Annotated in this window: 40 protein-coding genes, 1 tRNA gene and 1 pseudogene (1 of these 42 running past the window's edge); 20 read left to right on the top strand and 22 right to left on the bottom strand. The window is 42.0% G+C overall.

The window, feature by feature from the left end:
- Together Q0541_RS03095 and Q0541_RS03090 are read right to left on the bottom strand one after the other, a co-directional pair.
- On the bottom strand, nucleotides 1–471 hold the start of the coding sequence (locus Q0541_RS03095) for an alpha/beta hydrolase (RefSeq protein WP_298905328.1). 1,173 nt of this gene lie to the left of the window's left edge; only the first 471 of its 1,644 coding nucleotides appear in the window; the start codon lies at nucleotides 469–471; its stop codon lies off the left edge, out of view.
- A 496-nt stretch (nucleotides 472–967) separates the two neighbouring features.
- Nucleotides 968–1,891, bottom strand: coding sequence for a DMT family transporter (locus tag Q0541_RS03090; protein ID WP_298905327.1), 924 nt, complete (start codon nucleotides 1,889–1,891; stop codon nucleotides 968–970).
- A 379-nt stretch (nucleotides 1,892–2,270) separates the two neighbouring features.
- On the opposite strand from Q0541_RS03090, the gene Q0541_RS03085 reads away from it, so the two are divergent.
- Nucleotides 2,271–4,460, top strand: coding sequence for a cytochrome c peroxidase (locus Q0541_RS03085; RefSeq protein ID WP_298905326.1), 2,190 nt, complete (start codon nucleotides 2,271–2,273; stop codon nucleotides 4,458–4,460).
- 237 nt (nucleotides 4,461–4,697) lie between these two features.
- Here the strand turns inward: Q0541_RS03085 and Q0541_RS03080 are convergent, their stop codons facing one another.
- Entirely contained in the window at nucleotides 4,698–5,876 is a 1,179-nt protein-coding gene (locus tag Q0541_RS03080; protein ID WP_298905325.1) for a GNAT family N-acetyltransferase, read from the bottom strand.
- Between the two features lie 396 nt (nucleotides 5,877–6,272).
- Between Q0541_RS03080 and Q0541_RS03075 the strand changes: the two genes are divergently transcribed.
- The 3 genes from Q0541_RS03075 (at nucleotide 6,273) to ptsP (ending at nucleotide 9,851) form a co-directional block, all read left to right on the top strand.
- Nucleotides 6,273–6,884 (top strand): hypothetical protein, encoded by a 612-nt coding sequence (locus tag Q0541_RS03075; protein ID WP_298905323.1) that lies wholly within the window; start codon nucleotides 6,273–6,275, stop codon nucleotides 6,882–6,884.
- A 71-nt stretch (nucleotides 6,885–6,955) separates the two neighbouring features.
- Complete coding sequence (locus Q0541_RS03070; RefSeq protein WP_298905321.1) at nucleotides 6,956–7,240, top strand: hypothetical protein; 285 nt, start codon at nucleotides 6,956–6,958, stop codon at nucleotides 7,238–7,240.
- Nucleotides 7,241–7,334: 94 nt separating this feature from the next.
- The gene (ptsP, locus tag Q0541_RS03065; protein ID WP_298905335.1) at nucleotides 7,335–9,851 is read left to right on the top strand and encodes a phosphoenolpyruvate--protein phosphotransferase; all 2,517 of its coding nucleotides are present in this window, start codon (nucleotides 7,335–7,337) and stop codon (nucleotides 9,849–9,851) included.
- A 20-nt stretch (nucleotides 9,852–9,871) separates the two neighbouring features.
- On the opposite strand, the gene Q0541_RS03060 is transcribed toward ptsP, so the two are convergent.
- From Q0541_RS03060 to Q0541_RS03025, 8 genes are all read right to left on the bottom strand, one after another.
- Nucleotides 9,872–10,261: a hypothetical protein gene (locus Q0541_RS03060; protein ID WP_298905319.1), complete on the bottom strand. Its 390-nt coding sequence runs from the start codon at nucleotides 10,259–10,261 to the stop codon at nucleotides 9,872–9,874.
- Between the two features lie 296 nt (nucleotides 10,262–10,557).
- Nucleotides 10,558–10,854: a hypothetical protein gene (locus tag Q0541_RS03055; RefSeq protein ID WP_298905317.1), complete on the bottom strand. Its 297-nt coding sequence runs from the start codon at nucleotides 10,852–10,854 to the stop codon at nucleotides 10,558–10,560.
- A gap of 278 nt (nucleotides 10,855–11,132) precedes the next feature.
- Nucleotides 11,133–13,229, bottom strand: coding sequence for a TonB-dependent receptor (locus Q0541_RS03050; protein WP_298905315.1), 2,097 nt, complete (start codon nucleotides 13,227–13,229; stop codon nucleotides 11,133–11,135).
- A gap of 542 nt (nucleotides 13,230–13,771) precedes the next feature.
- Nucleotides 13,772–14,128 carry a hypothetical protein gene (locus Q0541_RS03045; protein WP_298905313.1) on the bottom strand — a complete coding sequence of 119 codons (357 nt, stop codon included), beginning with the start codon at nucleotides 14,126–14,128 and terminating at the stop codon, nucleotides 13,772–13,774.
- 12 nt (nucleotides 14,129–14,140) lie between these two features.
- Nucleotides 14,141–15,019, bottom strand: coding sequence for a hypothetical protein (locus Q0541_RS03040; protein ID WP_298905311.1), 879 nt, complete (start codon nucleotides 15,017–15,019; stop codon nucleotides 14,141–14,143).
- A 689-nt stretch (nucleotides 15,020–15,708) separates the two neighbouring features.
- Nucleotides 15,709–16,044 (bottom strand): cytochrome c6 PetJ, encoded by a 336-nt coding sequence (gene petJ / locus Q0541_RS03035; protein ID WP_298905309.1) that lies wholly within the window; start codon nucleotides 16,042–16,044, stop codon nucleotides 15,709–15,711.
- A gap of 755 nt (nucleotides 16,045–16,799) precedes the next feature.
- The gene (locus Q0541_RS03030; RefSeq protein ID WP_298905307.1) at nucleotides 16,800–17,291 is read right to left on the bottom strand and encodes a GNAT family N-acetyltransferase; all 492 of its coding nucleotides are present in this window, start codon (nucleotides 17,289–17,291) and stop codon (nucleotides 16,800–16,802) included.
- Nucleotides 17,292–17,705: 414 nt separating this feature from the next.
- Nucleotides 17,706–18,878 (bottom strand): RpoD/SigA family RNA polymerase sigma factor, encoded by a 1,173-nt coding sequence (locus Q0541_RS03025; protein ID WP_298905305.1) that lies wholly within the window; start codon nucleotides 18,876–18,878, stop codon nucleotides 17,706–17,708.
- Nucleotides 18,879–19,680: 802 nt separating this feature from the next.
- Here Q0541_RS03025 and priA point away from each other — a divergent pair.
- Complete coding sequence (gene priA / locus Q0541_RS03020) at nucleotides 19,681–22,200, top strand: primosomal protein N' (protein WP_298905303.1); 2,520 nt, start codon at nucleotides 19,681–19,683, stop codon at nucleotides 22,198–22,200.
- Between the two features lie 381 nt (nucleotides 22,201–22,581).
- Here the strand turns inward: priA and Q0541_RS03015 are convergent, their stop codons facing one another.
- Both Q0541_RS03015 and Q0541_RS03010 read right to left on the bottom strand, forming a co-directional pair.
- Nucleotides 22,582–23,256 carry a response regulator transcription factor gene (locus Q0541_RS03015; RefSeq protein ID WP_298905301.1) on the bottom strand — a complete coding sequence of 225 codons (675 nt, stop codon included), beginning with the start codon at nucleotides 23,254–23,256 and terminating at the stop codon, nucleotides 22,582–22,584.
- Between the two features lie 50 nt (nucleotides 23,257–23,306).
- Nucleotides 23,307–24,383 carry a HAMP domain-containing sensor histidine kinase gene (locus tag Q0541_RS03010; protein ID WP_298905299.1) on the bottom strand — a complete coding sequence of 359 codons (1,077 nt, stop codon included), beginning with the start codon at nucleotides 24,381–24,383 and terminating at the stop codon, nucleotides 23,307–23,309.
- An 843-nt stretch (nucleotides 24,384–25,226) separates the two neighbouring features.
- Between Q0541_RS03010 and kdpA the strand changes: the two genes are divergently transcribed.
- Nucleotides 25,227–26,912, top strand: coding sequence for a potassium-transporting ATPase subunit KdpA (gene kdpA, locus Q0541_RS03005; protein ID WP_298905297.1), 1,686 nt, complete (start codon nucleotides 25,227–25,229; stop codon nucleotides 26,910–26,912).
- Nucleotides 26,913–26,965: 53 nt separating this feature from the next.
- Here kdpA and Q0541_RS03000 read toward each other — a convergent pair whose 3' ends face one another.
- Entirely contained in the window at nucleotides 26,966–27,151 is a 186-nt protein-coding gene (locus Q0541_RS03000; protein WP_298905295.1) for a hypothetical protein, read from the bottom strand.
- A 114-nt stretch (nucleotides 27,152–27,265) separates the two neighbouring features.
- Between Q0541_RS03000 and kdpB the strand changes: the two genes are divergently transcribed.
- From kdpB to Q0541_RS02985, 3 genes are all read left to right on the top strand, one after another.
- A complete protein-coding gene (gene kdpB / locus Q0541_RS02995) occupies nucleotides 27,266–29,371 on the top strand; it encodes a potassium-transporting ATPase subunit KdpB (protein ID WP_298905333.1) in 2,106 nt (701 codons plus the stop codon).
- Nucleotides 29,372–29,816: 445 nt separating this feature from the next.
- Nucleotides 29,817–30,419 (top strand): K(+)-transporting ATPase subunit C, encoded by a 603-nt coding sequence (gene kdpC, locus Q0541_RS02990; RefSeq protein WP_298905331.1) that lies wholly within the window; start codon nucleotides 29,817–29,819, stop codon nucleotides 30,417–30,419.
- 72 nt (nucleotides 30,420–30,491) lie between these two features.
- Nucleotides 30,492–31,673, top strand: coding sequence for a universal stress protein (locus Q0541_RS02985; protein ID WP_298905293.1), 1,182 nt, complete (start codon nucleotides 30,492–30,494; stop codon nucleotides 31,671–31,673).
- Between the two features lie 4 nt (nucleotides 31,674–31,677).
- Here the strand turns inward: Q0541_RS02985 and Q0541_RS02980 are convergent, their stop codons facing one another.
- From Q0541_RS02980 to Q0541_RS02970, 3 genes are all read right to left on the bottom strand, one after another.
- Nucleotides 31,678–33,177, bottom strand: a complete 1,500-nt coding sequence (locus Q0541_RS02980; RefSeq protein WP_298905291.1) for a carotenoid oxygenase family protein — start codon at nucleotides 33,175–33,177, stop codon at nucleotides 31,678–31,680.
- Between the two features lie 97 nt (nucleotides 33,178–33,274).
- Entirely contained in the window at nucleotides 33,275–34,690 is a 1,416-nt protein-coding gene (locus Q0541_RS02975) for a folate/biopterin family MFS transporter (RefSeq protein WP_298905289.1), read from the bottom strand.
- A 635-nt stretch (nucleotides 34,691–35,325) separates the two neighbouring features.
- On the bottom strand, nucleotides 35,326–36,129 hold the full coding sequence (locus tag Q0541_RS02970) for a hypothetical protein (protein ID WP_298905287.1): 804 nt from the start codon (nucleotides 36,127–36,129) through the stop codon (nucleotides 35,326–35,328).
- 701 nt (nucleotides 36,130–36,830) lie between these two features.
- Between Q0541_RS02970 and Q0541_RS02965 the strand changes: the two genes are divergently transcribed.
- From Q0541_RS02965 to Q0541_RS02950, 4 genes are all read left to right on the top strand, one after another.
- Nucleotides 36,831–38,132 carry an anhydro-N-acetylmuramic acid kinase gene (locus tag Q0541_RS02965; protein ID WP_298905285.1) on the top strand — a complete coding sequence of 434 codons (1,302 nt, stop codon included), beginning with the start codon at nucleotides 36,831–36,833 and terminating at the stop codon, nucleotides 38,130–38,132.
- Nucleotides 38,133–38,252: 120 nt separating this feature from the next.
- On the top strand, nucleotides 38,253–38,699 hold the full coding sequence (locus Q0541_RS02960) for a hypothetical protein (protein ID WP_273762642.1): 447 nt from the start codon (nucleotides 38,253–38,255) through the stop codon (nucleotides 38,697–38,699).
- A 187-nt stretch (nucleotides 38,700–38,886) separates the two neighbouring features.
- Nucleotides 38,887–39,900, top strand: coding sequence for a glycosyltransferase family 2 protein (locus tag Q0541_RS02955; RefSeq protein ID WP_298905281.1), 1,014 nt, complete (start codon nucleotides 38,887–38,889; stop codon nucleotides 39,898–39,900).
- Nucleotides 39,901–40,999: 1,099 nt separating this feature from the next.
- Nucleotides 41,000–42,550: a serine/threonine-protein kinase gene (locus Q0541_RS02950; RefSeq protein ID WP_298905279.1), complete on the top strand. Its 1,551-nt coding sequence runs from the start codon at nucleotides 41,000–41,002 to the stop codon at nucleotides 42,548–42,550.
- A 466-nt stretch (nucleotides 42,551–43,016) separates the two neighbouring features.
- Here the strand turns inward: Q0541_RS02950 and Q0541_RS02945 are convergent, their stop codons facing one another.
- The 4 genes from Q0541_RS02945 to Q0541_RS02930 all read right to left on the bottom strand — a co-directional run bounded on the left by Q0541_RS02945 (nucleotide 43,017) and on the right by Q0541_RS02930 (nucleotide 47,280).
- On the bottom strand, nucleotides 43,017–43,214 hold the full coding sequence (locus tag Q0541_RS02945) for an NblA/ycf18 family protein (RefSeq protein WP_104908243.1): 198 nt from the start codon (nucleotides 43,212–43,214) through the stop codon (nucleotides 43,017–43,019).
- A 1,154-nt stretch (nucleotides 43,215–44,368) separates the two neighbouring features.
- A complete protein-coding gene (locus Q0541_RS02940; protein ID WP_298905276.1) occupies nucleotides 44,369–45,094 on the bottom strand; it encodes a PP2C family serine/threonine-protein phosphatase in 726 nt (241 codons plus the stop codon).
- A gap of 15 nt (nucleotides 45,095–45,109) precedes the next feature.
- Nucleotides 45,110–46,795 (bottom strand): AarF/ABC1/UbiB kinase family protein, encoded by a 1,686-nt coding sequence (locus Q0541_RS02935; RefSeq protein WP_298905330.1) that lies wholly within the window; start codon nucleotides 46,793–46,795, stop codon nucleotides 45,110–45,112.
- A 158-nt stretch (nucleotides 46,796–46,953) separates the two neighbouring features.
- Nucleotides 46,954–47,280, bottom strand: coding sequence for a DUF6825 family protein (locus Q0541_RS02930; RefSeq protein ID WP_298905274.1), 327 nt, complete (start codon nucleotides 47,278–47,280; stop codon nucleotides 46,954–46,956).
- Nucleotides 47,281–48,024: 744 nt separating this feature from the next.
- Here Q0541_RS02930 and Q0541_RS02925 point away from each other — a divergent pair.
- Nucleotides 48,025–48,288 (top strand): annotated as a pseudogene (locus Q0541_RS02925) (Uma2 family endonuclease); the annotation flags it as partial.
- Nucleotides 48,289–48,332: 44 nt separating this feature from the next.
- Complete coding sequence (locus Q0541_RS02920; protein WP_298905272.1) at nucleotides 48,333–49,013, top strand: Uma2 family endonuclease; 681 nt, start codon at nucleotides 48,333–48,335, stop codon at nucleotides 49,011–49,013.
- A 173-nt stretch (nucleotides 49,014–49,186) separates the two neighbouring features.
- Here Q0541_RS02920 and Q0541_RS02915 read toward each other — a convergent pair whose 3' ends face one another.
- Nucleotides 49,187–51,883 carry a CBS domain-containing protein gene (locus tag Q0541_RS02915; RefSeq protein WP_298905270.1) on the bottom strand — a complete coding sequence of 899 codons (2,697 nt, stop codon included), beginning with the start codon at nucleotides 51,881–51,883 and terminating at the stop codon, nucleotides 49,187–49,189.
- A gap of 762 nt (nucleotides 51,884–52,645) precedes the next feature.
- Here Q0541_RS02915 and psbZ point away from each other — a divergent pair.
- From psbZ to Q0541_RS02890, 5 genes are all read left to right on the top strand, one after another.
- A complete protein-coding gene (gene psbZ / locus Q0541_RS02910; RefSeq protein ID WP_298905268.1) occupies nucleotides 52,646–52,834 on the top strand; it encodes a photosystem II reaction center protein PsbZ in 189 nt (62 codons plus the stop codon).
- A gap of 200 nt (nucleotides 52,835–53,034) precedes the next feature.
- Complete coding sequence (gene ribH / locus Q0541_RS02905) at nucleotides 53,035–53,613, top strand: 6,7-dimethyl-8-ribityllumazine synthase (protein WP_298905266.1); 579 nt, start codon at nucleotides 53,035–53,037, stop codon at nucleotides 53,611–53,613.
- A gap of 403 nt (nucleotides 53,614–54,016) precedes the next feature.
- Nucleotides 54,017–54,088, top strand: a tRNA-Gly gene (locus tag Q0541_RS02900).
- Nucleotides 54,089–55,069: 981 nt separating this feature from the next.
- Nucleotides 55,070–55,477, top strand: a complete 408-nt coding sequence (locus tag Q0541_RS02895) for a hypothetical protein (RefSeq protein WP_094348002.1) — start codon at nucleotides 55,070–55,072, stop codon at nucleotides 55,475–55,477.
- A 4-nt stretch (nucleotides 55,478–55,481) separates the two neighbouring features.
- On the top strand, nucleotides 55,482–56,747 hold the full coding sequence (locus tag Q0541_RS02890; protein WP_298905260.1) for a glutamate-5-semialdehyde dehydrogenase: 1,266 nt from the start codon (nucleotides 55,482–55,484) through the stop codon (nucleotides 56,745–56,747).
- Nucleotides 56,748–57,671 lie beyond the last annotated feature (924 nt).

Raw genomic sequence — 57,671 nt, 5'->3', positions numbered from 1 at the left:
TTTATTAACAAGTTTCTCCAATTCTGTAGCTATTTCTAAAGTCTGCGCTACATCAAGGTTAATCCTGTTGGTGGGATATTTACGCAACACATTCAAAAGTGTCAAGCCTCCTGATTCAGCAGAGGCTAAAATTACCGCCGAACGCAAAGCATGAAGTTCTGGTTGAGGAGATTTGGTTTTAATCACTTGCGCCAACCGATGCAGCAAAAATTCTCCTTGCGGTGTGTAGAGAAATTGCGAAAGTACTACCGGACTAACTTTCACACGATTAAGTAAAATCTGCCGCAATTCTTGAAGCTGTTGAAGAGGCAGATATTGCTGATAGGCTGCCAAATCGTCGTCAATTACACCTGTTTTAGCGTAGTTTTCTAAAGTAGTGACTGAAATAGAAAGCTCTAAAGCTGAATAAGATGCATAAATCCGCTCTGCTGCCAAGACAGAATTACTAATTCCAAACGTTGGCAGTATCATTGAAAGAACCAGCAACAGGAAATTTTTTCTCAGGCTGCTGGCCCAATTACCAAACAAACTATTCATCGCTCAACTGTTTCGGTAGTCTGGTTTTATTAAGTGTTGGCTTTGGTAGTTATTCGGACACCCTGCTTGGTTTACTTAAATTATTAGCCTCAATTTTATCAAAACAGAATTTAGGAGTCAGTCGTTATAATTCAGGATGAATTGTGTATGACTTGCGAATGGAGAAAGCTTTATCTGACTCCTGAATTCTGTTTTATGAATTCTTATTTAAGAATTTTTATCTTGGCTATAAAGTCAAAAATCAGATACTACGGAGTCGCACAGATGAGTAAAATATCCATCTTCCAAGAGGCTGACTCCAGTAGTTTTCCTTCACCATCAAATCATAACAAATAAAAAATCTTCTGCCTCAGTACTTATATTGTAGCTTTGAATATGGCATGAATTCACTAAATGAAAAACCCAGTAAAAATCCAGAAAATTCTTTCTATTAATCAGCTTTTACCAAAGCGATCGCTACTGAGCCTGTGACTACTAAAGCCGCTCCTAATATTGCGATGAAAGTGAAGTGTTCTGCTGGTATCCAATAAGGTGCAATAACTGATACAACTCCGACTGATATTAATGTCACAATGGGAGCTAAAGCTAATACTGCGCTCACTCGTGATGCTTCCCAATGTTCTAATGATTCGGCAAAAGCACTGTAAGCGATTAAAGTATTCAAAGCACAAAAAAGCAACATTCCTAAGTGTAAAGTATCAAGTATAAAAAGCGATTTTACTCTGGCTAGAGGAGTGAATAATAAAGCACAGCCCCCGTAAATAATCAGCATGATACTAGAAGAAGATAAAGATTGTAATAACTGCTTTTGTGCCAAAGCATAAATAGCCCATGCTGCGGCTCCTAGCACAATCAAAACACTACCTAGTATATATGTGCCATGCGCTGTAATTAAATTCCTTAGTTGTTCACCAAAAAATAAAAGGTAACCGCAAGTTAGTACACTTATACCAATCCATTGATACAGTCGATAACGTTCTTTAAAAATTACTAACCCTCCTAAACCTAATAAAAGGGTAGATAATTGAATGAGGACTTCAGCGTTAGCAGGCGATGTTAGTGCTAAACCTTGCATGAAGAAAAAGTAATTAATCCCTAAAAAGATTGTAGCGATCGCTAATAATTTCCCAGAAGCAAAAAACAATTGTTCTAACTTTGGTAATTTACCGCGTATTCCTAAATACACAGTAAGTAGTAAAAAAGATACCAAAAAGCGAAACCAAATGACGGTATATACATCAAGCACTTGCAAAGTTACCGTCAGAGCAATAGGTAAAATTCCCCACAATAAGACCGTCAATAGCGATAACCCTAGCCCTAAGCGCCACCGACCAGAACTTTGATGTAGTGACATTCAAATATCCTACTCAAAGTAGGGCTAATAACAAGCTGAAATACATCTATTTAGCATATCTATATTTTATCAAACTCTTGTGGAGAAGGGATATTAGCAGCTTAGTTAATCTAACTTAAAATAGAACAGCTTACCTCTCCCATTCAATTTCTTGGTAGTCATATGACGTTTTTTGTTCACATAAAATTGGTAAATTGTGTAGTTACTTTACATGAATATTAAATTTATAATTGTCGCGTAAGTATATAATTTATCCGTTGTTATTTTATTACAAAAAACTATGGGGTTTATACCCTTCATAGGCTTAGTAGTCTTTATTACAGGCTTATCAATTTACTTGCTCCTGACCTCAAGAGGTCGATTTTTGCTCAAATCTTTAGTGACAAAAATAAAGCCCCAAGAGTGGAGATTCAGATATGGTAAGATTAACTACCTGAGATCAAGATTTTTAAGGACTATAACAATTGCTGCGATTATTCTGGCAGCAGTAATAGCTGGAAATACTGTATCAGCCCAGGTTACGCCGCCTCTAGCTTCGCTCAAGAGCGTATCGATTCCAGAACCTAACAATCTTGGAGACTTTGTAAAAGACAAAGTAGCCGCGATCAAATTAGGAAAGACTCTTTTTTGGGATATACAGGTTGGGAGCGACGGACTGACTTCCTGTGCTAGTTGTCACTTCCATGCTGGAGCCGACAATAGATCCAAAAATCAGATTTCTCCTGGGCTTTTGCGGGTTAACGCTGATCGGACATCGAATCCGGATACAGTTTTTGATGTCGGTGGTGCGCCAAACTACCAGCTAAGAAAAGAAGATTTTCCCTTCCACAAGCTGTCAAACCCGAATGATCCCAAGACCATTGTGTCTGACCGTAACGATGTCAGTTCCTCTCAAGGGGTCTCCAATACGAAGTTTGTTGATGTTAAACCTGGTAGCGCGGAAGACGAAGCAAAAACCGAGCCAGATAAGGTGTTTAACGTGGGAGGTACGAATGTGCGCCGCGTCCAGGCGCGTAACACGCCAAGCGTAATTAATGCAGTATTCAACTTCCGCAACTTCTGGGATGGAAGGGCGCAGCGGATCTTTAATGGGGTGAATCCCTTCGGTTTAAGAGACCCTAATGCCTCTGTGGTAAAAGCAAAAAACCCAAATCAGCTCAAATTTGTCAAAGTCAGCCTGAATAATTCGTCTTTGGCTTCCCAGGCGCTCGGCCCACCACTCAGTTCCTTCGAGTCGTCTGCTGATGGTCGCACTTTTCAAGAAATTGGTGATAAGTTCGGGCGAATTGACAACAAAAAATCTCTCACCACACTGCCGCTAGATAATCTAGATAATATTGGTGATACTCTGGTTGACCCGCTACTCAGTTCCGTTGAAGATATTACTGGTAAGTTGGGGCAAATTGGCAACATAAAATCTATCGACGGACTGGTGCAAAATGTTCTGTCAATTAGCGGTACAAAGCTCCCTCGAGTACTGGCGCAAAAGTTAACTAGCCTCAGACCGCTAGGCAAACAGGTTGTGCATCCACAAGACAGCGTTTTAGGTGCAGACAGTAGATCGCCCCAACCCGGACTGAAGGATAGAACCTACGAGCAGCTGGTTAAAGATGCCTTTAAGCCGCAGTGGTGGAAATCTAATCGACTCATCCAAGTTGATGCTCAAGGTAGACGGACTTTTGTCAACACGCCTGATAACTCTTCCCAAACCAATGAGTACACACTGTTGGAGTATAACTTCTCGCTATTCTTTGGGCTTGCAATTCAGTTGTACGAGTCTACACTTATTGCCAATGATACGCCCTTTGATCGCTTCTTGCAAGGAAACACCACAGCCCTAACCAAGCAGCAGCAACTAGGTAAACAACTGTTTGAGGGCAAAGGTCTGTGCATTGGTTGTCATGTTGGCTCAGAATTAACAGCTGCTTCAGTGAGCAACGTGGCTAAAGAGGGACGAATCAAACGTGCGCCCTTCCCTCCAAACAGCCCTGAAGACAATGGCTTCTTCAATATCGGTGTCAGACCTGTTACGGACGATCTCGGTTTGGGTGGTAATGACGGTTTATCTGGTAACGGCCAAGGTAATCCGCTTTCAGAGGCACGATTGGCTCAGTCAGGGAAATTTCAGGCTCTCCTCGGCGAAAATCCCCCCATTCTCACTCCACCGTTGAATCCTAGTGAAACTGTGTTTGCAGACGGAGCCTTCAAAGCACCTGGACTTCGCAATGTGGAACTCACTGCTCCCTACTTTCACAATGGAGGTCAGGCGACTTTAGAGCAAGTGGTTGATTTTTACAATCGGGGTGGTGACTTTGGAGTTCTTCCGCCGCTGAATCTCTCACCAGAAGAAAAACAGCAATTGGTCGCCTTTTTAAAGGGACTGACTGACGAGCGAGTTCGGTATGAGAAAGCGCCCTTTGACCACCCGCAACTATTCGTTCCGAATGGACATCCAGGTAACTCTACCTCTGTTACCAATGACGGTACTGGCAAAGCCACGGATAGCCTACTAGAAATTCCTGCTGTTGGTAGGTATGGTGGTAGTGGCACTCGAAATTTCCTGAACTAACTAACAATTTGAGTTAGTAACTCAGGTGTGGGAGTAGGGGAGCAGGGGGAAAACTTTTAACTCCTAATTCCTAACCGGAGGCGGAGCGTCTCCGGCTCCGCTCCCCACTCCCCTTAAGGGACTGACAAAAAATAAATTATCCAAAATTATTTGTACATTTGTAGGGGACCTTGGCCTTGTGCCCCTACGTTCGCAGAGCGTCCCGCAGGGATGGGATGTTTTTTTAATTGGAAGTCCCTAAAAGTGATCAGCCATCCAAGGCGACGCACCTGCAAATATTTGCGTAGCTGCTAAGATAGCGGTTTCTGTCCCATTCAATTTTCTGGCTTGTTGCAAATAGTACGGGGTGAACAAACTTGTATACAATGGTGCCAATTCTCGGATATCTAGTTGTAACTCACCTCTTCCACCTCTGGTAACTTCACCACGTCCATTGGCGACAGAAAGAATGAATTTACCATTATTTCCAGTTAGCAAATTATCTTGAATTTCTAAGTGCAGTTCAGCTTGGATTCCCGATGGATAACCCCGTGCCTCCAACGCATTGACTACATGTACTACCCGCAACATCCAACGAATCGTATGCCTGATCTTGGCAGTCTGCTCTGGTAGCACCAATGTTAGGGAATCAATCACAGAACTCCTCCATCGCACCCGGTCAATTTGAGAGCGATGATTGGCAAGAAAAGACCAAAAACTTTGTGCAGCAGTATCTGTGAGTATTACCCAATCTTTGATCCGCAGAATTGCGCCATCCTCTGGTGAATGTTGACTGAAGAGGATGTAGCCTTGGGGTTTCTCTTTAGTACCGATAAAATATGCGTAAAATGTTTCCTTCTCATCTGGTTGGATTAAGCGCTCCCAGATTGCTGGATGTCGGTCTAAATATCCATGCGTTTGTCTCGCCTGCTGCTGATATAGCTGATGAAAGATTTCATGATTGATCGGAATTATTGGTTCCAAAGGTAGGGGTTGCTCCCGCACCTGGATACTGTTAGCAGCAACTTCCCAACCACACCAGTGACCCCCCTGCTCATACCCGACTTTTCGGTACAAGCCTTGAATAGAGGGATAAAGAGCGGAGAGCGCTACGCCCCTAGCATAAAGTTCTTTGAGGGTGTGCTGCATTAGGGCGATCGCAGCTCCGGAACCGCGATCCTCTGGAGCAATGCCCACTGCCGCAATTCCTGTCATTGGTACACGTTGACCACCCCACCACTGACCCATATCCAAAGTTGCCAATCCACCAATTACTTGCTGCAATTTACGGATAATCCGGAAATTTTCTACGCCAACGAGATTGATGTAAACTTCCTCGCCACCAAATGCGCTGATATAACACTGCTCAAAGATATACCCCAGTTGCTGAATATCCTGTGGATGGGCGAGAGTGCTGTATTCAAATTGAGCCGTCATCTCTTATACCATTAGTAGGATAAAACCACAATCATACTACAGCAGGCGTTGCCTCAATGCTTCACCACTAATAACTAAACGGCGTAGGCGTAGACTGTCGTAGACATTGCTCCCATTCAAAGACTAGTTGTCAAAATTTAAACGTTTGCAGCTAATGTTAGATCATTCATAAGGTATGTTTAAGCATTTGTAGGTCAGCTATAAGCAATTGCTAAAAATACTTCATCTTTTACAACAAATGCTCTTACATCTATAAGCAATGCTTAAGTCATTGCGGGAAAAGTATAAATTAGTTATGCAAACGTTTTAACATTTGCAACAAATGCTCTTACATTTATAAGCAATGCTTAAATCATTGCAGCAATCATTGCAATTAACTTATAAATCTATTTACTAATGAATCCTGTAATCAATTTATTGCTTTTTTTGCTGCCGATTCTGAGTAGCCTTTGGATAGCCCAAACTTTCAACCCTCTATCTTCTTATCAGCCTCTCCAAGTTATAGACGGGGCAGCTTTATATAAAAAACAATTAACAAATGGTAATGAAGCATATTTACAAGTTATTAATCTGGGCCAAATGCACATAGACCAAATTACCGGAGAGGTAGATAATATGGGTCTAAATGAAGGTAAATATTATAAAGGAGAAGGTAAATATTACAGCCCTTTTTTCAAAACCAAGTTGTTTTCTGAAGTTGCAGACGAATATAAGAAACTTTACGCAAACAACGTTTTTTCTCTAATTAACTGTTCTTTTTTTGAGCAATACCAATCTAGTTCTCAATTATCCTTTCCAATTAAACTCAATGGTGTAGTCATCAGTGGTGGTACTAGCCCTTATGGGCTAATCAAGCAACCAAAAGAGAAATACTATATTAATATTCACCTCAAAGCCCTAGTACCGCAAGGCGGAAGTCAAAAGCCAAAAGTCAAAAGTCAAAAGGATTATGGAATAAGCTCTTTAGGGCTTTTCAATGGTCTGCTTATTTACGCCCTGCTGTACTAGTCTGGAATAGTAAGCAGGCATACATTACCGATTACGACCAAGTTAGTGGTGCGCCTCTCAACCAAAAAGCAGTGAACAATGCCATTGTCACTTACCGATACATCTTGATCAGTCAGCCAGTGAAGAAAGTACTTCCAAAGAAGGATCAACCTTATTTAATATTGTGGCGGGATAATTTTGACGGTGATGTCTCGATTAAGTTGTACGATGGAAACAAACTTATCCAAAACATTTCTTCTCGTACTGCTAGCGATGGAGTTTATGAGTGGACACCACGTATTTCCGTAAAAGAAGGCTATTTTGTTCGCATTTATAGCTGGAAAGACCGGAATATTTTCGGGCAGTTGCAATTGTAATAAAGATCAGCGCTGTTTTTAGCGGTGCGGAATGGGAAAATGAAATGGATAACTAGCTAAACACAAACCTCTCAACAAGGTTGGCGGTGTGGCAGTGATCGGAATTGTCATCGTTTCTCACAGTAAACAACTAGCTTTGGGTGTGCGGGAACTCGCCGCGCAAATGGTTCACGGCCAAGTCCCTATAGCTGTTGCAGCAGGTATTGAAGATCCAGAAAACCCATTGGGTACAGATCCGATCCAGGTTTATGAAGCGATCGCTTCTGTTTTCTCTGATGATGGTGTTTTGGTGTTAATGGATTTGGGTAGTGCTTTGCTGAGTGCAGAAATGGCAATAGAGTTTCTCCCAGAAGCACAGCAGCAAAAAGTGTATCTGTGTGAAGCACCTCTAGTAGAAGGTGCGATCGCTGCTGTTGTTGCTGCTGCTGCTGGTAGGGACATTCACCAAGTGATGGCGGAAGCCCGCGGCGCCCTCCTAGCAAAAGCAACTCAATTGGGTGTAGTTAGTAGTCCGTTGTCAGTTGTCAGTAGCAACACCCCAACAACAAATAGAGAATCACCAACGCCAGAAATCCGGTTGATTGTGAGCAATCGCTTAGGATTACACGCCCGTCCCGCAGCACAGTTTGTAGCAACCGCAGCCCGGTTTCAATCCCAAATTCTGGTGCAGAATTTAACCAGAAATACTGAGCTAGTCAGGGGTGACAGTATTAACCAAGTCACAACTTTAGGGGTACGTCAAGGGCACGAACTAGTGATTACTGCTACTGGTTCGGATGCAGATGAAGCGCTGGCGGCATTACAGGCATTATTCGCAAATAACTTTGGTGAAGATAATGTTGCCTTGAATTCTCCACCAGCATTTCACCATAAAGTTACTCCAGCAACTCACGGCGAACTTTTAGGAATTGCAGCTTCTGCTGGCATAGCGATCGCACCCATTGTTCATTATCAACCCACCCACATTTCGATTAAGGAATATCACGTAGATGATCCTGAAGCAGAGTGGCAACGAGTACAAGCAGCAATTCACACTGCCCGACAGGAAATCCAAGCAGTTTTTTCACAAGCATCTATTCAAATTGGTGATGCTGAAGCCGCCATCTTTGATGCCCAACTACTATTTTTAGAAGATCCAGTATTGTTAGAAGCGGCTAAAGAGCGCATTTTAGAACACCATTTAAATGCTGAAGCCGCTTGGCAAGCCGTAGTAGATGAAGTAGCAACTTCCTACCACACACTTGAAGATTCTTACCTACAAGAGCGAGTTGACGATGTTGTGGATGTCGGGCAAAGAGTGCTGCGATTACTAGCTGGGAATGCCCCTGCAAAAGTGCATCTTTCTGAACCGGCGATTTTGGTAGCGACTGATTTAACTCCTTCAGATACCGCTGGACTAGATCCGACAAAGGTGTTGGGTATTTGTACTACTTCAGGTAGCGCCACTTCTCACAGCGCCATTATCGCCCGGACATTAGGTATTCCCGCAGTTTTGGGAGTGGATGCCCAGGTGTTGCACTTGGCGGATGGTACAGTTATGGCACTTGATGGTGAAAGTGGCAGAGCTTGGGTAGAACCAGAATCACATATCCTAGATTTACTGGCAGCAAAGCAGTCAGCTTGGCAAACTGCCCAACACCAAGCACTAGCTACGGCACACCAGCCAGCAATTACTCGTGATCGTCGGCAAATTAGCGTCTTCGCAAATATTGGTAGTATAAGTGATGTCCAAGTTGCTGTGGCTAGTGGTGCCCAAGGCGTGGGACTACTCCGCACTGAGTTTCTCTATCTCGAACGGACAAACGCCCCCACTGAAGAAGAACAACTAGAAGTGTATCAGGCGATCGCCCAAGTTTTAGATCATCGTCCGTTGATTATTCGTACCTTAGATGTAGGTGGGGATAAGCCACTCCCCTATCTGAGAGTAGGGTTAAGAGAAGCTAACCCTTTCTTAGGTTCACGGGGAATTCGTTTCTGTTTGGATAATTTAGATTTGTTCAAAACTCAGTTACGGGCAATTTTGAGAGCCAGTGTGGAACACCAAATTAAGATCATGTTGCCGATGATTGCTACTGTGACGGAGGTACGTGCTGCTAAGGTAATTTTGGGTGAAGTGCAGGCTGAACTAAATCAAGCTGGTATCCCCTTCGATGCAGCGATGAAAGTAGGAATTATGATAGAGGTACCCTCAGCTGTGGCGATCGCTGATCAGTTAGCTGCTGAAGTAGACTTCTTTAGTATCGGCACTAATGATCTGAGTCAGTACGTCATGGCTAGCGATCGCACTAATCCCCGCGTGGCAAATTTGGTTGATGCGCTACACCCAGCAGTGTTACGAATGGTGCAGCAAGCTATCCAAGCTGCTAATGCGGCAGGGATTTCCGTGGGATTATGTGGAGAATTAGCAGCTGATACTTTAGCAACACCAATTTTACTAGGTTTAGGGCTGGATGAATTGAGCGTGAATCCTCAAAGTATAGCTGGAGTCAAGCAAGCGATCGCTCGGTTAAGTATAGTTGAATGTGAAGCGATCGTGGCATCAGCATTACAACAAGATTCCGCAATTCATGTCAGAGAACTAATCTCAACTTCAGTTACTCCCCCTGCATAATACTAATTCACAATTAATCGTTAAAATCTTATTCCCAGTTGCCCGTTAAAGCCACGAATAGAATTGTAACCAGCACCTACAAAAACGTTATTAGTAGCACCTACCTGAACACCACCTGAAACTGCAACACCTTTATCTTGTGAATAAAGTCCAACTCCTACATAAGGTGAAATGACAGGTAAACTGATAAATTTTAAAACATCTACTCCCGTAGCACCATCAGGCCCAGTTCCTATCTCAACCCCGAAATTTAAAGCCCTAGCTCCTACAGCATAAGTTATATCACTATCTTTTCCACCGACAGAAACCCAAGGTTGCGGTATAAGTTGAGCCGATGCTTGACTTGGGGCAAATAAAGCTAACAAACCTATGAATGTAAATAATGTTTTAGCAATAATCGCTATTTTCACCTTGTTCTTTTCCACTAACTGTTTGTTTTCTCACAGCTACCCTTGCTTCAGCACTACTGTTAACTAAGGTTTATCCATGATGGCTAATCGTGACGGATTGAACCTCATCTGAGTGCCCAATGAGTGCAAACATTATTTTGGGAATGTAATATTAATTACAGCATTATTCATGTATTTGAACCACATCATTAAAGGTTTGTAGTAAGCAAGAAAGCTTTGAGAGATTACCTCGTTCCCAGTCTCCGACTGGGAATGACTACTTTGAGGCTCCGCCTCCCTTACTCGCATCAGCATCCCTACTCAAAAGTGGATACATCTCGCAGTACATTAGGAATTTCCCCTTGAGAAAAAGGAAACTCCAGCAAGGTTTCTCTAAGACCCAAATACCCAGATTCAGCAAACGACAAAAGCATTCGGGAAAGCGCTAGCCAAACCTCCGGTTCGTATTCCCAATCACGATAACGGGAAGCTTGACCAGCAATTGAACGTAGCGCCCAGAAATAAGAGTTCCGCACCACCGAACCACCCTTCTTAAACTCTGGCAAATCTTCGTGGTGGATTAAAAGTATTTTATTTTCAATTCTGGCTCTCATAGCAATTTTGGATTTTAGATTAAAAGTAAATCTTAATACCGATTATCTCTGAGGTTGCATAGAACCAGTTGCTCAAGCCCCTTGTTTCACCAAGCTTGATTTTGTACAGTTTCACAAAGAATGGGTACAAGTAGCGTGCATTGCGGCTTTAGCTTAACGCACCATATTGGATGGCGGTGTGTTGTCTTTACCAAAAAACTCTTTAAAAAATTTCAAATAATCCTATTTATCCCAATAATCTAGAGATTTTGCAATGACAAAATCTCTAGATTTAATACCTAAAAATTGGCGCTTAAACCCAAACGAAAAGTGAATCCAGGGCTATAGATGCGATTAACTCGCTCATATTGCTCACCGAGCAGATTTTCTAAGTAAACTGTCAGTCCTAAATTCCTAGTTAAAGGTATACGACCGCTCAAATCTAAATTTACAAAAGATGGTGCAAAATCTGTAGTCTTGTCATCAGGGTTAGTAAAGAAGGCTCTACGAGCGCCACTATTGTAAGTAACATACAAGTTAGCCTGCCATCCTGCATTTTCATAACCTACACCGCTTTGGAGTACAGAGTAGGGAATCAAACCTAACTGTAAACCTCTCTCGGAGCCTGTTTTTATTTGGGAATCTGTATAAGTATAGTTGAGGAAAGTTGACCAGCCAGCCGCAATTCTTAATTGTAATGCAGCCTCTAAACCATTGGTATCTACCAGTCCAATGTTTGCCCATTTTCCATCTATTACTCCCAAGCGATCGCCTATACTACTACCAAAGTAAGTAAACTGTCCAATCAGATTTTCCGAAAAATTGACATCTACTCCCGCACTCCAAGTAGAGCCAGTTTCTGGTCTTAAATCAGGATTAGGTTCCCAACCATGAACTGTATCATAAACATATAACTGATCTAACCCAGGATTTCGTTGTCCCCCTGCCCAACTTCCACGCACTGCTACTATTGGTGTGATGGCATAACGTAACCCAACACTAGGGTTGAGATAATTTCCAAACTGGCTTTCAAAAGTTTGCCTTAGCCCTAAATCTATCAAAAAATTCTCATTAATATTCCAAGTATTGACAGCAAATAAAGCTGTATTGAATAAATTCCTATCTTCAGTTTCATTCTTGGCAATACTACTAGGATTTGTACTCAAAACATCACCAGTTAAATCGGTGTTTTTCAAATCTAATCCCCAGCGTAATTTATTATTGGAAGTTACTTTCCACTCATGATCTACCCTGGCTGTAAGTTGTTGTGTATCTAAAGACCCTCTACGATAAAATGATGCTCCTGTAGGGCCATAGGTACTGAAATAATCTTGGTTATAGCCAATTGAGGTTGTAAGATTGGAGCTTTCCCCATTACCTAGCCGAGTTTTCCAGGATAAGCCAACGTTTAAACCATCGTGGTCTAATCTATCTCTTTGGAGAGGGAAACCGAAATAAATTAAGCCGCGACGACTGCTGAGTTTAGTAACATCTAAATTCAAAGAATTTTTCTGATCTAAATCTAGTCCAATGCTACCAAAATAAGTACTTGTAGCTGTGTCTGCATTTGATAAAAATCCCTGACTATCACGATTTGCTGCACCTACAGGGACGCGGTAACGGTTATCTGTAAAGAATCTTTCAAAGCTGAAGTTGTACTTTACATTATCAGATGAACCACCATAGCTCACTTGTTGATTATTTAAACTTAATGAGCCAAATTCTGCACTAGCACTCAATTTAGGTTTGCCATAACCTTCCTTGGTGATGATATTCACAACTCCCCCAAAGGCTGATGAACCATACAAAGCAGAGGCTGTCCCGCTGTATAATTCCACTCGCTCAATAGCCTCTACAGGAATACTATTTAAGTCAGTTCCACCATGATAAGTGTTAACATTATTGTTAATTGGTCTGCCATTAATCAGAAATACAGATTGATTAATTGAGGCTCCCCGATAGTATGTACCTGTGTGAGTATCTGCACCATGACCTACATCATTGATCGCAAAACCAGGCATTCTTTTCAAAATATCGGCTAAACTTGTAGCGCCCTGCTTTTGAATTTCTTCTTTATCAATTACGTAAGTTGGAGTAGATTGAGGTAGGTTATCTTTTTCTCCGATCGCCTCTATGTGAATGTCTGCATCATCGCTCGGAGTTTGCTCTGTTTCGGATTGAGTTTCTGGATTAACTTCATTCGGTGCAGATTGTTGAGTTAATAATTCGGCATTAATAGCGGGTAGCTCGATTTCACTCAAACTCGGAATATCTGAAATAACTTCGGTTGATTTATCAGTATTTCTCTGTTTAATTTCACTCTCAGCAGCAAAGCCAGGAAACGCTATCAGTAAACCTGGTAAAGCAGCTGTTAGCAACAAAAAATCCTTTTTCACGTTCTCTTTCACACCAACTAAAAACAGTCACCACGTAATATTGTTGCTGTAATAGTAAAATCATGTCAAAAGACACGCTGTCATATTTCCACGACTCAGATTTTCAATTTCTCTAATAAATCGCTAATCTTGCTATTCACAAATAATTAAGTAGGGCTATAGCAGTTTGTAGCTGAATAACGTACAGAAAAAAATAATTAACCACAGATAAACACACATACTCGTAGGGACACGGCAATACCGTGTCCCTACCCATGTACCTCATTCAAATGAGAATTGCTATATAGCAATTTTTAATTGTGTGAAGTATGTAAAATTTTTATAGATACAACATTACAGTTTCAAAAACTCTTTTTACTCATAACTTTAATTAAAAAACGCAGAGCTTCATTTACTGCTTCCGAATTGGGAAACATTTCTGCAACATCTGGCTCTAACAAAACTGTCAATTTTTTAATATTATTGTGATTATCTTCGCAATTTTTCACATTATTGTCCGTCAAACTACGATTTGATTGAGTTTTATTTTGTATTATGGTTGTTTAGAAAGATGCAGCATTTAATTTATTAACTAGCGATTCCCAACTACTAACTTTCAGGTTAAAGTGAGCCTTTGCATCCCGTAATGTTTTAAACTGCCGCTTGAGAATATCAATAGTATAAATATGCTTCTGAGATACCTGTTTCTCTACATTAAGGTCTGACTCAACCATATCAACTACTTCATTAATAAGTCGGTCATGATTTTCGGCAATTTGAGCAGCAGCCCCTAAAATCCGAGAAGTTGTTTTTATTTGTACATCAGTCTCTTGTTTAAGGCGATCAGCAATACTGCGAATTTGATCTCCCAGCCTTGCTTTACCTTGTTTTCGCGTGGTTGGGAGTGATTTTTTGCTCATGAGTATGCTTATTTATTCAGAAAGTATATCTTTAATAGCTAGCCAAATGCGTTTAAACTTTTGTACCAAACCCATAGGATTGTTAGTTGTTTCTTCTTCTACCGAATCAACTAGAGATTGAATCCGATCCATACGTTCTGCTACAACGTAAAGACTGTTTACTGCTTCATCTTTACTTTCTAAGGATTCACGTAGTAGCACAACCATCTGGGCAATTTCCTGTTTTAGTCGTTCATTCTCAGCTTTACGGCGAGTTTCCCATCCCTTAATACCAGCTTTAGAACGTCGCTCAAGCTTGAGTTCTGTTTTAGCCTCATTGTATAAACTCAAATACATTTCTCGTTCAGAGTCTACTGCATCATATTTAGTAAGCAATTCAGTCGCTCTCACTTTTTCTGCGTTGTAGAGGCAGAGGGTTTGTTTGTGACTTTGTTGTTCATCAATATATAACTGGTAATTTTGAGTGACTCGCTCTTTTAGCTCATTAGCTTCGAGTTGGCAAGTTTGGATCTCTCGCTGGTAAATATGAATTAGCTGGGATATTTTCGTTTTTTCTTCGTTGTAAAGGTAGAGCGTCTTTTGATGATTTTCTTGCTCATCAATATAAAATCGATAATTTTGAGAAACACGCTCTTTTAGTTCATTAGCCTCAATTTGGTAAGTTTGAATCTCTTGCTGAACATGAACTAGTTGGGATGCAGCTTCCTGGTATTCTTTTGCACGTTCTTGCGACTCATCACGTTGAGATACAGTTTCCTGAAGATTGGCACAGACAGTCATCAATGAAAGTCTTAACTCATAAGGAGGAGTTGGTTCTTTCTGCCGTAAGTGAGGATTATTAAGACCGTTGTCATGATTAGAATCTTTACGATCCGCTCTTTTGATTGCCATAATTTCAGTTCCTACGCGAGCATTTGTTATAGTAAAATGTTTAGTTTAGCCAAGATGAACTTATTGAAGTGTGATCTCGGTTCTACTGGTAATATGATCTGACTCTGAGTTGAGATATCTTTTATTCTTTCTCAGGCGCTCAAATTTCCAAAGTGCGATCTCCAAGGGCTAGAGATATTGCGCTTCATAAGCAAGCTAGGCTCCAAAAGGTTAAGGGCAATAAGCCTCAAAGCCTCTTCCCTTGTAGCAATTACGAATTACGTTAGCCTTGATAAAACTGGAAGCTTCGCAAACTCTTCAGTAAATCTAGAGTTTTTTGTAGGTAACTTGCTTTCCTTAGTTTTCAAAGTACTCAGATGCTTTTTGTAAATCAGCGATCGCTATCAGCTACAGCAAAATATTTCTGAAGTTCAATCGCCTGATTTAAATTCTCTATTGCTACCTGGTAATCACCGCCCCCCATCTTATCTCCACCCAATTCTCAGAAATCATCCGCTGTAATTTACGTGATAGATATGGGTGATAAATGTGCGGATAGATTCAAATAAATCAAAGGTAAAGCAATAATTACACTGATAAATAATCACCAAAAATCAGTTATAAACATCCTATTTGACAATTTCGGCTACCCTAAAATTAGCGGGACAAAAAGCCCCACTAATTGTTAATCCTTGAAGTTAGATTTTAGTCTACTTCCAGTCCTTATCTGCTTGTAAAAGCACATAAGCAGTTACATCTTCAATCTGGTCAGGTTTCAAACGTTTGCCGAAAGCAGGCATGGCATTTTTACCTTTTGTAACTTGGGCGATAATCGCCTCTGCTGAGTACATACCATACTTTTCCAAAGCATCTTTCTTCAGGTTTTTTTGCGCTTGAACCAGATTCTTACCTCCCGCGTGACAAGAGGCACAATTGGCACTAAATACTTTAGATCCACTAACAGCATCTGCTGCCAATGCTGGACTACTGAAGGCAAAGGTGAAGATTGCTATGCCTAAAAGCATTACTGTAATAACTTTTTTCATTTGGTGTTCTCTCTCTCTGGAATAACGGCTTATTCGGTGCAATATCCTCCATAATTGTCAGTTGAACTGCTGCCATAGTCAAACGACAATCTGTCAAACTTCCTTTGAAAGTTTTTGGATTTTGAATATTCCTGGTTTTAGATTCAGAGGTGTTAGTACAGAGCGATGTCTGATGATGAAAATGCAAGTTTATATAAATTTAAATACTTTATAACCAACAAATGATAGGTGTTTAAGGATGAAATGTTCAACATGAAAATTGTCTTGCTTCATCCTTTGTTCTTTAGTTCACAGATCCTAACTGATACCGATTACCTGTCAATCAATTTTGGATTTTGGATAATAGAATTTAGATTCATCCCAGCAATTAAGTCAGTGGCAAGGCATAAAATGTTTGGATTTTGGATAATAAAATTCTTTTCGCGTTTAAATTCGCTTGCTCTCAAACATTTATAAATAAGTAAGTCGGTGCTAATATTTCAAGCTATGTTAATAAATTTAAATCGTTGGTGTGTTGTCGCCAAGCGCTGCACCATCAAAGATTCAAGGTGCGTTAGCCTACGGCGTAACACACCCTACTTCAACTTTATATTTCTTCATATACATTGAATTTTTCTCGCCGACTTACTTAATGGAACGCAAGAATATTCAATCCACAATCCAAAATCCAAAATTTAAAATCTAAAATTCGGTGAGGTTGCTCCAGAACTTGGAGATTTTGCCCCAAGTCTGACCAAGCTTTATTTTGTGCAGTTTCACAAAGAATTAATATTAGGAAGCATATCTTCTGTGACACGGCAAATTTGCCAATCATCTAATATAGATGCTCCCATACTACGGTAGAATGCTTTAGCTGATTCGTTCCAATCCAACACACTCCACTCTAACCGTCCACAATCACGTTCTACAGCTATCTGGGCTACTTTAGTAATCAGAGCCTTACCAATACCTTGCCTGCGATATTCTGGTAAAACAAATAAGTCTTCCAGATAAATTCCTGGCTTGGTCAAAAATGTTGAATAATTATGAAAAAATAGGGCAAAACCAACAGCTTGACCCGCAGATTCTGCTAAAATCGCTTCTATATACTTGTGTGAACCAAATAAATGCTCCTTAAGTGCCAGAGCATTGCCAGTGACAGCGTGAGATAATTTTTCATACTCAGCAAGCCCCTGAATTAATTTAAACAGTACGCTGTAATCAGCTGGTTCAGCAAAACGCACAATCAAATTGCTACACGAAGTCATTAGTCTATAGTCCATAGTTCATAGTCCATAGTCTATAGGCAAGTGTGCAAATTTTTTGAGTCATCACTAAAGAAAAGCCTAAAAAACCTACAAAACGCCCGGTTTTTGCGAATTGGAGTAGGCGAAGCTGAAGAATATAATATACAGATACAAGCTCTCTAAATTTCTTAGAAAGGTGGATTTAATCAAGAGCAAGTTTTGTCCGATGTGTTATCGCCGAGAGGACGGCAGCATCATGAATTTTAGGTGCATTAAGACAAATGTCTATAACACAACGCCAGTTGCTACAACGGAGAGAACCTCCGCAACGCACTGGCTCCCCGACGAAATTTCAAGTTTTGCACTTTATTTTATCCATGTTCGTTAGTGGAGTTAATTAGATCAGATATTGCATCTCTATCTTCATCAATGTAATTAAATCAACCAACCTTTTAAGCGTTTGGCTATATGGGGACGTCGCAATTTTCGCATGGCTTTGCTTTGAATTTGTCGGACTCGCTCACGAGAAAGATTAAACATATTGCCAACTTCTTCTAAGGTACAGGGTTCGCTGGTCGTCAAACCATAGCGTAGAGAAATCACATCTTTCTCTCGTGGAGTTAACACGTCACCCAAGACTTCCCAAATCTCCTGACGCATCATGTTTTCATTCATTTTTGCTTCTGGAGACAGATTATCTTCATCTTCTAGCAAATCCATCAATTCCGTGTCTTCTTCTTTACCGACGCGGTGGTTGAGAGAAAGTGCTTGACGCCGTAGTTGTTGTAGTTGGCGTAGTTGTTGCACACTAATTTCCAAAGCTTCTGCCATTTCGCCTTCAGTAGGATTGCGACAGAGTTTTTGTTTGAGTTCCCGTTGGGCTTTTTTCAGCTTGTTAAGCTTTTCAACAATATGAATAGGTAGCCGGATTGTCCGCGCATCGTTAGCTATAGCCCTGGTAATTGCTTGTCTAATCCACCAGTAGGCGTAAGTAGAAAATTTATATCCCTTATCAGGATCGAACTTTTCTGTAGCGCGATTTAAACCCATTGCTCCTTCCTGAATTAAATCCAGAAAAGGCACTCCCCGATTCAGATATCGCTTGGCAATAGAAACTACCAATCTCAAGTTCGAGCGAATCATTTTACGTTTCGCTACTCTACCTTGATACAAGCGACTTTCTAATTGCTTTTCCGTCATTTCTAGCTCGGAAGATACTTCTAACTTGGTAGGTTCTTGTCCCAGTTTTAAGTGTAAGGCAGCTTGTAATTCCCTAACTTCTTCTAGAAACCTAACTCGCCGTGCTAACTCTACCTCTTCATCAGCTTTTAGAAGCGGATAACGCGCCATCTCTTTAAAAAACGCGCCTACGGCATCATCATGCTCGGTTTTATTGTATCCCGAAGGACGAGCCGCCGCCATTTCATCCCCGTCGCGTTCGTCTGATTCCAGATTTTCTATTACAATTGGAGGTTCTTCATCTGCCACTGCATCTAAACTATCGAGTGATGGTTCTTCAATATCAGCAGTGTTCTCCAGTATTTCCATTTTTCCCAATTCAACAATATTCATAGTTTTCTTTAGGGATTGTTGCTTTATTTGGTACATAATTTAGTTACAGCTACTCGCTTGAGGCTTGGTAGTTTTCCCTAAGGGACGAATGCACCCGTTTATATAGTGAAATACAGGCTTATGCTACTTTATCTTCAGGAATAAAAATCGGCATCTACCTACCACTTATGGGTTACGGTTAGATACAACCTATAACGAAACTGGCGTTGGCACCCAACAAAACTTTATTCTCAGGCTCTTAACAGATTATATTCTTCATTTTTTTCTTAATTACCAAATATGTCAAACCCCCTCAAACTTTCTCAACCTTAACAAACATAAAAATCTCAGCTAACCATCCAAATCTCTTAAACTTTCATATATTTTTCTAAATACTTATTTTTAATTTTGAGGTGTTGGAAGTCACTGGATCAATCAAAAACCTAGTGCTGGGGTTATGTATTCCCGATTCAAGTTACCCAGATAATACCAATTACAATAATGAGAGCTTATTTTCGGGATGTTCTTACTTGTATAAAAGCATCTCATATGCAGAAAGGCTTGAATATCTATCGAGAGGCGGAAAAACGCTACTCCCTATTTAGTAGTTGGAGTAACTTTTGTAGACTTAGCCGAGATGCTTTTATTTGTAGAGTAGGCACCAAATATTTATTGCACGTATAGAAGAGACAAAATTGTCTAGTAGATTACATAAGAGGAAACTTATCAAGTATTATGAATAATAACAGTATTGAGAAATACAATTTATGTCTAATAAAGCAAAAGAATAAAGTTGAATGAGTCAGGTTAATTGTGAACAGCTATGTGAGTAAAAAGTCTAACTATAAAGTCAGAAAATATGTATATTAATGACGTAAATTTCTCTCCTGTGATGGTGGCTGAACCTGGAGAATCGTATCAGTTAAGTGCAGCTGTTAATAGGTGGGTTGAAGTACTGGTAGACTGTCCAGGAGCTTCAAGAGAATTAGAAAAAGGGGAAAAACTGTATACGTATCGATTACCTGCCAAGTTAGAAGTAAAACCAGGGGATATTTTGAGTGTGCCATTTGGTTTACAACAGGTGGGAGGGGTAGCTATTCGTTTCCTAACAAAACCCCCAGCAGATTTAGCAGCAGAAAAAATCCGGGAAGTAGAAGATGTGATTCAGAAGGATTTCATCGGAGATAGTTACTTTACTCTGCTGGAACGGGTATCAAAGTATTATTACACACAACTGATTCAGGTGATACGTATGGCGTTGCCGCCTGGATTATTGGGGCGATCGCAGCATCGCATTCGGCTCAAGCGAGAAAATATTCCCAATGGTGCAATAGAATTTCTTGGTTCAACCGCAGCTCGTCAAATTCTCAAAATTCTGCAATCTCAAGTTGATGGGGACTACAGTTTCAAATTCCTCAAACGCCAGATTCAAGGATTTGACTATGGAAAGAAGCAATTACTAGAACGCAATTGGGCAGAAAGTTATGTGGAATTACTTAGATATTCTCAACCCCAGACAAAACCAGTAGTCACGTTAGTTGCCGATGGATCTTACATTGATCTAAACAAGCGTCAACGGGAAATTTTAAAAGTGCTACGGGATTGTGGTGGCGAGTTGTGGCTAAATGAGTTCTTACAGATTTGTAAGACAACTACCCCTACCCTAAAAGGGTTAGAAGAAAAGGGCTGTATCGTCATCGAAGAACGGGAAGTATTGCGAAGGGAACAAGGCCCAGCATTAGCTAAAGATCAACCAAAGTCATTAAATGCAGCCCAAGCTAGCGCCTTGGCGACAATCCAGACTCTAGATGGATTTGCTCAAGTTTTGTTGCATGGAGTGACAGGTTCAGGAAAAACGGAAGTATATTTGCAAGCGATCGCCCCCCTCCTCAACCAAGGCAAATCCGCCCTTGTCTTAGTCCCAGAAATTGGACTTACACCCCAGCTAACTGACCGTTTTCGCGCCCGCTTTGGCAATAAAGTCAGCGTTTATCACAGCGCCCTTTCCGACGGTGAACGTTACGACACTTGGCGACAAATGCTCACAGGAGAACCCCAAGTTGTAATTGGTACCCGCAGCGCCGTTTTTGCCCCTTTGCCCAACTTGGGTTTAATTATTTTAGATGAAGAACACGACAGCAGCTTTAAGCAAGACTCTCCCATACCCACCTACCACGCTCGTACCGTCGCCCAGTGGCGAGCAGAGTTAGAAAATTGTCCCTTGGTGTTAGGTTCCGCTACCCCTTCGTTAGAAAGTTGGGTAAGTATAAAGAGCAAGGAGGAAGGAGCTAAGAGTTATTACTTAAGTTTGCCCGAACGCATAAATTCCCGCCCTCTACCGCCAGTGGAAATAGTCGATATGCGGCAAGAGTTGCAGCAGGGAAATCGTTCTATATTTAGTAGATCATTGCAAGAAGCTTTGCAACAGTTACAAGAAAGAAAACAACAGGGAATTTTATTTATCCATCGCCGGGGACACAGTACTTTTGTATCTTGCCGCAGTTGTGGATATGTGTTGGAATGTCCGTACTGTGATGTGTCGCTGGCGTATCACCACACCGAAGAAAAAGCGCCGGAATTATTGCGCTGTCATTATTGTAACTATGCGCGATCGCATCCCAAATATTGCCCCGATTGTAGTTCCCCTTACCTAAAATTCTTCGGTAGCGGTACTCAGCGAGTAACGCAGGAATTAGCGCGACAGTTCCCAGAGTTGCGCTTGATTCGTTTTGATAGCGATACCACTCGCAACAAAGGTTCACACCGAACCCTACTTACCCAGTTTGCTAACGGCGAAGCAGATTTATTAGTAGGAACGCAAATGCTCACTAAAGGTTTGGATTTACCGCAAGTGACACTTGTGGGCGTTGTCGCCGCCGATGGATTGCTAAATTTATCAGACTATCGCGCCAGTGAACGGGCATTTCAAACTTTAACTCAGGTAGCTGGACGTGCTGGTAGAGGTGATGATCCAGGTAGGGTAATTGTGCAAACTTATACTACAGAGCATCAGGTAATTGCAGCAGTGCGATCGCACGATTATCACTCTTTTTCTGAAGCTGAATTAGAACAACGGCAAGCACTCAATTATCCGCCATACGGGCGGTTAATTTTGTTACGCTTAAGTAGTCTCGATCCAATTCAAGTGCAAAATACCGCGCAAATTATCGCCACAACTTTGAGTACAGAAGAAGAATTCGAGATATTGGGCCCAGCACCAGCAAGTATTTTACGAGTAGCTAATCGTTATCGTTGGCAGATATTAATTAAATTTGCCCCCGATGCGTTGCCACAATTGCCAGATTGGGAAGAAGTGCGAGATATCTGTCCCCAATCTGTTAGCTTAACGATAGATGTAGACCCATTAAATATTATGTAATTTTATTGGGTTAAAAATTAATAAATCCGGTTTATCTAGATAATTACAGTTAAGCCCAAAAAATATATTGCGTAGGTTGGGTCTACGCTTAACCCAACCTTCAATTATCTTTTACTGAACTGTATTAATATAAAAGCTACTTTTCTGATAATTCCAGTTCCCAAGAAGCTCTCTTGAATTCAACTGCTGAATAGTTGGGACTTACGCAAAATCATGATAAAACGAACCGCAAAGGACGCAAAGGACACAAAGGAATAAGAGTTTCAGAGAGTTCTTGCGTAAGTCCTGTAGTTATATTCGCCATCAAGTCATCAACTTTATAAAGTCAGACGAAACAAATTTAAATTTTTAATATTTAATTTTCAAGTTTGAATGTTTAATCTAATTAATCAAAAATTCTGCTGCTACCAATCCTTTCTGGATAGCTAAAACTGCGGCTTGAGTGCGATCGCGTACTTCTAGTTTCTGCAAAATAGCATGGACATGCACCCGCACTGTACCAGGGGCAATGTAGAGAATCTCGGCAATTTCTTGATTGCTTTTACCAGCTGCCACCAGTGCCAAAATTTCTTGCTCCCGCTTTGTTAAGGGATTTTCTATGGATTCCTCAGTTTTTGCGGGTAGTATCGCCGTAAAGTTTCCCTCAAAAGCTGCTCTAATTTCTGTTGTTGCCGTTTGATCCCACCAAGAAGCGCCCGCTGCAACCGATCGCACCGCCAATATCAGAGATTCAGCAGGAATACCTTTGAGACAGTAACCTTGCGCCCCGGCGGCAATTAACCGCGAAATTAGGGGTTTTTCAGAACGAGATGTTAAAACAAGAATTGGTAAATTTGGGTGCTTCTGCTTGATTTGGCGACAAGCTTCAATCCCGCCAATGCCCGGTAAACCTATATCCAGTAAGACCAAATCCAGGGGATAGCTATTTGCTAATTCTACAGCTTGTTCTCCATCTTCTGCTTCTGCGACAATCTCCAAACTAGTTTCTTGTTGCAACCTCATCCGCAGACCAAGCCGAAACAATTCATCATCTTCAACGAGTAGGATTTTTGTCATTGGTTATTTGTGATTGGTTATTTCTCTCCTACTTCCCCTACGCTTACTCCTCATCTCCCCGGTGATGGACAAGCTGGGAGTCGGAAACCAAACAGTGCGCCTCGTGGTGAGCGATTCTCTGCCCAAATTGTACCCCCATGAGCAGCTATAATTTGCCTGGTCAAATAAAGCCCTAGTCCAGATCCAAAGACGTGGCGATCGCTATGTCCTTGATAAAATCTCTCAAATAAGTGGGGTAACTCTTCTTCGGTAATGCCGGAACCAGTATCGAGTATTTTTACCACTTGCTCGCTAGAATAACCTTCAAATACTACTTCCACTTTACCGCCACGAGGGGTATGGTTAATGCCATTACTCAAGAGATTTGTAAAGACTCGCTCTAGTTGCAAAGGATCGCCATTTACCCAAAGAAAGCTGCGAAAATCTGATTCCCCATAGTGCAGAGAAATATAAACCTGACGTGTTCTCGCTAGTTCAGTCAAGTTAGCGATGATCTCCTCCGCCACTGTTACCAAGTTAACAGGTGATATTTGTAGTTTCAGCCCTTCGGCATCATTACGATACACATCTAAAAGCGTTTGGACTAATTGCAGTGTACTTTGATGACTACGAGCCATTGTTTGTACGACTTTTGCTTGCATTGGTGTAACTTCACCAAATTGCTCATTTTGAAAATATTTCAGCGTTTCAATTGCTCCTAATAGAGGTGTTTTCAAATCATGCGTTAGGGTAAAAATAAAATCTTCACGTATGGTAGCTAATTGTTCTTGAGAGCGTAACTGTGCTTGCGTATAAGCGATCGCTTCTTCATTGCGGTGGTTGCGGTCACTTAACCAACCCGTTACCAGTAATGCCAATACTGCAATCAACCTATTTGCCAACGTTGGGGGATTAATTATTTCTCCTCCTGGGACAAACAAATTCAACAATGTTAATCCCGTCGCTGCAAAAGTGATCCCCAATACTGCTGCCCGATTCAATCGAGAATCTGCTAACAAAATTGTCCCTGTGTAGAGGTAGCCAAATACGTACTCAGGTGGTGTCAAATATTCCAAGCTTATTACTATAGCAAAGGCGATCGCTATTAGCCCATATGTCTCCCTCCGCTTATTAATAGCTTCTTTCATAGTCAATAATCGCCTTAACATTGTCATTTATGATTTATTAAAAAATTGTGCTCATACAATCTGTATAACTATTTAATTTACTAATTATGATTTATCTGCAATCTATATCTGCAAATGCCAAGTTGAGAATTAATCCTAAAATTGGGATTATCCTGATGCAACAAAGGGGATTGATACCGCAAGGCGGAAGTCACTCATTCAAAAGTCAAAAGTCAAAATGATTACAGCGTAAGCGTTTCGTTGATTTGAAATGGTGAGGCAGTCCGGTCTTCTCCCTACAGCCCTTTGGGCATCCTACGGCAGGCGCTAGCCTCTCCCAATGTGAGAAGGGGAGACGATGCCGCGCATAGCGCAGCGGTAGCGAGCCTGCGTACTCCTACGGAGAAGCAAGCTACGCGTAGCGTCTCGTAGAGAGCGTCTGGGGGTTCCCCCCATGAGGAACTGCCGTTAGCGAGCCTGCGTTCGCGCAGCGTCTCGTAGAGAGCGTCACCCGAAGGGGTTGTTTATTTCCGCCGCGCTGTACTAGGTAGTTACCCACAAGGAGCAGGGTATGTACCCGAATCTTGCCAATCCCTAATCCTATTAATAAAAGCCAAGATAATTTTATATTTTTTGAAAGTAGCAAACTTTGAAAATGTATTGTATAAACAAATAGTCCTAATTAATGAGATAGATGAATTAACCGGAAAATTTAAATAATCTTAACAAAAAGTTTAACAAGTATCTGGAAAAGAGTAAGAACCGAAAATAGTAAATCCCTCAAAATGAAATACCCCAACAGTTAATCTTTTATTTCTAAGAATTGGCTTGCTAGCACTTAAATATTAATTCAGCGCGAAATATATGGGACAAGGTTTTTTGCAAATTGGCTTAACGCTGTGTATTGTCATCGCAATCACTCCGCTATTCGGTAGATACATAGCGCGTGTCTTTTTGGGAGAAAGAACACTGCTTGATTTTTTAATGAACCCGATAGAGCGAAGTATGTTCTTACTAGCGGGTGTCCGCAGGAAAGATGACATGACGGGTTTGCAGTATATCCGGGCTGTACTGTGCAGCAACCTGATGATGGGTATTTCAATGTATTTGCTGATATATTTTCAGAGACTCTTGCCGTGGAATCCTAACGGCTTCGGTGCGCCCAATTGGGATATATTATTGCACACAACCATTTCCTTTGTGACGAATACCGACCAGCAACACTATGCTGGTGAGACAACCTTAAGTTATTTTAGCCAGGTAGCGGCTTTAGGCTTTTTGATGTTCACCTCCGCAGCCACCGGTTTATCCGTGGGAATTGCCTTTATTCGCGGGTTGACGGGTAGAAGACTGGGGAACTTTTACGTCGATCTCGTCCGTGGAATTACGCGAATATTGCTGCCGATTTCGATTATTGGAGCGATCGCCTTGCTTGTAGCAGGTGTACCACAAACATTAGCTAAAACTCTGGATGTGAGAACCTTAGAAGGCGGGACGCAATATCTTGCCAGAGGTCCGGTGGCATCCTTTGAAATGATCAAACTTTTGGGCGAGAACGGCGGTGGCTTTTTTAGCGTAAACTCAGCCCATCCCTTTGAAAATCCCAATGGCGCTTCTAACTTGATAGAAATGCTCGCGATGATTTCTATACCAGCAGCCTTGATTTACACCTATGGTATATTTGCTAACAACATCAAACAAGCTTGGCTACTTTTTTGGATGGTGTTTGTGATTTTTGTAGTTATGGTGGGAGTGACAGCCGTCGGAGAACTACAAGGTAATCCCCTTGTTAATAATGCCTTTGGATTAGAACAGCCCAATTTAGAGGGGAAAGAAGTTCGGTTTGGCTGGGCACAAACGGCATTCTGGGCAGTTATGACCACTGCTACTATGACTGGTGCTGTGAACGGGATGCACGATTCTTTAATGCCGCAAGGAATATTTTCGATTCTCTTCAACTTGTTTATTCAGGTTATCTGGGGTGGTCAGGGAACTGGAACGGCTTACCTATTCATTTACTTAATTCTCACAGTGTTCCTAACTGGACTAATGGCAGGACGCACCCCAGAGTTTTTAGGACGCAAAATTGAAAAGCCAGAAATTGTCCTCGCCAGCGTGGTGCTGTTGATTCACCCAATTATAGTTTTGATTCCCAGTGCGATCGCCTTGGCTTATCCCATCTCCCTGTCTGGAATTAGCAATACTGGTTATCACGGCATTTCTCAAGTAGTTTATGAATACGCCTCAGCAGCAGCAAATAATGGCTCCGGCTTAGAGGGATTGAAAGATAACACCCTGTGGTGGAATTTAAGTACTTTAGTTAGCTTAATAGGAGGACGCTATATTCCGATGATTGCCATCTTGCTGTTAGCTGACGGGATGTCTCGCAAACAATTAGTCCCTGAAACCCCTGCTACCCTGAGAACTGATTCTCTGGTATTTACTGGGATCACTGCTGGAGTGACATTGGTTTTGGGAGTGTTGACTTTCTTTCCCGTTCTGGCTTTAGGCCCTATAGCTGAGGGTTTGAAACTAGCATCTGGCAATTAGAAAATTTATGAGTTATAAGTTTGGAATTAAGAGAATACCAAAAAATAAATAAATTATCCGATTTCGTAGGGGAGCCATGCGTTGCGGTGAGTCCAGCGCTGTAGGCGAGTGGCTTTCCCGTTGGGAGGTTCCCGACGCAAAAGTAGCACAGCGTTAGCGACTGTGCGTAGCGTCTGACTCGCTAACGCTGCGCTATTTGTTGTAGCAACTGGTGTTGTGTTAGCGATCGCGTAACGCACCTTACAGGTTGGATCTATTATTTTATTGAAAATTCCTAATAACTGCTAACTCCTGTACAGACGCGATTAATCGCGTCTCTCCTAACTCCTAACTCTTAACTCTTAACTTTATTTATAAATCAAGTGGCAACTAACTTCAAAGCTAGACGCCCAAATTCGCGTGCTGGCGATCGCCGCCAAGCACGTAAAAAGGCGAAGACAAGTACTAAGTGGCTGTACTTAAGGGCAATTAAAGATGCTTTTGTCAAGCTCAACCCTAAGTATGCAATCAAAAACCCAGTGATGTTTGTGGTTTGGGTGGGGACAATCATCACCCTATTGCTAACAATTGATCCCAACCTATTTGGCCCAGCCCTCCAAAAGAATCCGCAACTTTTCAACGGCTTGTTGTCGGGGATTTTATTCTTTACAGTTTGGTTGGCCAATTTTGCCGAAGCTGTGGCCCAAGGACGGGGTAAAGCCCAAGCCGATGCTTTGCGATCAACGAAATCAGAGACGATCGCTAAAAAACTCGCTCCCGATGGCACACTTAGTGAAGTTCCATCCACCAGCCTGAAACAGGGCGATACCATCTACGTCGTTGCTGGCGATATCATTCCCGCCGATGGCGAAGTAATCATGGGTGTCGCCTCTGTGGATGAATCGGCAATTACTGGGGAATCGGCACCAGTATTGAAAGAATCAGGCTCCGACGTTACTAGTTCCGTTACTGGTGGGACGCGGATTATCTCAGATGAACTAATTATCCGCATCACATCTGACCCAGGCAAAGGCTTTATTGACCGGATGATTGCCTTGGTGGAAGGGGCAGAACGCAGCAAAACACCCAATGAAATTGCCCTGACAGTATTGCTGGCAGTTTTGAGCTTAGTATTTTTGTTAGTCGTGGTAACCTTGCCCGCACTTGCTTACTATGTCAACAGTCCAGTCAGCGTGCCAATTTTGATTGCCCTATTGGTAGCATTAATTCCGACAACGATTGGCGGCTTACTAAGTACAATCGGCATTGCTGGTATGGATCGAGTTGCCCAATTTAACGTCATTGCCACTTCCGGACGAGCAGTTGAAGCTTGTGGAGATGTCACCACTTTAGTGCTGGATAAGACAGGTACAATTACCCTCGGCAACCGATTGGCGGAAGAGTTTATCCCAATTAACGGTTATTCAATGTCGGAAATTGCTAATGTTGCCTGGGCGGCTAGTGTCTTTGACAATACACCAGAAGGTAAATCGATTGTTCGATTGGCAGAAGAGCTAGGGGCACGGTTTGATTTTGACTCCAGTCAAGCAGAAGGAGTTGATTTTTCTGCCAAAACCCGCATCAGTGGCACCAACTTGCCTGGAGGGCATGAGGCCAGGAAGGGAGCAGTAGAAGCCATTAAAGGATTTGTCCGTTTCCACAACGAACGCGATAGCGCAGAACTGGATGCTACCTACGAACGAGTTTCTCGCCTGGGAGGTACACCCCTGGCAGTCAGCCTAGATAACGAAATCTATGGGGTTATTTATCTCAAAGATATAGTTAAACCTGGTATCCGCGATCGCTTTGAGCAACTGCGACGGATGGGAGTGCGTACCATCATGCTAACTGGAGACAACCGAATTACAGCTTCTGTGATTGCCAAAGAAGCTGGAGTAGATGACTTCATCGCCGAAGCCACACCAGAAGACAAAATCAGTGTCATTAAAAAGGAACAAGCAGCAGGCAAACTGGTTGCCATGACGGGAGATGGAACTAACGATGCTCCAGCATTAGCCCAAGCTAACGTTGGCGTTGCGATGAATACAGGAACACAAGCTGCAAAAGAAGCTGCCAACATGGTCGATTTGGACTCCGATCCCACAAAACTGATTGATATCATTAGCATTGGCAAACAATTGCTAATTACTCGCGGGGCATTGACTACATTTTCTATCGCTAATGACATTGCTAAATACTTTGCGATTATCCCAATGATATTTGTCGCTGCTAACCTGCAAAGCCTGAATATTATGAATTTGACTAGCCCTAAGTCTGCTGTACTATCAGCGTTGATTTACAACGCTTTGATTATTCCAGCTTTGATTCCCTTGGCATTGCAGGGTGTGCGGTTTAGACCCCTAACAGCTAATCAGCTAGTGCAACGTAATATCTTAATTTATGGTTTAGGTGGGGTGATTGCGCCGTTTATCGGCATTAAGTTGATAGATATACTGATTACAATTGTGGGCTTGGCTTAAGGACAGCAAAAGTAGAGATGCTACCAAACAAGCGCATCTTACTAAGGTAAGATAATAAACATTTGACCTTTTTTATTTTTACTTTTACCTATTCAGAAGGGGAGCAAAAAGAATATGAATAAACAGGTCGATGTTTGGGAGAAGTTTCTGCCAATGAATCTGATACAGGCGATGTCCTTTGTTTGGTCGCAATGGCATAAACAACACTTACTAAAGAAGACGCAAAGAGTGGGGGACGCACTGATACGGCGCTATAGGCTGGTTCACCATGTCTGTTTGTCTGTGTGTCTTCTTAACACTCGCTATTTTTATCCTGCTGTGCTTGAATGTGATAATTGCCCCAGTTGTTTACGCTGTTGCTGACAGCACCTTGGAACGTCCTTGTGCTTGGGTAAAAGAATTAAAAATTAAAAATCAAATATTAGCAGCAATTGGAAAACTTTTTATGGCTATTATTCGAGAAACTATCAGAGCAATTTTCATCACTCTAATGCTTTGGTTGTTGACTGCAATCATCTATCCTTTGGTAATCCTTGTAGTGGGTCAAGTTTTTTTGCCATATCAAGCCAATGGCAGTATCATGCGAAATCTAAATAATCAACCAATCGGTTCAGCTTTGATTGGTCAAGTGTTCACATCTGAGCGATATTTCCATCCCCGTCCCAGTACTGTTAGATATAGCCAAGGCAAAAAAGCCAAGCCAACTGGTATATCTGGAGCCAGCAATCTCGCTGCAAGCAATCCAGAGCTACTCAACCGGATTCTAGAACAGGCAAATCAATTGCGAGACGAAAATCTTCAACCGATTGCTGATATAATTTATACGTCTGCTTCTGGTTTAGATCCGCATATTTCATTAAAAGCAGCCCGGCAGCAATTAACGCGGGTTGCTGGTGCGCGAGGAGTAAAAGAAGATGAGATCCTCCGTTTAATTAATAAGTATAGTGATGGCAGATTTTTATGGATTTTTGGAGAACCGGGAGTCAATGTTCTGCGATTGAACTATGCTCTTGACTTGCAAGATATTAATCGTCAGCAAAATCAATAAATGGGCATTGGGCATGGGTAAAGCGCCGTTTTCTGATGAAAATAGGATTGCCATACAGATACCAAGAATGAAATGTCAGATAATAGTAATACTACTTCGGCTGGCACTGCACCTTTAAATACTGCAAGTTACTCTCTTTATCCGGCACGACGGCGGGGTAAGCATAAAATTTTTATTGGCATGGCTCCTGGGGTAGGCAAAACCTACCGGATGTTGGAAGAGGGACACGCACTCAAACAGGAAGGAATTGATGTCGTCGTTGGGCTTTTGGAAACCCACGGACGCAAGGAGACAGCACAGAAGGCAGAGGGACTGGAAATTATAGCCCGCAAGCAATATCCTCGGGGTGAGTTGACGCTAACGGACATGGATACCGATGCTATTTTAAAGCGATCGCCCCAATTAGTCTTAATCGATGAACTTGCCCATACTAATGTCCCTGATTCCCCACGCGAAAAACGCTACGAAGATGTAGAAATAGTTTTGGCAGCAGGTATTGATGTCTACTCCACAATGAATGTGCAACATTTGGAAAGTCTCAATGACTTAGTAGCCCGAATTACTGGTGTGGTAGTCCGTGAGCGTGTTCCTGACAGAATTCTGGATGAAGCAGATGAAGTTGTGTTAGTAGATGTTACACCGGAAACCCTGCAAGAACGGTTATTAGAAGGGAAGATTTACGCACCGCAAAAAATCCAACAATCCCTCGATAACTTTTTCCAACGTCGTAACCTGATTGCTTTGCGGGAGTTGGCTTTGCGGGAAGTAGCAGACAACGTGGAAGAAAATGCGATTGCGCTTCGCGCACGCTTTGCGAACGCTACTACCCCCAACGGGCAATTTTGTAATATTCACGAGCGGGTTTTGGTGTGTGTATCCACTTATCCCAACTCAGTGCAACTGTTACGCCGGGGTGCGAGGCTGGCTAACTATATGAACGCGCCGCTTTATACCTTGTTTGTGGCTGATTCTGAGCGCTTCCTTACTAAAGAGGAAAGCTTACACATCCACACTTGTGAGAAACTTTGTAAAGAATTTGAAGGTACTTTTCTTCGTGTTACCAACAGTAATGTAGCTAATGCGATCGCCCAAGTCGCCGAGAAATATCGGATCACCCAAATTGTAATTGGAGAGAGTCAGCGATCGCGCTGGCAAATGCTCCTCAAAGGATCTTTGACGCAAAAATTGGTACGCTTGCTCAAAAATATAGATTTGCATATCATTGCCAGCGAAAAAATGGTTTCATCCAAATAAAGGATCAAATTTTTAGAAAAACCTTAGAAGTAAAGCTTCCATGCAAACCATAGGGGATATGATGCTTGAGATGTAGCCGAGCAATTACTCCTTTATGGAAATCACTGGCATCTAAAATCACTACATCTGAGCGGTGATGAGTAGCATCATAAACCAAAGCTAATATCCAACCATCATCTTCCTTTTCAGAATCTGGGCGTGGGACAAAAATCGGTTCACCTACAAAACCACGGGGTGCAGCACTCCAAAATTGTCTTTCTCCAGACTCTAAATCAATTTTCAGCAATGCTTGTAAGGGAGCATTACCAGTCTCTGCATGAGCCACGCCTATATATAGATATCGATAAGGACGTCCCACATTCGCCGGATGTATACTGGGAAATTCACAACAACGGCCATCAATCAATTCCCCCCGGACTGTCCCATTCTTTAGATTCAGATAAAATCGCCAGAGTTGCCCAGGTGAAAGTGCCTCAATATCAACTTGTCGAAAATCGCTTTCGGGTTCTACTTCTGGGAAAGATTGGTAGCAAATGGAGTCAATCAAAACTTCGTCTCCTACTTCAAAAGCATTAATGTGGTGGAAGACGAAACCCGACTGAGTTTCCAGAATTTTTATCTTTTCTTGCCCTTCTTTCGGGAAGCGGGGAATAATTATAATTTGAGTTGGCTGATTTGGCTGAAATTTGATACATTCTCCCGCCGCACGTATTCCCAAAGCAAAAGGTATGGGATTAAAGGTGACAGGATTTTGAAAGAAGATGCAGTAATTGGGAGTAATGACAAAATCGTGAATGAAACAAAAACCTGGAACACTATGAGCGTGCTGTCTAACAATTTTACCTGCTGAGTTTAGCTCGAAAATAGTAATTGTGGTAGATAATCCCGGCTTAATCGAGAAATTTACCAGACAAGGTGCGCCCCCATCTTGTTCGCAATTATTTTCCAAACGGGGATGTGCAGCGAAAGCTTCATCGGCTGACAAAACACCATTAAAATATTCATTGCCCAAGGTTTCAAGAGTATAAGGATCGAGGCGATATGCTTCACCCCCTTCCCACAGCGCTAGCAATTTCCCACCCCAATAAATAACATTTGTATTAGCGATATTTTTGAGTTTGAAGTCAAATATATTAGCTAGCCAACCGCCGGGTTTTTGAGTACCAAAAGTACCGCGATAGAGAATTTTTCCCGCTTTTTGCTCTGCCAAATAGCCAGTTGTGTGGACATAGCGGTTACGAAAATGAGCGCGACCGTTGGTAAAGGTAATTTTGCTAATCATCCCATCCCCATCAAATGGGTGATGAAGGGGTTGCCCATTCACATCTAGCAAACCAGGGCCATTTCTAAACAGCGTCCCTTGTAATTCTTTAGGAATTTGTCCTTCTATATCATCAATCCAATAATCAAACTCTTGGGTCAGAGATTGATATCCTCCTTGCCAGTCTGCACGAGTGTAGGATTTTTCTGTTACTGGGCTTTCTTGACTTTTAAAACTCTGCATATAGTTTATTTTTTAGTGTTCCCATGTACGAAAATATGTAGCCGCTAAAAATAATTTATTTGCGACTTTGCTACGCCAGTGCGTAATATTTATTACACTATTCCACTATTTCTGACTCTGGTTCTCTCAGTACCAACTCAGACATCAAATCAGGCAAAAACGGTTTTTCCCCATCTTTGGGTGTCTCAGTTTGATCTTCAGCAGCAGGTAGCCAGTTGATAAATGGTAGGGGCAATAGCGTGCTGAGGTTAGTAATTAACACCAACAGCCAAAGTGACTCAAAGTTCGTTGCGGTGATCCCCAGCCAATACGTGATTAATGCCCCAAATGCCCGAGAAACCGTTCCGGCAGAATTAAACACCGACATTAACAAGGCAAATAATGTCGCTTCCACACCAGAGGGACAAAGCCTTGCTGCTAGAACCATCACTTGCATAAAAGCAATTTGACCCATCACGGAAAGAACAACACTATCACCCAAACTAAACCAGTGGTCATCTATACCCAACCGCCTGTTTGTGTGAGTCACTAACAACAGCATCGTCATCCCTAAAATTGACGAAAGGACGGTACTCCAAGCAAAAATCACGCGAAAAGGGATGCTTTTGAGGAAACGTTGAAAAATCCAAACACCTGCTAGAGAAGCGAAACTTGTTACCAAGTGTACCCGCCCCAAAAATTCTGGTTCAAAGTGTAATTCGTTGGTAGAGAAGTAGAAAAAGGCTGAGTCAGCACTTGGCGTAGCTTGCCAGACGAAGATAAACGCCGTTGGTAGCCAAATTGTTTTTTGGGTAATGGCTTGGCGTAGCTGCTTCAGTTGATGTTTGATTGGTAAAGAGTTGGTGTGATCATTATCTTGAGAATCTTTGCTAACGGGGGACTCAGCAATTAACCAAGCTACCCCTGAAACGATAAGAGGAAACAAGGCGGTAATTCCAAAGACAGTACGGCTAGTAAAGTATTGGAGCAGTAGACCGCTAAAGTATGCTGTTATCAAACCTCCGATCGCAGAAGCACCCCAGCACACAGATTGTAGTGAACCGGCTTTCGCTTGCGATTCGCCTCTGGCTCTTTCAACAACCAGTGAGTCAACTATGACATCACTCATGGCGACAGACAGAGAACTAAGAGCGATCGCTAACATAGCTGCCCAGGTAGTATGAACTATTGTGGCCAGACTTACCCAGGAAGCAGTTCCCAGTATCCCGGATAAAATCAAGTAAGGACGCCTACGATAGCCAAATATAGGCAAGCCATCAGAGATAAAACCAAACACTGGCTTGATCATCCAAGGTAGCAAGACAATTCCGAATAGCGCCGACACCTGGACTGGACTCAGCAGGAGTTCATCTTTGAGGAAAAAGCTAACGGCTAAACGCGATAGCCCTAAAATTCCTTGGACAAAGTAAACGGTGAGAATTGCAATTAACTCCGCATTGGGTTCATTACCCAAGAAGATTTTCTGTGTTAATGAGTCTTTAACTTTGGACAAGCCAGATGATTGAAGCACCATTCGATAAATATTTTTTAAATTTTATCTACTTTTCTATCATATCGATATCTTAAGACCTGGGCTTTAGGATCAGTTCTTAAGCCTCTGGACTAGGTAATGCCGACATCTCCAAGCTAAAGCAGGAAGCAATCCAGGCATTGTCCAACTTTCTCCAAGTGTTGTAGAGCGGCTGATGATAAAATAAATGACAAAAGAATTAGAGCGAACTTACCTAAGTAAGCTCGCCCTAACTTGTGTTTTATGTTGACTTTTCACTGGAACTTTTGAAATCCTGCCTACGGCACACTACGCGAACGTGGGGTCTGGAAGTAGAGTAGAGAGAAAATCAGGCAAATCTTACTGAGCTAGAATTAGTATCTTTTAAGAAATTGCTTTCCACTTTGCAATTTCTCGTTATTACGTTTGCAGAGAAACTTGATGATCCAACGCCGGAACGCCCAAGACTTAGCATCTCTGTAACACTTTTCCCAAAAACGACTGCGGTTAGTACACTAATTGCAAAGACAAACGGCATAAAGACTGGAACAAAAAAACGGTGCTATTAACGTTGCGAGTGACATTCCCTTAATTATCATTAAAAGTGCAGAAGACCCTTAATGTGAGCCAGAAATCGTCTTGTTTGCAAATTGCAACAGTTATGACAATTGCAAAACTGACTTTTTATTGACTCGACGAGTCAGAACTGAAGTAGCACCCACCAAACCAATTACAAGAACTCCTAATACAGAAGAAGACTCAGGAACTGCTGCTGTAACGACGCTACCGGTGATACTCTTGTAGCTAGTGGCGATTGTATGATTATCTGATTCAAAACCAGTTCCGCCAACATTGCTGAATTGAACCTGATCAAAAGTTCCGCCAACTTCGTAGAAGTTGATGAACGCAAAGGGTTCTCCAGAATCCTGATTTTGGAATGTCGAATTAGGATTACCGTAGTAGCTGGCTTTATTTGGTAGCTTTCCGATATAATTAACCACATCAGCAGTTGTTATACTTTGTACAACCTTACCTTGTGAAAGAAATGTAAGTACGTTATTACTATCTCCCGCAGACCACCAAAGTCCAAAGTAACTTTGTGGGGTTGTCAAATTTAGGGTAGAAACCGTTTGACCATTACTTGATCTACTGGTATCTACATCAAAATATTTGCCTGTTCCAACAGCACCACCATATTGATCTGCATTCACGATCAGAGTCTTCTGATAGCTACCAATATTTGTTGTTCCCTCATTCCATTGAAAACCTGTTGCACTGTAACCTTGTGTTTGTGCATCAAAATTTTGTATATGAGCATTAACAAGATTTGATAATTGTGCATTTTGCACGCCTGGGTTTTCTATTGATACCGTAAAAGACGCAGCCATTACAGGACGGGTAACAGTAGCTAAGGACAAAACAACACCAGAAGCGATCGCGGACTTAATTAAAAGACTTTTCATTTTTTTAATTTTTCGTGTTCATAGCCTCATTGTGCGATGTGCCTCCAAATTCCAACATCAGAAGGATTACTACTTTTTCTCTTTGATTATACTTAGATATATATGTAAACTTTTAAATATTTTTTAAAGAAAAATCACTTATATTATGTTCTATGATGTCTATCACTTTATGTAAAAAGCGTGAAGTTATCAGTGTAAAATTGTAAAGAAGCTTTATTTATAAGACGTACTATTTTGTGATTTGCAGGTAGTTTATATTTTTCTGGTTCTAGATCAAGAAGGTATGAGGCATTGGACTATACCAATCCTTTGAAAACCTGTGTTTATCCTTTGGCTGAATAGTTTTTCAATTTCATGCTCAAGATTACCTTGGTTATTCTTTAAGGTAATTACATAATCTGCATAATGTTAGAGTGATTAACTTCCCAATCTATTTCTGACAACTGATTGCATCAATTTTCACAATATATCTAGATAGTTCTAATACCTTTAATAACTCTGGAATTGCTGTAATTTGCAACGTAATTATTTTTTCTGCTTCAAGGGACTACCACGTTCTTTGACAGGTAGCCGTCGGCTGCCTCTAATTCCTTCTCTCACAATTCGTCTTTCTCCGTTAACTATGCCACCTTAGTTTTTTTTGACATGGGTAGTAACATGAATTAAACTACCTCTTGCAATTAACAAAAGAATCTTTATCAATGCATCCGATTGAAGAAGCTGCTGTCCCTACTCGCGTTATAGGTTTAATTAGTGGCACATCCGTAGATGGCATAGACACTGTGTTGGTAGAGATTTCCGGTACAGAATTAGATATCAAAATTGAGTTGCTAGCTGGAGCAACATATCCTTATCCAGCCGAACTCAGAGAAAGAATATTGGCAGTTGGTGCAGGCGTTGCCATCTCAATGGCAGAATTGGCAGAAATAGATGATGCGATCGCTCAAGTTTTTGCCCAAGCCGCCCAAAATATTCAAATTGGTCATCAGCCAGCCACTCTCATTGGCTCCCACGGTCAGACGGTTTTTCATCGACCACCTGGGGGAGCAGGGGAACATACTTTGACTGCGCTTAGTAACCAGGGGAGCAGGGGAGCAAGGGAAGCAGGGGAGCAGGGGAGGAGAGAAATTTTAATTTCTGACCTAGCAGGGGCTAAACGCCCCGCTACCGCTAACAGCACTCCCTTGGGTTACAGTCTGCAACTAGGGCGCGGTGCATTAATTGCCAATCTTACGGGCATTACAACTGTGAGCAACTTCCGCGTTGCTGATATCGCTATTGGTGGTCATGGTGCGCCTCTCGTGCCCAGAGTAGATGCCTATTTGCTCAGTCATCCTAAAGAAGGGCGTTGTATTCAAAACATTGGTGGTATTGGTAATGTTGCTTATATTCCGCCTCAGCATGGCGACTGGCTCTCAAAAATTCGCGCTTGGGATACTGGCCCAGGAAATAGTCTGTTGGATCTGGGGGTGGAGCATTTAAGCGCTGGTGCTAAAACTTACGATGAAGATGGCAATTGGGCAGCGAGTGGTACTCCTTGTCATCCGTTGGTAGAACAATGGCTCAACCAAGACTATTTTCATCTGCCGCCACCCAAATCTACTGGTCGAGAGTTATTTGGTGTGACTTACCTACATCAGTGTTTAAAAGATGCCCAAGCATACCAACTCAATGCTGCCGACGTACTGGCAACTCTGACGGAACTTACAGCTGCTTCAATTGTTCAGAGTTACCGCACTTTTTTACCGGAAATGCCACAACGGGTACTATTATGTGGCGGTGGTAGTCGCAACCTCTATTTGAAACAAAGATTACAGTTATTGTTGACATCAATACCAGTATGGACTACAGATGAAGTCGGTCTGAGTGCAGATTTTAAAGAAGCGATCGCCTTCGCGATTTTAGCCTACTGGCGAAATTTGGGTATTCCTGGCAACCTACCTACTGCCACTGGGGCACCTCAAGAAGTGCTTTTGGGAGAAATTCACAAAGGTCAGTCCTGAGTTCTGAGACAGGAACAATAAATAAGATAAAAAAATTTCTTCATTCATTCAGCACTTGCAACTCAGCACTGCTATAACTGTAGTCTTGGCGGCACTCGATCAAGGCAGGGAATATAGAATGTGGCTCATACTTTTTTATTGGAACCAGGACGCTGGGCAATGCAAGGAAATTGGCTGGAACGCAATGGTATGCCAATCAGCGTCAAGGGTATGACCTTGGTAGCTTGGAATCGAGATAACTGGTTCACTATGGCTACAAAGCTGATATTCCCAGGTAGCGATCGCTCCGAAATCTCTCTGCAATACAAGGGGCGGCTGCATGATGGAGAGCGTCAGTATACTTTTTTACTACAACATAATATTTTGGGGCAGGTTGAAGGTGAAGGCTGGATTGGTCTAGATACTATTGTGCAGCGTTACTGGGTACTAGGCGATCGTCAGCGTCGTAGTGGCTTTGAAACCCTCCACCGCATTTCGGAAGATACATATTACCTCAGTAGTGGCATCTTGGCTGGTCATTTTTTGACTAACACAATGGAAGCTAGCCTAGAGCGTCAGTCAACTTAAGCGCTGTATGTTTAGGCTGGAAGCCGACTGCTCAAACAATGGCAACGTTCAATGTTTCATATCTGACCTTAAGGAGTCATCGTTTATTTTCACCAACCTACTGAGTTGTATACTAAAAAAGTAGTTATCAAATTATCGTCAGGATTTTAGCATTTTTACCGAACCGTGTAGTCTGGAGTTGAGTTTCGTGAATCCTAAAGTATCTGTCATTATCCCTGCTTATAATACTGAAGCTTATATTGCCAAGGCAATAGAGTCAGCCTTAGAGCAAACGCTCACTGATATTGAAGTTATCGTGGTCGATGATGGTTCAAGTGATAAAACTGTAGAAGTCGTTAAAAGTTTTACTGACCAACGTCTCAAAGTAATAGTTAATCAACAAAACCTTGGGGTTTCTGCTGCGCGTAATTGTGCTCTCAGAGCAGCCCAAGGAGAATGGATTGCTGTTCTTGATTCAGATGACTGGTATGCTCCCGAAAGATTAGAAAAGCTTGTGTTGCTGGCAGAGGAAACAAATGCAGACATGATTGCTGACGATCCTTATTTAATCAAAGATGGTGCAACATCTCCTTGGAGTACATTGATTCAAGAAAGTGGAGAACATATAGATAAAATTCTTCAAATCGATCTCATTTATTTTGTGGAAACTGATATCTATGGAAAAGCAGGGTTGCGTCTTGGTTTAAGCAAGCCTATATTCAAACGAGAATTTATGGTTAAGCACGGCATTGAGTACGATGAAACCCTCAGCATAGCTGAGGACTTTTGGCTTGATCTGAAATGCTTAATCAATGGCGCTCGCTTTTTTATTGTGCCAGAACCCTATTATTTCTACCGCTCACGCCCTATTTCTCTTGTACGTCAAAGTATATTGTTACGTCTAAATCAATACTTAAGTGCTACTAATTCTTTCATGCAACAAGAAGTTGTGAAAAAAAATCCAGCTTTAATGCGTGCTCTGTCTTCTAATCTTGCAGTTTATCAGAAAAATCTAGCTTACTTTCAAGTTGTAGTGCCTATAAAGCAAGGAAAATGGTTAACAGCATTAAGAAAAATGGGAGAAAATCCCTACTTTTTTCCTGATTTTCTTTCCCGATTTAACACTATTATCGAACGTCGAATTCAATACTATGTGAGGGGTAATAAATCAGTTTATGACATGTCTTATAACGTAAATAAAAAACGAAAAGCTATCAATTAGTATTATTACAGTTTGATCAAGAAATAATACATCCTTAGAGGATGGTTTAAAAGGGTCTTTTGCTGTCCTAACTAGGAGAGCAAAGTATCTCATTATATGGCTAAAACCTTGATTTATCGTCAAAGTTAACCCAAGTGAGAACAGCAAAATTATACCTATTGGGACTTTTAAAACATTCTCTTACATAGTCAGAATCAGCCTTAAGGTTAAAAACCTGGTCAGGCAATAAGTATTTGTGATTATCCCTACTTACAAAATAAAGGCAGATGACGTCTTGCTGAAGGTAGGAGGAAAATACTAATCAAGCAAAACTTTAATTGTGGATCATTGCTCACTAAAATAACAGTTATAAATCCTAATAGACTAGAGCATTGTTTACAAGACATCAGGGCTTGGATCTGATAAAATCTGCCTAGCAGGGCTTCATGTCATCCCCTCAGGCTTTATTTATATTCAAAACTCCACACTCATTACTCAGTTATCAGAACTCTGTGGTGAGTGTGGTGCTACCTAATTAAGCTTTTTGGCAGATACTATAGTTATCTATTGAGTCAAAATTGGGCAAACTAAAATTACACCACAATGAAAGTGCAAAATGGTACAAAGCGTCATCATAAGTAGGTAGGCACGAATCAACCTAACTATGTAACAAAATGTAAAACCGTCAAAGTCCTTGTGATTGCAACTCTTGGAGACGCTACGCGTAGCTTGCTTCTCCGTAGGAGTACGGTGCACTCCGTTTCAGTAAGCAATGACATACTTATAAATTTTTTCCCCCACCTACTTAAATCTACTCTTTCTGCTTGTTTGATTTGGCATGTTGCACTAGTTGTAATAACCGTCTCGGTTGCAAACTGCCAGTTGATGGTTTCAATGCTCTAAAAAATAACTGAAAAAAGCTAGTACAGCACCGCGTAAATAGACTAACGATTAGAAATAGCCCAAAAGTCTAGCCTATAAGCTTTTTGACTTTTGACTTCCATTTCTGCTTTGCAGTACGAGCCTAGAAAGTCATTTCTGGGCGCAATAATTCAAATCTCAGTTTGAATGCACTTTTCCTCCCAAATACTTACAACCTGCTTTTGGATTCAAATTCTCTATGTCAGACCCCAACATTGGTCACTTACTCAGCAAACGCTACCAACTCCAGGAGTTAATCGGCACTGGAGCAATGGGTCGGGTTTATCGTGCTAAAGATACTTTGTTGGGAGGTGTACCTGTTGCAGTTAAGTTTCTGGCGCTATCAATCCAAAATGAAAAGATGCGATTGCAAGACCGCTTTGAGCGAGAAGCAAAAACCTGTGCTTTACTAGGGCAAAAAAGTATCCACATTGTCCGAGTCATGGACTATGGCGTAGACGACAATAACACCCCGTTCTACGTCATGGAATACCTACAAGGACAAAGCCTGAACAATATTATTCGCAAGCAACGACTGCCTTTACCAAGATTCCTGAGTATGGCGCGTCAACTCAGCCTGGGGTTGCAGTGCGCTCATGATGGCATCCCAGTTGAGGGTACTATTTGCCCAATTATCCATCGGGATGTCAAGCCAAGCAATATATTGGTGATTCAAGATGCCAGTTTCGGAGAATTGGTCAAAGTTCTAGATTTTGGGATTGCAAAGTTATTACAGTCAGATGGCGACCATACAAAATTCTATTTGGGGACATTGGCTTATTCTTCTCCCGAACAAATGGAGGGTAAAGAATTAGACAACCGTGCTGATATTTATAGTTTGGGAATTATGATGTTTGAGATGCTCACAGGCAAAATGCCACTGGTGGTTCCATCTCATTCTTTTGGAGCATGGTATAAAACACATCACTATCAAAAACCACGTTCTTTTGCTGAGGTTGCGCCTGGATTAGAATTACCAAAAGAAATCGAAAATTTGGTGATCAGCTGTCTAGCTAAAGTAGCACGCGATCGCCCCCAAAGTATTACTGAAATCCTAAAAGTTTTAGCGTCTCTAGAAAAGTCTGAGCATACACGCGAAATTAAGCAAGATCATCCGCTAGTTCCTGCTACTACAGTCAGCACTGAGCTTGAACAAAAGACAAAAGCCGATTTGCAGGTATCCTGGTCAAACGATGAAATCGCTCGTGCCATTTCCTGGCCTCAAAATAAACCAATTGCCGATATTGTCTTTCCCCAGCCCATTCATACCAATGGAGAGATTTTACCAGCCCTGTGGGTGATGCTACCGCAAGAAGAAATTCAAAAGCGCTTAGTGTGTACCCGCTATAACCAATTTCTATTCATCTCTATTCCTCATCCGATGCTGCTATGGATTACTGTCATTTACAACCACAAACATAGTGCGAAATGGTTCCCTTATTACCTTGATCTCAAAACCAGCCTTGGTCAACAAATTGCTCGATTACTACAGCACACAGGTTATTACCGCCTATTATTCTTTGCACGAGAAACACCAAATAGCTGTACCCATATCTTACTTTCTAGCATCGCTTCCGCCCAGCGCCAACGACTACAAGAGTGGGTCGCAATGAGCAATACAATGATGTCCTCTGCCGACCCGCAAATTAGTAAAAGCTTACTCAAAAGCGAGTACGAAAAGATTAAGCCTCAAATTCTGGCAAAACTGGAAAGTATTGATACAGATTCTGCATACGAGTTTTCCAGCTAGGAATAATTTCTTAATGTTACATCTAAAAGATGGAACTAAGAGGTGCTCACTCAGCAAATGTAAACTTTTATAAACAAAATATATATAAAGATGTAAGTTCTAGTTATATGTATAAAGAGTGAAAACACTAGCCGCCAAATCACTGCTATCTAAATTCTTTGTAAATCTTCCTGTATACGTCATTCCGGGGGATTGTAAATTTACGCAGGTTAGTCAGCACACTAGACGAACCAAAAGGAAGTCTGGATCAAGCAAACAGTAGATTTGTCCTACAAAATTAAAGTAAGTCTAGACTTTAGCAAATATGTCGTCGAAAAGTTTACTTATTGTTAATTTTTTGAATTGAATTTTTGTCCAACTTTTGCGGAAATTAGTTATCGAAGTTGACGCCCCGACATCCCCAGCTCTTTTCCTCCTTGGAACCAAGCAAGAGAAGGAGGTCGCCCACTGCGACAGTAGAACGACTCTATGCCATAGTGGAACCGGAATCTAAGCCCCACTGGTGCTTAAGAAGTTCTTGATAAGTTGCCTCGCGCACGACCATTTGCTCGTATAGCTTAACTAAAAAATCTTTAGCTTGATCGTGGCTCATATTTTGCACCTGAGTAGAAAATGAGCAGATGCTGAATTGCTGTTCTAAGGATAGTTTCATTGGTTGGTTCATAGTTAGTTAACTCCGAAAAAACAACGCGTAAAGATGATATCGCTCACAGAAGTCCAAATTGGATAATATTTGGACTTATAACTGTCCAACATTTGTTCCTCCGTATTAAGAAAGATAACAATTGTTTGACACATTGCCCACATCCTAAATGTGGACTTTTTCTGGTCTGATATCTTGCACCTAATCCTACTGATATACCACCCAAGTCAGCCGAGCCATATTTCGGAAAATAGGCTGCGTTTGAACTCAGACAAGTTACAACTACCTCCCTGACTCCTGACTGCTTTACATAACTCTCGTTTGTAAAGAAGCTCAGATGTTATCCTTAACCCTCGATAGTTCTTCTTAAACAGTAAAAACTAAGATGCTGTCTCTCCCACTATGGAGGAAGCTTTGAAGGGTAGGGATTTTAAGGAGATTGGGGAATGAATGGTAATAAGCGTGAATTATAGTCGCTTTACCTTATTACGTGCAAGTTGTCAATTTACCAATTTATGCAAATTCAGCCTCTTTAAATCACTTTGGAGGCTAAAAATATTTGTATCAAATTGTAAAAAGGAAAAATGCTCACGCTGAACAAATTTCTGAGTATATCTACCAAATAGGAGTCAGGAGTCAGGAGTTAGGAGTAAAAACTCATAACTTTACTAATTCGGGATTTTAGATTTTAGATTTTTCCTTGAATCCCTGACGCAAGTGTAGCGCAGCGTAAAGCCTGCGGCATGGCTTCGCTCGTTAGCGAGTCCGCGAGCATCTGACTCGCTAACGAGCGAACGCGAACAGCGTCTTTAAGAGTTGCCATGCTGTTGGCGCAGCCTCTCGTAGAGAAGATCCCCCCCAACCTCCCGATAAATTGGGGAACCAAAAATCTCAAAGTCCCCCAATAAATTAGGGGATTTAGGAGGATCAGACGATGTTTTTCATCCTATGTAGAGATGTGTGTACACCGTAGTTATCCCATTCGTGAGAGGCTAACGCCAAAGTAGAAGACTCGCTAACGGCAGTCGCTTCTCCCTACAGCCCTTTGGGCATCTTACGCTGCGCGTAGCTTGCTTCCCCGTAGGGGTACAAGTCGGGAAACCCGCTGTTAGCAAATGACTCATTACCCTGCTTCACCAAAATTCAAAATCTAAAATTGAATGACTGATAACTTTTTAGTCAAGTGAGACGATGACAACTGTGATGTTATCGTGCCCTCCATGCTCCTTAGCAGCCTCAACTAGAGAAATGGCGACCTTATCAAGCCAAGGACTGTCTTGGAGGCAGCTAGCAATCTTCTGTTCGACAAGTTCTTCGGTGAGACCATCACTGCATAACAGCAAGCGATCGCCAACTTTTACATCCAGTGGTTGCACATCAATCTGATGCAAGTCTTCACGCCCCAAACAGCGCGATAATACATGACGAAAAGGATGTAATCGTGCTTCATCTAAGGTGATGTCACCTATTTTGATTGCCCGTGCTACCCAAGTGTGGTCTTCTGTTATCTGTTCTAATTGCGACTCTCGGAAGCGATACAGCCGCGAATCGCCAACATGAGCGCACCAAGGCGACTCTGGGGAGCGAAAAATTACCGCTACAACCGTTGTACCCATGTCGCCGCGTTCGGGATGATTTTGCTGATCCTGCAAAATCGCTTCATTGGCACCCCACAAAGCTTGCTCTAGCAATTCTTGAGAAGATTTAGAAGATTGCCAATTTGCCAGCAAATACGCCTGAATTTCTCCAGTGGCAATCCGACTTGCTTCCTCACCTCCGGCATGACCACCCATACCATCGGCAACAACGAAAAACCGTCCCTCTGGGTCGATATGGTAATTATCCTGATTATTAGAACGAATAAGTCCCGGATCGGTAAAACCCGTGAAATTAAGTTTCATAAATTTTTGCAACAATTAATACATCCGATCGTAACGGTCTAGGCGTAAAAGTAGTCGGATCAGGATCACTGAAAGCCCTGCTGCAATTAAACCAGGCACTAGTGCCCACCATACATAATTGGTAACCACTAAAATCGTAGCTGAAAGTGTGAAACCACTGATTAACAGAGCATAGCTTATTGAAAGCTGAATACTGCTCTGCCGCCGCAACAGCCGTTCAGTTTCTATAGACCGAACGCGCAAGCGCATGTCTCCCCGTTCTAGCTTTTCTAGCGTATCCTCTAACCTACGTGGTAAACCTAACGCAGTACTACTTACCTGAGCTGCTTGGCGACTTAATTCGTTAAGAAAGCTATTCCCCTCAGAACCATTCATATCGGTTATAAGCTGCATTGCATATGGTTGGGCAACTTCCATAAAGTTAAACTCTGGATCTAAACCTTTGCCTACCCCTTCTAGGGTAGAAAAGGCTCGCATCACAAAAGTGAAGGTTGCTGGAAATCTAAATGGCTGATTATAAGCTATTTCGTAAAGGTCGTCACTAATTGCCGCGACCGATTGATTTTCAAAGGGCTTATCCATGAAATGGTCCAGCATATACTGGATGGAACGCCGCACTGGCCCCATGTCATCCGTTGGGGCGATCGCGCCTAAATCGATTAGAGACTGAACAACGCGCTCCCCGTCTTTTTGGGCAATACCAAAAAGTGTTTGCATCAGTCCTTCGCGGACGTTGGATTTAATCCGCCCCATCATGCCGAAATCGTAGAATATCAAAGCACCACTTGCACTAATGGCAATATTGCCTGGGTGGGGGTCAGCGTGGAAAAAGCCACTATTGAGTAACTGTAGTAAGTAGGCTTGAGCACCTTGACGAGCGATCGCCTTTCGATCCAAACCCGCTGCTTCTAAAGCTTCGTATTGGCTAATTTTAATTCCAGGGAGATATTCCAAGGTCAGTACTCTAGAAGTGGCGTAACGCCAGTATATTCTTGGGACATTCACCCAATCGTAGCCGCGAAAGTTCCGGCGAAAAGTATCGGCATTACGACCTTCGTTGAGATAATCAATTTCTTCCCAAAGAATGCGGCAACACTCTTCGTAAATACCCAACCAATCTCGCCCCCGTCCCCATTTGGGATGGTTTTGAAAGTAGCGGGTAATTCCCTTGAGAATTTGTAAATCTATTTCAAATAACTTCTTTAGTCCAGGACGTTGCACCTTGACAACAACCGATTCCCCAGTATGCAGCACAGCTTTGTGTACTTGCCCCAAGCTAGCAGCAGCTAAGGGAATAGGTTCAAAATTATGGAATAGTTCAGGAATTTTCTTGCCTAGTTCTTTCTCAATCGTCGCTTCTACTTGTTCATAGCTAAATGCCGGTACTTTGTCTTGTAACTTGGCTAGTTCTTCTACATATTCACCAGGGAATATATCAGCACGGGTAGAAAACAGTTGCCCAACTTTGATGAAGGTTGGCCCTAAATCCAGCAGGGTAGTGCGAATCCAGACTGCTTGAGTTTTGCGTCTTGCAGCTTGCTTTGCCTCAGTCACACCACCTGAATAACTCCAAGATTTGTTATATAGCCAAAGCTTGAACATTAAGGTCAAGACAAAAGACCAAATGTCCACAAAACGCCGTCTGCTAGAGTATTTTTCCCGATTCCAACGGTATGCCTTATCTGAATAACCTTGTTCCATATGCTGTGTGTACCGTTGGTTTGCAACCGAATCACTTGGAAGAAAAGACACTCTGATTCCTAAACTGTTTTTGATCAAGTGCCATTTGTGTTTTGTCCTTTGTCATTTGTGCATAATTTTTGGCTTAATCACTAATGACCAATGACCAACGACTAAATTTATGCAGAAGTTCGGCGATAATGTTGCAATTCTGTTCGTAGCAGGGCAATTTCTGCTCGTAATTCATCAATATCTGCTTGCAAGTCACCTGAATCAGAACTGGGTTGCCCACTACCTGTGGTAGGTTGACCAGCATTAGCAACTTCTGCTGACCGATTTGCCCGCTCTAGGACTTCTTCTGTAAACTGGCGCAACTGCTCTCTAGCTTCGGCATCAAATTTGCCCAGATCACTCAAAGCATCGGTCAAGACGACCTCTAAACGCTCATTAACTACTTCAGCTACCGCTCTGCCTACGAAAAAGGCTTGTACAAGGGGGTTACTCATAAATTTTTGTTACGTTGATCCGCAAGAGAATTATAACTTGCCTGTATGCTTTACGGCTTCTGCTGGGGAGTTAGAGATTTACGTGAGGCGATATGCGACTTCAGCCTTGGCGAATAGAATTCGCAAAGTTTACGGGCACACAAACGAGAGCTACACCGACCTGGGATCACATATTATATCGTTACATTCCAGTAACTCTCGATAATATTACTCTGGTGTACTGGGTGAATAGGTTGTCATTTGTAAGAGGATGTTTGAAAAGTATTAGGCGAATATAATTCGCTACTACACAAACGTACTCCTTCTCTACGAGACGCTCCGCGAACGGAGAAGCAAGCTTGGCGTAGCGTCTCGCAGAGAAGTCCACCTCCGTGGAAAGCATGATAAAATCAAGGGTTTTTAACCCACGTACCCCGTTGGGGAACCCGCAGGGTACGTGGGTAAAGTCTTGTGTAGCCAAGCCAGTGCCGTCTTCTCCCAAAGGGAGAGGCTAGCGCCTGCCGTAGAATGCCCGTTCACGTAGTGTCTCCTTTAGGAGAAGGGCTGTAGGGGGTTTCCTCTATGAGCACCTGGCGTGCAACTTCCAGTCGCCAAGGCAAGTAATAAATTAGACTTTCCAAACATCCTCTAAGGCTTGCTCTCTCAACTTGAAACTTTAAGTAATATTAATTCGGTTTAGATCAGGGGAAATTACCCAAAGTGCTACTTGATAATCATTGATACCTACTATTATTTGTTCGACAGTTTCAATATCCATTTTTTGTAGTGCTGGTAACTGAACGTAAAACCTGTAAAAGTTGGGTCGTTTGGGAAGAATATGGCAAAAATCCAAATGTAATTCTAGAATTTCTTTCTGAATCAACAGCAAATACTGACAAGGATTTAAAGTAAAAAATTTATCAAGATACTTTCTGCACACCTGATTATTTTTGGTTCGACCCTTACACACTAGAATTTGCGGGATTTCATTTAGTAGATGGAGAGTATCAACCTCTACAAGCAAGTGAGCCTGCTAAAATAAATTTATAACTACTTGATGCCATATCCATTCTATGACTATTGCTCAAGAATTAGATTCTAAAAAAGGCATCTGCCAAGATGTTATATTTCCCCCTGGTGATTTATATAGTGATGAGCCTCCCTTGGAAACCGAACTGCATCTACGGCAAATAATCCTACTTTTAAAATGTCTGGAATGGCTGTGGCGAGACAGAAATGATTTCTATGCGGCGGGAAACCTGACTATCTACTACAGTCCGCGCCAACTGAAATCGGAATACTTCCGAGGACCAGACTTTTTTGTAGTGCTGGGAACTGAACGTAAAACCCGTAAAAGTTGGGTAGTTTGGGAAGAATATGGCAAATATCCAAATCTAATTCTAGAAATTCTTTCTGAATCAACAGCAAATATTGACAAAGATTTAAAGAAAAAAATTTATCAAGAGACTTTCCGCACACCAGATTATTTTTGGTTTGACCCTTACACACAAGAGTTTGCAGGATTTCATTTAGTAGATGGAGAATATCAACCTCTACAAGCAAGTGAACAAGGATATTTGTGGAGTCATCAGTTAGGGTTATATTTGGGAATTTATCAGGGACTATTGCGGTTTTTTACACGAGATGGGCTACTAGTACCAACACCTGAAGAAACGGCAGAACTATTAAAACAAAAAGCAGAACGTTTGGCAGCAAAACTGCGGGAGTTAAATATCGACCCAGATATAATTTAGACTCCTGCCATAGCATAGTGTGTCATAGGCATTCGCTTGTTTTTGCAAAGCGTGAATGTAGTGCGATTTATCTTTCAATAAGAATGTTAATCGCATCCTCTAGTTGTAAATATTCCTCTGGAGTGGAGTATTTTTTTGGTGTTTGCATAAAAACCAGATATGGTAAATATAAATTACTGAGGATAATGGTTGGCTAAAAATTCTTCAGCCTCAGTCTTATCTTTAATCACTCCATCCAAGGTAGCAGCAACTACATCATCTAATATTTGCCGATACTGGGGCCCTGGTTTGTAACCAAGTTTCTTTAAATCATTGCCATTCAACAGTGGCTGCATATTTGCCCAAACAGTGAAATATTCCCAAATCTGATGTCTAATCTCTCGTGGACTTTGGACGGCGATTAAAATCAGCATTGGTAAATCGTACTGTCGCAGCAACTGCACTACTTGACTGGGGGGTTGAAAAGTGGGTAATAATGTCATCACCTCAGTTTGAACTTGAGCTAAGTTCTTCAGCCTAGCAATGCTATCCTCTGGCAATTGCAGATTTTTTGCTACTTTCGCCCGATATTGTGATGTTAGGTGGGCGATTAACGTTTCTAAGCGCATTTCCCAATGGATAAGGGTTGGTTGCGGGTCAAATCGCTGCAAGCAGCGTTCTAGCAAGCGTAATTGTCGCAGAAGTTCTGCGTCTAGCTTCAGAGTAGGATGGATACATTGCAATGCCCCTAAGTTATCGAGTAACTGCAAAGCCGATTTCCAGTAGGGGGCTTCGAGAATGTATTTTAATTCTGTTTTCAGTCTAGTTTGCAGGGCTGGAGTTCTGCTATTCTCTTGAGCAGTGCGATCGTAAACGCCACTGTTGATCGCATAGCGGATAAACTCTTCAGTTTGCGGTTCTATCTCAAATCCAAAGCGCACGGCAAAGCGCACACCACGATAAATGCGGGTGGGGTCTTCGATAAAGCTGTTGGCATGTAAAACCCGAATTTGCTTGGCTTCTAAATCCAGTAAACCGCCAAAGAAGTCAAGTAATTCACCTGAACGAGGGGTAGTAAGCCGCAAGGCGATCGCATTGATGGTAAAATCTCGACGATACAAGTCTTGACGAATTGAACTCGCCTCAACTTCTGGATTCGCCGCTGGGTAAGGATAAAATTCTGTTCTAGCCGTAGCAATATCTACCCATAAAGAATCTAATTCTGGGTCTTTGTGCCACAACAAAGCAGCAGTTTGAAAAGCCCCGTGGATTTCTAAGCGAGCCGCAGGATAAAGTTGTTGGAGTGCTTTTGCTAGTTCCACACCAGCACCAACATCTGCTGATTTGTGAAAGCCATCAACTACGAGGTCAATATCTTTAATCATCAAGCTGCCTGCTGCGTCAGCTAACAGCAAATCCCGCACCGCACCCCCGACAAGATAAAGATGCCAACCCCGTTTTTCTGCTTCTTGCGATGCTGTGGTGAGTAATTGCCATAACTGAGGAGCAAGTTTATTTTGCAATTGAGGAAGATTAATATTACTTTTCCCCCTCTTTGCCTTTCCCCCTCCTCCGTTTTCATCCCTTTGCTGATGTAATTCCCGCAAAACATCAGTACGAGTGACGATACCAACTAACTGCCCATTTTCCAATACTGGTAAGCGTCCGATATCGTAGGTCACCATCACTGACTCAATTTGTGGCAATGTCGTATCTGGTGTAATCGTTTTGAGATTCGTAGTCATGTAACCCTTGACTGGTGCATGACTAAATCCGTGATGCAAGGCGATATCGATATCCCGCCGTGAAATAATACCTACTAGTTGCCCTTGAGCATCGACTACAGATAAACCAGACTGTCCATAGCGTAATAAAATGCGCTGTGCTTCGGCAATTGTAGTTTCAGGCAGAATAGTGCGGACAGGAGAGGACATCAAATCCCTAGCGGTGGGAGGATGGGGAATTTGCGCTTTTACCCCGTCTAGGAGTTGTTTTAATATTGCCTGCGAATCAACCCCCCTTAGGTTTAGCGATGCGGCTTGTGAATGACCGCCGCCACCTAGAGGTTGGAATAATAGGTTAAGATTTGTTTTGGGAATTTGCGATCGCCCAATTACTGTTAGGCGGGAATCACTTTCACTCAAAGGATATTCATTGGCTAATAGTATGGCATCAATTTCGGTTAATTCCACCAGTTCTGAAGCCAGACTCGATAGCCCCGGCACAAAACCATCTGTTTTCAGAGTTACCCAAGCAACCGTATATCCATGTAGACAGAGATATTCTAAATTTTCCAGCGATTCAGTTAATAGCTGCTGCAATTGCAAAGATAAGCCAGGGTCACGGTAGGTAGAAATTACTGATAAACTGGCATCTTGTTGCATCAACCAAGCCAAAGCCAAGGCATCCCGTGGTGTAGATTGGTCAAATGTCAAGGAGCCAGTGTCAACATGGATACCCAAAGCCATCACAGTTGCTTCGGTAGGAGTCAGGGAAATTTGCTGTTGTTGCAATTGCTCCACAATTAAAGTTGTGGTGGCTCCTACTGAGGAAATATGCGATCGCTTGGCGGGAATATCTGATTTTTGTCCTAAGTGATGGTCATAAACTATAATCTCTGTTACATGCGGTAAATCTAACCACTCAGCAGCTTTACCCAAGCGATCGCGCTGTTGCGTATCCACCACAGTCAGAGAACGAATTTTTTCTGGATTCACCGAACGGCGTTCAATCAGCGGATATTCATCCCGATGCAATGCTAAAAAATCCCGTACAGTAGGGTGAGAACCGCCAGTCAGGACAATCTTACTTCCCGGTAGTAGCCGCGTTAACCCTACTGCTGCTCCTAGTGCGTCAAAATCTGCTGTTGTGTGGCAAAGAATTAAATCCATAGTTAAGAGTCAGCCCCTTCGGGGAAGTCAAAAGTCAAAAGTCAAAAGTCAAACATTTTTAATCCCCATAAATAAATTTAGGGGCAAGTAAACGGACGCCGTATTTCTCTCTACGAGACGCCAAGGGCGAACACGCAACGCGTCTCAAAATACATTTTTTTCTTCTCCATAAATAAATTTAGGGGCTTGTATCATGAGTCTTTTTCGGTCATTAGTCATTGGTCATAGGTACTTATACAAAGAACAAACGACTAAAATGTTGCAATTTTTCGTAATTTAACAACAAGAAAAAAGTGTCAGTGTCGCCCTTTAGCTAAAATGAGCAGAAGCCTCACCCTTTACCCCTCAGAGTCAGCACCCTAATTGTCAAATATTCTGAAATAGATGATCAGGGCGTTGTATGATTTAATTGATTACTCGCAGTCACGGTCGTTGATACACCTCGCTTACTGCCCTCTGGGAAACCTATGTCAAAGGTTGGACAACGGGAAACGAGTAGACTTCCTTTCAAAGAATGCAAATTTACCATTGGTTGACACATCAGTGCAAAAGTCATAAGCAATTCATCCTGTGTCGTAAAATTTGTGGGCTAGGAAAGGAAGAAAAAATCAAACTGTTGGCCGTGGGGCATCAAAGGGACATAAAACCAGAGCTTCTGGAAATGTCCTATGCAATAGCAGGAGTCATACTCGTTGCCTACACTGTACAGCTTACTGTTAGTGTAGGACATATCACTATTTCGCTGTATTGGGAGAAGCAAAAATGACCATAATATTCCAGTTTGCCTTGATAGGTCTAGTCGTGTTGTCTTTTGTCCTGGTTGTGGGCGTCCCCGTTGCTTACGCCACTCCCCAAAATTGGGTTGAATCTAAAAAACTGCTCTGGCTTGGTTCTGGCGTCTGGATTGGTTTGGTATTTTTAGTTGGTTTGTTAAACTTTTTTGTCGTGTAGGCGACGGCTTCACTCTGGCGCAGGCACATAATATAAGAATTAGAGGGGCAGAAAAGCCAAGGTCAAAGATTAAAGGAAAAAAGGAGAGATTCTTTCGATTTTTCCTGTTTCCTTTATTTTGACCATGCTTTCCTGCTCCTCTACATTTAAATAAGAAATGTATATTGATCGGAAGAAGTATAGTTGATTAAGAGGCAGTCATGGCAGTTTTCGAGGGAACTTTTACTCAAACGGAGCCTTTACGGTTTGCAGTGGTGATTGGTCGATTCAATGACCTTGTTACCGGAAAGCTGCTAGAGGGATGTCAAGATTGCTTGAAACGCCACGGTGTAGACCCTAACCCCCACGGTAGTCAGGTGGACTATGTTTGGGTACCAGGAAGTTTTGAGGTACCTTTAGTAGCTCGCCAACTAGCACTTTCCCATCGTTATGATGCTGTAATTTGTTTAGGTGCAGTCATTAGAGGGCAAACACCCCATTTTGATTACGTATCCTCAGAAGTTTCTAAAGGTATTGCTGCCGCTAGCTTTCAAACTGGGGTGCCAGTAATTTTTGGCATTTTGACAGTAGACACTATGCAGCAAGCCTTAGAACGGGCAGGGATAAAAGGTAATCATGGCTGGGATTATGCTCTGAATGCCTTAGAAATGGCAAGCCTGATGCGGCAATTGCGTTCTAATCTGGCAGAGCCATATTCTCGTAATAGCCAGTCTTTGCCGGCCTCTTTTCAAAGTGCCAGTGTCAGCAATTTAACTGTGGAGTCAGAAGAACTGGGCTAATTGACACTCTCAGGTATAAAGACAGGCTCGATTCTCCAAGCCAAGCAGGAAAGGGATAGTCAAATATCCCTCTAGACGCTCAAAACAACTATTAGGATGAAAACATATGTAATTAGTTGTTCTTTTTGTGTTACGCCTCAATGTGCGTACTAAGTAGCCAAGATTTCTCCGGACTAGGATGCTTCAAAACGTAGATAGTTATTCTTAGACTGACTGCGACTAGAAGAGCAGGTGGCGTTCGCACGAGTCGTTTCCCTCTCAGCACTATCAGTGAGTGAGTTTCTCAATTACTGCCTAATCGGATGAGTGCTGAGTTATGAGTTAAAAAACTCGGCGCTCAAAAGTAAATTAAGGGGTTGACAATTAGGGATAAATCTGAGAGACTAATATTTGGTTATTGATTGCGGGTATAGCTCAGTGGTAGAGCGTCACCTTGCCAAGGTGAATGTCGCGCGTTCGAATCGCGTTACCCGCTTCCAATTAAAACCTCTTGGAGTTAAAAATTTCAAGAGGTTTCGTATTTTTAGGGTGCGTTGAAGTGTTCGTCGATTTGCGCTGCATCTGTGTGAAATGATCCCAATGTGGACAGATTGAACAAAGAAATCGTCTACTGTCCAAATTTGAATATTGTCCACTCAAATCATTCCTAAGAAATATAAAACCCAGCTTTAGACTAATCTAGATATGGATTAGCTTGGATACAATCTTTATAGGTGTAATCAATTCAGTTTCTGTAAGTAAGTCAGTGAAAATAACTCAAACTATATTAACTAATCAAAAAAATAGTGAAATTAGTTCGTAGTCAGGGCTTTAGCCCTTAAAGTAGGGTTAAAGCCCTGACTACAAATCTTTCATTATTTACGCCGACTTACTTAGGGTGTATTACACTTGACTAAAGGTGGCTGGTTAAATAATAGTGTTGTCAAGTGCAAAGGGTCTTTTAGCAGTGAAGTTAGCCACAATGTATTTGGGCAAAGAGTCACACAGACGCTCTGGATGTTTTGGCAATTTCCGCTCTTGAAACGCTTGTGAACTAATCCCGATCTAACCTTGAGAACTAGATAGTAATATATAGTGAGCCAAAGGAAAATCTAGGGTTTATTGGTGTCTGTTATTTATGAACGTAGCCTTCCCAAACGATTTATTTTAGGAGTGTTCACCACGTAGGCTTAAAATTGTACCAGGTGTGTCAGCACAATAAATCCAAAAACGCAACCATATTACCTTGAAAGCAATAAATGAAGAGAAGGAAATTTTTAAATAAAATTGCCAGTTCGGGGAAAGACTACAAACAGAAAACCCCGTACTGATATGGCAATTAGGATACTTAGAGTCTGCTGCATCTACTGTTTGCATCACCTGTCCATCTTCATAAAGAAAAAAGCCTCTAAGGCATTTATTAAGGGATCATATTCTCGCCGTTTGTGTAAAACACGCTCAAGTTATTAGAACGCTTGTGCAATCTCAAAAACCCGAAAAAATAGACTTCAATACCGAATACCCCTGTCCCTGTCGTCGCCGGGGTCAGTTAATTCCGATTACGCTGACAGAAGCATTTGGTTGCGATCGCTGTCAGCAAATCTTTGTAGTAGAAGATAATGGTCATGTGCTAGAACAGCTTTCTACCACCTATCCCTACAAGCGGGCTTGGCGTTGGATGGGAAATAGTTGGCATGTTGTTCATCCCCGCTTGGGAGAAAGCTATCTGCCTATAGCACTTGGCATTATTTTCGTGCTAGTGATTATATGGCTGCCATTAGCACTGCGATTGGCAAATGGTTCCAGCATTATTGCTTGGGCAATGGTGGCGGTGCTATTGGCTATTCTGCCAGCATTAATGGTCTGGCTTACCTACAGACGTTAACTCAATGACTGTTGAAGTTTTGGATGATCACCCCGAACCGATTACTAGTGCCCAACGAGCCTATCAAGCCTCCCTAAAGTTGGGGATCACAAAGGGAGCAGACCGGAGTCGTGCAGTACTGGCGATGGCACAAGCCCTTGAGCGCTCATTTGACGACATTCTAGAAGCCAACACCTTGGATTTAGAAGCCAGTCGGGAAATGGCAGTGCCAGAGTTGATATTGGACTGGCTGAAGCTGACTCCCACAAGGCTAGAGATGACAGTAGATATTTTACAACGGTTGGGGGAATTATCAGATCCGCTGCGGCGCGTCAGAACTGCTGATTATCAACTGGAAGATTCCCAGAGTTACACCCAGTTAATGCCCTTGGGAGTAATTGGATTTATTTATGAGGCGTTCCCGGATTTAGGGGCGATCGCAGCGGGTTTTTGTATCAAAACTGGCAATTGTTTAATTCTCAAAGGCAGTACTGAAGCTAGCCATTCTAACGCGGTGATCGCTGAAGTACTGCAAAATGCGATCGCCCAAGTTGGTCTACCTCCGGGCTGTCTAGAACTGATCACAGCAGAACATGGTGCTTCGATTCGGGATTTAGTTACCCAAGATCAGTACCTGAATTTAGCGATTCCCTACGGACGTTCCGGCTTGATACAGCAGGTAGTAAGACAGTCAACTTGCCCAGTCTTAAAGTCAGCGATGGGTAATTGTTACCTCTACTGGTCGCTCAATAGCAACTTAGAAATGGTGCGCTGGATGATTCTTGATAGTCATCAGAGCGAACCAGACCAAGTTAATGCCATTGAAAAGGTACTAATTCATCGCCAAGCTTTGCGGTCTTCAATAGCCGTTCTGTGGAACAGTTTGAAGGAAAAAGGCTTTAAAATTAAAGGAGATGCGGAACTAGTGGAAGCCTTTCCCCAGTTGCAGCTGGCCAAAGAAGGCGAATGGGGAAACCCTTATTTAACTAGGACAGTAGCTTTTAAACTGGTGGATAGCTTAGAGCCAGCGATCGCCTGGATTAATGAATACAGCAGTGGTCATGCCGACTGCATCGTTACTGAATCCTACCAGGAAAGTCGGCAGTTTGCTTTAGGAGTTAACAGTGCCTCTACCTACATCAACACTTCGCCGCGTTTTTCCCGCAACCCCTCGCGAGGAGATTCAGTATTTCTCGGCATGTCTAACCAAAAAGGTCATCGTCGGGGATTTATCAGCCTGGAAACCTTGACCACCGTAAAGCACATTGTTCAGGGAAATGGCAGGTTTTAAATAATTCGTAATTTATACAGGAAGTAGAATTCTGAATTCAGAAGTAAAACAGGCTTTTTGGCTGGCTTTGAGACTTATACCATTTCTTTGTGAGGCTGCGCCAAATTTTCTTGGCTTCTTATTTGTTTCTTTCTTTGTGTCCAACTCTTGGAGACGCTACGCGTAGCTTGCTTCTCCGTAGGAGTATGCGGTTCGTTGACTTTCGGTAATTTAGCTGAAGTCCAAAATGGACAACCAGGAGCACATCTAAGTTAAACAAATCTCACAAGTAATCAACCAAACCCCCCAAATATAATCTGGGGGGTTTCAATATAGTATGAAATACAACTTCAACTATTAGAACATCCGAATTCGGACACTATTATCCCACATTCTTCTGGTGTTCGGATATAGCAATCCTATCTGAGTTACCAAAACTGCAATAAAGTTAAAAAAAGGCGGAGAATAGGGAAAATTCAGAGGTAGTGTAGACTATTCAAGGCGGAAGCGTAGGCATAGCCCGTCGTAGACATCGCCTGTTAGAGGTTACACTGAATCAATTTTCCTCAAGAGTTCTTTTGGCATTTCTTTGCAATACTTAACTAACTTCTAATTAAAAAAAGTGAACATAGATTAAAAATGATAACTAACATCATAATTTATTAAGTTCTTCAGGCTAAGTTGAGAGTATGCTTAATAATTGAATTCTAGTTGAGAATTTTAAGTAATTAGGTGCAAAGAAACTTAAACATTTGTTGAGTTTTTTCTACTTTGCCATTTATTTGAGTGTTAAATACCAAAAAACAAAGTTTATTTGTGCCAACTTACTAACTAGTACAGCACGGCGTAAATAAGCAGACCATTGAAAAGCCCTAGAGAGCTTATTCAATAATACTTTTGACTTTTGACTTTTGACTTTTGACTTTTGACTTCCGCCTTGCGGTA

Source organism: uncultured Nostoc sp., from assembly GCF_937863485.1.
GTDB lineage: Bacteria > Cyanobacteriota > Cyanobacteriia > Cyanobacteriales > Nostocaceae > Nostoc.
The sequence above is the reverse complement of the archived record's forward strand: the minus strand, read 5'-3'. Positions and strand labels throughout refer to the sequence as shown.

What these genes read in the sequence shown, in the direction of transcription:
- psbZ (WP_298905268.1), top strand. Translation starts at nt 52,646, where the DNA reads ATGACCATAATATTCCAGTTTGCCTTGATAGGTCTAGTCGTGTTGTCT.
- Q0541_RS02980 (WP_298905291.1), bottom strand. Translation starts at nt 33,177, where the DNA reads ATGCAGAGTTTTAAAAGTCAAGAAAGCCCAGTAACAGAAAAATCCTAC.
- Q0541_RS03025 (WP_298905305.1), bottom strand. Translation starts at nt 18,878, where the DNA reads ATGTACCAAATAAAGCAACAATCCCTAAAGAAAACTATGAATATTGTT.
- Q0541_RS03045 (WP_298905313.1), bottom strand. Translation starts at nt 14,128, where the DNA reads ATGAGCAAAAAATCACTCCCAACCACGCGAAAACAAGGTAAAGCAAGG.
- Q0541_RS03030 (WP_298905307.1), bottom strand. Translation starts at nt 17,291, where the DNA reads ATGACTTCGTGTAGCAATTTGATTGTGCGTTTTGCTGAACCAGCTGAT.
- Q0541_RS02950 (WP_298905279.1), top strand. Translation starts at nt 41,000, where the DNA reads ATGTCAGACCCCAACATTGGTCACTTACTCAGCAAACGCTACCAACTC.
- ribH (WP_298905266.1), top strand. Translation starts at nt 53,035, where the DNA reads ATGGCAGTTTTCGAGGGAACTTTTACTCAAACGGAGCCTTTACGGTTT.
- Q0541_RS02945 (WP_104908243.1), bottom strand. Translation starts at nt 43,214, where the DNA reads ATGAACCAACCAATGAAACTATCCTTAGAACAGCAATTCAGCATCTGC.
- Q0541_RS02940 (WP_298905276.1), bottom strand. Translation starts at nt 45,094, where the DNA reads ATGAAACTTAATTTCACGGGTTTTACCGATCCGGGACTTATTCGTTCT.
- Q0541_RS02970 (WP_298905287.1), bottom strand. Translation starts at nt 36,129, where the DNA reads ATGAAAAGTCTTTTAATTAAGTCCGCGATCGCTTCTGGTGTTGTTTTG.
- Q0541_RS02890 (WP_298905260.1), top strand. Translation starts at nt 55,482, where the DNA reads ATGACTGTTGAAGTTTTGGATGATCACCCCGAACCGATTACTAGTGCC.
- Q0541_RS02915 (WP_298905270.1), bottom strand. Translation starts at nt 51,883, where the DNA reads ATGGATTTAATTCTTTGCCACACAACAGCAGATTTTGACGCACTAGGA.
- kdpC (WP_298905331.1), top strand. Translation starts at nt 29,817, where the DNA reads ATGGCTATTATTCGAGAAACTATCAGAGCAATTTTCATCACTCTAATG.
- Q0541_RS03040 (WP_298905311.1), bottom strand. Translation starts at nt 15,019, where the DNA reads ATGGCAATCAAAAGAGCGGATCGTAAAGATTCTAATCATGACAACGGT.
- Q0541_RS03055 (WP_298905317.1), bottom strand. Translation starts at nt 10,854, where the DNA reads ATGAGAGCCAGAATTGAAAATAAAATACTTTTAATCCACCACGAAGAT.
- petJ (WP_298905309.1), bottom strand. Translation starts at nt 16,044, where the DNA reads ATGAAAAAAGTTATTACAGTAATGCTTTTAGGCATAGCAATCTTCACC.
- Q0541_RS02930 (WP_298905274.1), bottom strand. Translation starts at nt 47,280, where the DNA reads ATGAGTAACCCCCTTGTACAAGCCTTTTTCGTAGGCAGAGCGGTAGCT.
- kdpA (WP_298905297.1), top strand. Translation starts at nt 25,227, where the DNA reads ATGGGACAAGGTTTTTTGCAAATTGGCTTAACGCTGTGTATTGTCATC.
- Q0541_RS02965 (WP_298905285.1), top strand. Translation starts at nt 36,831, where the DNA reads ATGCATCCGATTGAAGAAGCTGCTGTCCCTACTCGCGTTATAGGTTTA.
- priA (WP_298905303.1), top strand. Translation starts at nt 19,681, where the DNA reads ATGTATATTAATGACGTAAATTTCTCTCCTGTGATGGTGGCTGAACCT.
- Q0541_RS03090 (WP_298905327.1), bottom strand. Translation starts at nt 1,891, where the DNA reads ATGTCACTACATCAAAGTTCTGGTCGGTGGCGCTTAGGGCTAGGGTTA.
- Q0541_RS02985 (WP_298905293.1), top strand. Translation starts at nt 30,492, where the DNA reads ATGTCAGATAATAGTAATACTACTTCGGCTGGCACTGCACCTTTAAAT.
- Q0541_RS02935 (WP_298905330.1), bottom strand. Translation starts at nt 46,795, where the DNA reads ATGGAACAAGGTTATTCAGATAAGGCATACCGTTGGAATCGGGAAAAA.
- Q0541_RS03015 (WP_298905301.1), bottom strand. Translation starts at nt 23,256, where the DNA reads ATGACAAAAATCCTACTCGTTGAAGATGATGAATTGTTTCGGCTTGGT.
- Q0541_RS03010 (WP_298905299.1), bottom strand. Translation starts at nt 24,383, where the DNA reads ATGAAAGAAGCTATTAATAAGCGGAGGGAGACATATGGGCTAATAGCG.
- Q0541_RS02975 (WP_298905289.1), bottom strand. Translation starts at nt 34,690, where the DNA reads ATGGTGCTTCAATCATCTGGCTTGTCCAAAGTTAAAGACTCATTAACA.
- Q0541_RS02920 (WP_298905272.1), top strand. Translation starts at nt 48,333, where the DNA reads ATGACTATTGCTCAAGAATTAGATTCTAAAAAAGGCATCTGCCAAGAT.
- Q0541_RS03075 (WP_298905323.1), top strand. Translation starts at nt 6,273, where the DNA reads ATGAATCCTGTAATCAATTTATTGCTTTTTTTGCTGCCGATTCTGAGT.
- Q0541_RS03080 (WP_298905325.1), bottom strand. Translation starts at nt 5,876, where the DNA reads ATGACGGCTCAATTTGAATACAGCACTCTCGCCCATCCACAGGATATT.